The organism is Streptomyces sp. ISL-100, assembly GCF_018614615.1.
Taxonomy (GTDB): domain Bacteria; phylum Actinomycetota; class Actinomycetes; order Streptomycetales; family Streptomycetaceae; genus Streptomyces.
Genome location: NZ_JAGGOK010000031.1, coordinates 56212 through 110841, shown reverse-complemented (window position 1 = coordinate 110841; position 54630 = coordinate 56212). Strand labels below are relative to the sequence as shown.

Annotated in this window: 58 protein-coding genes and 3 pseudogenes (2 of these 61 cut by a window edge); 30 read left to right on the top strand and 31 right to left on the bottom strand. The window is 71.0% G+C overall.

The window, feature by feature from the left end; translation table 11 throughout:
- The 3 genes in view from J7E89_RS14570 to fdhD are tightly spaced (at most 5 nt apart) and all read left to right on the top strand, a layout consistent with a single transcriptional unit that may run on beyond the window.
- Positions 1–107: the 3' end of an NAD(P)H-dependent oxidoreductase subunit E gene (locus J7E89_RS14570; RefSeq protein WP_214973574.1), read on the top strand. The gene continues 2011 nt to the left of window position 1, outside the view; the window shows 107 of its 2118 coding nt (coding positions 2012–2118); its start codon lies beyond the left edge, outside the window; the stop codon is at positions 105–107.
- A complete protein-coding gene (locus J7E89_RS14565; protein WP_214973566.1) occupies positions 104–964 on the top strand; it encodes a 2Fe-2S iron-sulfur cluster-binding protein in 861 nt (286 codons plus the stop codon). Before J7E89_RS14570 ends, J7E89_RS14565 begins: the two co-directional genes overlap by 4 nt.
- A 5-nt stretch (positions 965–969) precedes the next feature.
- A complete protein-coding gene (gene fdhD / locus J7E89_RS14560) occupies positions 970–1809 on the top strand; it encodes a formate dehydrogenase accessory sulfurtransferase FdhD (protein ID WP_214973564.1) in 840 nt (279 codons plus the stop codon).
- Between the two features lie 70 nt (positions 1810–1879).
- Here the strand turns inward: fdhD and J7E89_RS14555 are convergent, their stop codons facing one another.
- A complete protein-coding gene (locus J7E89_RS14555) occupies positions 1880–2293 on the bottom strand; it encodes a (2Fe-2S) ferredoxin domain-containing protein (protein WP_214973562.1) in 414 nt (137 codons plus the stop codon).
- 133 nt (positions 2294–2426) lie between these two features.
- On the bottom strand, positions 2427–3512 hold the full coding sequence (locus J7E89_RS14550) for a bile acid:sodium symporter family protein (RefSeq protein WP_214973560.1): 1086 nt from the start codon (positions 3510–3512) through the stop codon (positions 2427–2429).
- Between the two features lie 128 nt (positions 3513–3640).
- Between J7E89_RS14550 and J7E89_RS14545 the strand changes: the two genes are divergently transcribed.
- The 6 genes from J7E89_RS14545 (at position 3641) to J7E89_RS14520 (ending at position 12590) form a co-directional block, all read left to right on the top strand.
- Positions 3641–4516 (top strand): LysR substrate-binding domain-containing protein, encoded by an 876-nt coding sequence (locus tag J7E89_RS14545; RefSeq protein WP_214973558.1) that lies wholly within the window; start codon positions 3641–3643, stop codon positions 4514–4516.
- A gap of 305 nt (positions 4517–4821) precedes the next feature.
- Complete coding sequence (locus tag J7E89_RS14540; RefSeq protein ID WP_214973555.1) at positions 4822–6621, top strand: long-chain fatty acid--CoA ligase; 1800 nt, start codon at positions 4822–4824, stop codon at positions 6619–6621.
- 115 nt (positions 6622–6736) lie between these two features.
- Positions 6737–8014, top strand: coding sequence for an ABC transporter substrate-binding protein (locus tag J7E89_RS14535; RefSeq protein WP_214973553.1), 1278 nt, complete (start codon positions 6737–6739; stop codon positions 8012–8014).
- Positions 8015–8029: 15 nt separating this feature from the next.
- Positions 8030–10903 carry an ATP-binding cassette domain-containing protein gene (locus J7E89_RS14530; protein WP_214973551.1) on the top strand — a complete coding sequence of 958 codons (2874 nt, stop codon included), beginning with the start codon at positions 8030–8032 and terminating at the stop codon, positions 10901–10903.
- On the top strand, positions 10900–11706 hold the full coding sequence (locus J7E89_RS14525) for an ABC transporter ATP-binding protein (protein WP_214973549.1): 807 nt from the start codon (positions 10900–10902) through the stop codon (positions 11704–11706). Before J7E89_RS14530 ends, J7E89_RS14525 begins: the two co-directional genes overlap by 4 nt.
- 47 nt (positions 11707–11753) lie before the next feature.
- Positions 11754–12590: an aldo/keto reductase gene (locus J7E89_RS14520; protein WP_214973547.1), complete on the top strand. Its 837-nt coding sequence runs from the start codon at positions 11754–11756 to the stop codon at positions 12588–12590.
- A gap of 87 nt (positions 12591–12677) precedes the next feature.
- Here J7E89_RS14520 and J7E89_RS41800 read toward each other — a convergent pair whose 3' ends face one another.
- Positions 12678–12806: a hypothetical protein gene (locus J7E89_RS41800; protein WP_285439237.1), complete on the bottom strand. Its 129-nt coding sequence runs from the start codon at positions 12804–12806 to the stop codon at positions 12678–12680.
- A 65-nt stretch (positions 12807–12871) separates the two neighbouring features.
- Here J7E89_RS41800 and J7E89_RS14515 point away from each other — a divergent pair, with 65 nt between their 5' ends.
- Positions 12872–13360: an RICIN domain-containing protein gene (locus tag J7E89_RS14515; RefSeq protein WP_214973544.1), complete on the top strand. Its 489-nt coding sequence runs from the start codon at positions 12872–12874 to the stop codon at positions 13358–13360.
- Between the two features lie 22 nt (positions 13361–13382).
- Here the strand turns inward: J7E89_RS14515 and J7E89_RS14510 are convergent, their stop codons facing one another.
- Both J7E89_RS14510 and J7E89_RS14505 read right to left on the bottom strand, forming a co-directional pair.
- Entirely contained in the window at positions 13383–14297 is a 915-nt protein-coding gene (locus tag J7E89_RS14510) for a trans-aconitate 2-methyltransferase (protein WP_214973543.1), read from the bottom strand.
- On the bottom strand, positions 14294–15289 hold the full coding sequence (locus tag J7E89_RS14505; RefSeq protein WP_214973537.1) for an AraC family transcriptional regulator: 996 nt from the start codon (positions 15287–15289) through the stop codon (positions 14294–14296). The genes J7E89_RS14510 and J7E89_RS14505 overlap by 4 nt, the downstream gene beginning before the upstream one ends.
- 81 nt (positions 15290–15370) lie before the next feature.
- Here J7E89_RS14505 and J7E89_RS14500 point away from each other — a divergent pair, with 81 nt between their 5' ends.
- Positions 15371–16228, top strand: coding sequence for an NmrA family transcriptional regulator (locus J7E89_RS14500; RefSeq protein WP_214973535.1), 858 nt, complete (start codon positions 15371–15373; stop codon positions 16226–16228).
- 281 nt (positions 16229–16509) lie between these two features.
- Here the strand turns inward: J7E89_RS14500 and J7E89_RS14495 are convergent, their stop codons facing one another.
- Both J7E89_RS14495 and J7E89_RS14490 read right to left on the bottom strand, forming a co-directional pair.
- The gene (locus tag J7E89_RS14495; RefSeq protein ID WP_214973533.1) at positions 16510–17265 is read right to left on the bottom strand and encodes a class I SAM-dependent methyltransferase; all 756 of its coding nucleotides are present in this window, start codon (positions 17263–17265) and stop codon (positions 16510–16512) included.
- Positions 17266–17272: 7 nt separating this feature from the next.
- Complete coding sequence (locus J7E89_RS14490; RefSeq protein WP_214973531.1) at positions 17273–17578, bottom strand: 4a-hydroxytetrahydrobiopterin dehydratase; 306 nt, start codon at positions 17576–17578, stop codon at positions 17273–17275.
- Positions 17579–17691: 113 nt separating this feature from the next.
- On the opposite strand from J7E89_RS14490, the gene J7E89_RS14485 reads away from it, so the two are divergent.
- Entirely contained in the window at positions 17692–18501 is an 810-nt protein-coding gene (locus J7E89_RS14485) for a helix-turn-helix domain-containing protein (RefSeq protein ID WP_214973528.1), read from the top strand.
- Between the two features lie 13 nt (positions 18502–18514).
- Here the strand turns inward: J7E89_RS14485 and J7E89_RS14480 are convergent, their stop codons facing one another.
- Positions 18515–18928 (bottom strand): hypothetical protein, encoded by a 414-nt coding sequence (locus J7E89_RS14480; protein ID WP_214973526.1) that lies wholly within the window; start codon positions 18926–18928, stop codon positions 18515–18517.
- A 277-nt stretch (positions 18929–19205) separates the two neighbouring features.
- On the opposite strand from J7E89_RS14480, the gene J7E89_RS14475 reads away from it, so the two are divergent.
- The 6 genes and pseudogenes from J7E89_RS14475 (at position 19206) to J7E89_RS14450 (ending at position 24133) form a co-directional block, all read left to right on the top strand.
- Complete coding sequence (locus tag J7E89_RS14475) at positions 19206–19496, top strand: hypothetical protein (RefSeq protein WP_214973524.1); 291 nt, start codon at positions 19206–19208, stop codon at positions 19494–19496.
- A 139-nt stretch (positions 19497–19635) separates the two neighbouring features.
- A complete protein-coding gene (locus J7E89_RS14470; protein WP_214973522.1) occupies positions 19636–19992 on the top strand; it encodes a YciI family protein in 357 nt (118 codons plus the stop codon).
- 42 nt (positions 19993–20034) lie between these two features.
- Positions 20035–21288, top strand: a pseudogene (locus tag J7E89_RS14465) (RNA polymerase sigma factor); the annotation flags it as partial.
- A 400-nt stretch (positions 21289–21688) separates the two neighbouring features.
- A complete protein-coding gene (locus tag J7E89_RS14460) occupies positions 21689–22531 on the top strand; it encodes an ABC transporter substrate-binding protein (RefSeq protein WP_374196817.1) in 843 nt (280 codons plus the stop codon).
- Positions 22528–23328 (top strand): amino acid ABC transporter permease, encoded by an 801-nt coding sequence (locus tag J7E89_RS14455; protein WP_308315473.1) that lies wholly within the window; start codon positions 22528–22530, stop codon positions 23326–23328. Before J7E89_RS14460 ends, J7E89_RS14455 begins: the two co-directional genes overlap by 4 nt.
- Positions 23329–23338: 10 nt before the next feature.
- A complete protein-coding gene (locus J7E89_RS14450) occupies positions 23339–24133 on the top strand; it encodes an amino acid ABC transporter ATP-binding protein (protein ID WP_214973518.1) in 795 nt (264 codons plus the stop codon).
- Between the two features lie 25 nt (positions 24134–24158).
- On the opposite strand, the gene J7E89_RS14445 is transcribed toward J7E89_RS14450, so the two are convergent.
- Positions 24159–24635 carry an NUDIX hydrolase gene (locus J7E89_RS14445; protein WP_214973517.1) on the bottom strand — a complete coding sequence of 159 codons (477 nt, stop codon included), beginning with the start codon at positions 24633–24635 and terminating at the stop codon, positions 24159–24161.
- A gap of 83 nt (positions 24636–24718) precedes the next feature.
- Here J7E89_RS14445 and J7E89_RS14440 point away from each other — a divergent pair, with 83 nt between their 5' ends.
- Positions 24719–25162 carry a MarR family winged helix-turn-helix transcriptional regulator gene (locus tag J7E89_RS14440; RefSeq protein WP_214973515.1) on the top strand — a complete coding sequence of 148 codons (444 nt, stop codon included), beginning with the start codon at positions 24719–24721 and terminating at the stop codon, positions 25160–25162.
- 124 nt (positions 25163–25286) lie between these two features.
- Entirely contained in the window at positions 25287–26396 is a 1110-nt protein-coding gene (locus J7E89_RS14435; protein ID WP_214973512.1) for a catalase family protein, read from the top strand.
- Positions 26397–26518: 122 nt separating this feature from the next.
- Here J7E89_RS14435 and J7E89_RS14430 read toward each other — a convergent pair whose 3' ends face one another.
- Both J7E89_RS14430 and J7E89_RS14425 read right to left on the bottom strand, forming a co-directional pair.
- Positions 26519–28591, bottom strand: a complete 2073-nt coding sequence (locus J7E89_RS14430) for an alkaline phosphatase family protein (RefSeq protein WP_251060546.1) — start codon at positions 28589–28591, stop codon at positions 26519–26521.
- A 189-nt stretch (positions 28592–28780) separates the two neighbouring features.
- Positions 28781–29197, bottom strand: coding sequence for a hypothetical protein (locus J7E89_RS14425; RefSeq protein WP_214973509.1), 417 nt, complete (start codon positions 29195–29197; stop codon positions 28781–28783).
- Between the two features lie 131 nt (positions 29198–29328).
- Between J7E89_RS14425 and J7E89_RS14420 the strand changes: the two genes are divergently transcribed.
- Positions 29329–30108, top strand: coding sequence for an MBL fold metallo-hydrolase (locus J7E89_RS14420; protein WP_214973508.1), 780 nt, complete (start codon positions 29329–29331; stop codon positions 30106–30108).
- Between the two features lie 26 nt (positions 30109–30134).
- The gene (locus J7E89_RS14415; protein ID WP_214973660.1) at positions 30135–30755 is read left to right on the top strand and encodes a DedA family protein; all 621 of its coding nucleotides are present in this window, start codon (positions 30135–30137) and stop codon (positions 30753–30755) included.
- On the opposite strand, the pseudogene J7E89_RS14410 reads toward J7E89_RS14415, so the two are convergent.
- The 4 genes and pseudogenes from J7E89_RS14410 to J7E89_RS14395 all read right to left on the bottom strand — a co-directional run bounded on the left by J7E89_RS14410 (position 30756) and on the right by J7E89_RS14395 (position 35260).
- Positions 30756–31570, bottom strand: a pseudogene (locus J7E89_RS14410) (MBL fold metallo-hydrolase).
- Positions 31571–31885: 315 nt separating this feature from the next.
- Positions 31886–33103, bottom strand: a complete 1218-nt coding sequence (locus tag J7E89_RS14405; protein WP_214973506.1) for an aminotransferase class I/II-fold pyridoxal phosphate-dependent enzyme — start codon at positions 33101–33103, stop codon at positions 31886–31888.
- Between the two features lie 175 nt (positions 33104–33278).
- Complete coding sequence (locus J7E89_RS14400; protein WP_214973505.1) at positions 33279–34496, bottom strand: sulfite oxidase; 1218 nt, start codon at positions 34494–34496, stop codon at positions 33279–33281.
- Between the two features lie 56 nt (positions 34497–34552).
- Positions 34553–35260 (bottom strand): ANTAR domain-containing response regulator, encoded by a 708-nt coding sequence (locus tag J7E89_RS14395; protein ID WP_214973504.1) that lies wholly within the window; start codon positions 35258–35260, stop codon positions 34553–34555.
- Between the two features lie 75 nt (positions 35261–35335).
- Between J7E89_RS14395 and J7E89_RS14390 the strand changes: the two genes are divergently transcribed.
- Entirely contained in the window at positions 35336–36547 is a 1212-nt protein-coding gene (locus J7E89_RS14390; RefSeq protein ID WP_214973503.1) for a PAS domain-containing protein, read from the top strand.
- Here the strand turns inward: J7E89_RS14390 and J7E89_RS14385 are convergent.
- The gene (locus J7E89_RS14385; protein WP_214973496.1) at positions 36495–37289 is read right to left on the bottom strand and encodes an RNA polymerase sigma factor SigF; all 795 of its coding nucleotides are present in this window, start codon (positions 37287–37289) and stop codon (positions 36495–36497) included. The two genes, J7E89_RS14390 and J7E89_RS14385, sit on opposite strands and share 53 nt — an antisense overlap.
- A 289-nt stretch (positions 37290–37578) precedes the next feature.
- Here J7E89_RS14385 and J7E89_RS14380 point away from each other — a divergent pair, with 289 nt between their 5' ends.
- A complete protein-coding gene (locus J7E89_RS14380) occupies positions 37579–39384 on the top strand; it encodes a thiamine pyrophosphate-requiring protein (protein ID WP_214973494.1) in 1806 nt (601 codons plus the stop codon).
- 18 nt (positions 39385–39402) lie between these two features.
- Here the strand turns inward: J7E89_RS14380 and J7E89_RS14375 are convergent, their stop codons facing one another.
- Positions 39403–39558 carry a hypothetical protein gene (locus J7E89_RS14375; RefSeq protein ID WP_214973493.1) on the bottom strand — a complete coding sequence of 52 codons (156 nt, stop codon included), beginning with the start codon at positions 39556–39558 and terminating at the stop codon, positions 39403–39405.
- A 312-nt stretch (positions 39559–39870) separates the two neighbouring features.
- On the opposite strand from J7E89_RS14375, the gene J7E89_RS14370 reads away from it, so the two are divergent.
- Together J7E89_RS14370 and J7E89_RS14365 are read left to right on the top strand one after the other, a co-directional pair.
- Entirely contained in the window at positions 39871–40308 is a 438-nt protein-coding gene (locus J7E89_RS14370) for a CBS domain-containing protein (protein ID WP_214973492.1), read from the top strand.
- A gap of 45 nt (positions 40309–40353) precedes the next feature.
- The gene (locus tag J7E89_RS14365) at positions 40354–40899 is read left to right on the top strand and encodes a type 1 glutamine amidotransferase domain-containing protein (protein ID WP_214973491.1); all 546 of its coding nucleotides are present in this window, start codon (positions 40354–40356) and stop codon (positions 40897–40899) included.
- Between the two features lie 14 nt (positions 40900–40913).
- On the opposite strand, the gene J7E89_RS14360 is transcribed toward J7E89_RS14365, so the two are convergent.
- Positions 40914–41498, bottom strand: coding sequence for a TIGR03086 family metal-binding protein (locus tag J7E89_RS14360; RefSeq protein ID WP_251060539.1), 585 nt, complete (start codon positions 41496–41498; stop codon positions 40914–40916).
- Positions 41499–41553: 55 nt separating this feature from the next.
- Here J7E89_RS14360 and J7E89_RS14355 point away from each other — a divergent pair, with 55 nt between their 5' ends.
- Entirely contained in the window at positions 41554–42705 is a 1152-nt protein-coding gene (locus J7E89_RS14355) for a Vms1/Ankzf1 family peptidyl-tRNA hydrolase (RefSeq protein ID WP_214973490.1), read from the top strand.
- An 87-nt stretch (positions 42706–42792) separates the two neighbouring features.
- A complete protein-coding gene (locus J7E89_RS14350; protein WP_214973489.1) occupies positions 42793–44313 on the top strand; it encodes a bifunctional phosphatase PAP2/diacylglycerol kinase family protein in 1521 nt (506 codons plus the stop codon).
- Here the strand turns inward: J7E89_RS14350 and J7E89_RS14345 are convergent.
- Positions 44285–45256 carry a cation diffusion facilitator family transporter gene (locus J7E89_RS14345; protein ID WP_308315471.1) on the bottom strand — a complete coding sequence of 324 codons (972 nt, stop codon included), beginning with the start codon at positions 45254–45256 and terminating at the stop codon, positions 44285–44287. The two genes, J7E89_RS14350 and J7E89_RS14345, sit on opposite strands and share 29 nt — an antisense overlap.
- A 78-nt stretch (positions 45257–45334) precedes the next feature.
- Between J7E89_RS14345 and J7E89_RS14340 the strand changes: the two genes are divergently transcribed.
- A complete protein-coding gene (locus tag J7E89_RS14340; protein WP_214973479.1) occupies positions 45335–45505 on the top strand; it encodes a hydrophobic protein in 171 nt (56 codons plus the stop codon).
- A gap of 64 nt (positions 45506–45569) precedes the next feature.
- Here the strand turns inward: J7E89_RS14340 and J7E89_RS14335 are convergent, their stop codons facing one another.
- The 12 genes and pseudogenes from J7E89_RS14335 to J7E89_RS14280 all read right to left on the bottom strand — a co-directional run bounded on the left by J7E89_RS14335 (position 45570) and on the right by J7E89_RS14280 (position 54034).
- A complete protein-coding gene (locus tag J7E89_RS14335) occupies positions 45570–45887 on the bottom strand; it encodes a gas vesicle protein K (RefSeq protein WP_214973477.1) in 318 nt (105 codons plus the stop codon).
- Positions 45888–45892: 5 nt separating this feature from the next.
- Complete coding sequence (locus J7E89_RS14330) at positions 45893–46102, bottom strand: gas vesicle protein (RefSeq protein ID WP_214973473.1); 210 nt, start codon at positions 46100–46102, stop codon at positions 45893–45895.
- Positions 46099–46935 carry a GvpL/GvpF family gas vesicle protein gene (locus J7E89_RS14325; protein WP_214973472.1) on the bottom strand — a complete coding sequence of 279 codons (837 nt, stop codon included), beginning with the start codon at positions 46933–46935 and terminating at the stop codon, positions 46099–46101. The genes J7E89_RS14330 and J7E89_RS14325 overlap by 4 nt, the downstream gene beginning before the upstream one ends.
- On the bottom strand, positions 46932–47273 hold the full coding sequence (locus J7E89_RS14320; protein WP_214973466.1) for a gas vesicle protein: 342 nt from the start codon (positions 47271–47273) through the stop codon (positions 46932–46934). Before J7E89_RS14320 ends, J7E89_RS14325 begins: the two co-directional genes overlap by 4 nt.
- A gap of 19 nt (positions 47274–47292) precedes the next feature.
- Complete coding sequence (locus J7E89_RS14315) at positions 47293–47529, bottom strand: gas vesicle protein GvpG (RefSeq protein WP_214973464.1); 237 nt, start codon at positions 47527–47529, stop codon at positions 47293–47295.
- A 21-nt stretch (positions 47530–47550) separates the two neighbouring features.
- On the bottom strand, positions 47551–48267 hold the full coding sequence (locus J7E89_RS14310; protein WP_214973462.1) for a GvpL/GvpF family gas vesicle protein: 717 nt from the start codon (positions 48265–48267) through the stop codon (positions 47551–47553).
- Positions 48264–48698: a gas vesicle structural protein GvpA gene (locus tag J7E89_RS14305; protein ID WP_214973460.1), complete on the bottom strand. Its 435-nt coding sequence runs from the start codon at positions 48696–48698 to the stop codon at positions 48264–48266. The genes J7E89_RS14310 and J7E89_RS14305 overlap by 4 nt, the downstream gene beginning before the upstream one ends.
- Before the next feature lie 54 nt (positions 48699–48752).
- Positions 48753–49106, bottom strand: coding sequence for a gas vesicle protein (locus J7E89_RS14300; protein WP_214973458.1), 354 nt, complete (start codon positions 49104–49106; stop codon positions 48753–48755).
- 72 nt (positions 49107–49178) lie between these two features.
- A pseudogene (gene ligD, locus J7E89_RS14295) lies at positions 49179–50092 on the bottom strand (non-homologous end-joining DNA ligase).
- Between the two features lie 168 nt (positions 50093–50260).
- On the bottom strand, positions 50261–52117 hold the full coding sequence (locus J7E89_RS14290; RefSeq protein WP_214973456.1) for a transketolase: 1857 nt from the start codon (positions 52115–52117) through the stop codon (positions 50261–50263).
- A gap of 15 nt (positions 52118–52132) precedes the next feature.
- A complete protein-coding gene (locus J7E89_RS14285) occupies positions 52133–53494 on the bottom strand; it encodes an NAD(P)/FAD-dependent oxidoreductase (protein ID WP_214973454.1) in 1362 nt (453 codons plus the stop codon).
- A 105-nt stretch (positions 53495–53599) separates the two neighbouring features.
- Complete coding sequence (locus tag J7E89_RS14280; RefSeq protein ID WP_214973452.1) at positions 53600–54034, bottom strand: phage holin family protein; 435 nt, start codon at positions 54032–54034, stop codon at positions 53600–53602.
- A 137-nt stretch (positions 54035–54171) separates the two neighbouring features.
- Here J7E89_RS14280 and J7E89_RS14275 point away from each other — a divergent pair, with 137 nt between their 5' ends.
- Positions 54172–54630: the 5' portion of a class I SAM-dependent methyltransferase gene (locus tag J7E89_RS14275; RefSeq protein WP_214973450.1), read on the top strand. It continues 351 nt past the right edge of the window; only the first 459 of its 810 coding nucleotides appear in the window; the start codon lies at positions 54172–54174; the stop codon falls past the right edge of the window.

The window sequence follows — 54630 nt, the reverse complement described above, 5'->3', positions numbered from 1 at the left end:
TCCGCGAGGTCGGCGGGGCCATGCGGGACGCCTCGATCTGCGGTCTCGGACAGACCGCCTGGAACGCCGTCGAGTCCGCCATCGACCGCCTGGGAGCCTTCGAATGACCACGATCTCGCTTCAACCACCGCGCAGGCTGATCGAGTTCACCCTCGACGGCGCCGCGACCCGCGTCCCGGACGGCTCGACCATCCTCGACGCCTGCCGGACCGCCGGCAAAGACATCCCCACCCTCTGCCAGGGCGACACGCTCACCCCCAAAAACGCGTGCCGCGTCTGCGTCGTCGAAGTAGAAGGCGCCCGTACGCTCGCACCGGCCTGCTCGCGCCGCGCCGAGCCGGACATGGTCGTACGTACGGACACCGAGCGCGCCCGCCACAGCCGGAAGATCGTGCTGGAGCTGCTCGCCTCGTCCACCGACCTCTCCACGACACCGCGCGCCGCCGAGTGGATCAAGGAGTACGAGGCGAAGCCCGAACGCTTCGGCCCCGACGCGGCCCGCGTCAACGAACAGCCCAAGATCGACAACGACCTCTACGTCCGCGACTACGACAAGTGCATCCTCTGCTACAAGTGCGTGGACGCGTGCGGCGAGCAGTGGCAGAACACCTTCGCCATCGCCGTCGCGGGCCGCGGCTTCGACGCCCGCATCTCGGTCGAGCAGGACGCCCCGCTGACGGACTCGGCGTGCGTGTACTGCGGGAACTGCATCGAGGTGTGCCCGACCGGCGCGCTCAGCTTCAAGTCGGAGTTCGACATGCGGGCGGCCGGGACCTGGGACGAGCCGTCCCAGACCGAGACGACGACCGTGTGCGCGTACTGCGGCGTCGGCTGCAACCTCACTCTCCACGTGCAGGACAATGAGATCGTCAAGGTCACCTCGCCGCACGACAACCCGGTGACCCACGGCAACCTCTGCATCAAGGGCCGCTTCGGCTACCAGCACGTACAAAGTCGGGACTGATCATCATGGGACGGGTCACCGAGCGCCGCCGCGTCATCCGCGTCAGGGACGGAGTGGTGAGCGCCCGGCCGGACACGCTGGTCGCCGAGGAACCTCTCGAAATCCGGCTGAACGGCAAGCCGCTCGCCATCACGATGCGCACGCCGGGCGACGACTTCGCGCTGGCGGCGGGGTTCCTGGTGAGCGAGGGCGTACTGGCGGCCGCCGATGACGTGCAGTCGATCGTGTACTGCGCCGGGGCGACGGCGGACGGTGCGAACACGTACAACGTGGTGGACGTGAAGCTCGCGCCCGGTGTGCCCGTCCCCGACATCACCCTTGAGCGCAACGTCTACACGACATCGTCATGCGGGCTGTGCGGCAAGGCGAGTCTGGACGCGGTACGCACGACCGCCCGCTTCCCGATCGCCGACACTCCCCCGGTCCGGCTGACGCCCGAGCTGCTCGCCGGCCTGCCCGACCGGCTGCGGGCGGCGCAGCAGGTGTTCGACAGGACCGGCGGTCTGCACGCGGCGGCGCTCTTCTCGGAGGCGGGGGAACTGCTCGACGTACGGGAGGACGTGGGCCGGCACAACGCCGTCGACAAGCTGGTGGGCCGGGCGCTGCGGGACGGGCGTCTGCCGCTGTCCAGGGCGGTACTGCTGGTCTCCGGCCGGGCGTCGTTCGAGCTGGCCCAGAAGGCGGTGATGGCCGGGATCCCGGTCCTCGCTGCCGTCTCGGCGCCTTCGTCGCTGGCCGTGGATCTGGCGGCCGAGACGGGGCTGACGCTGGTCGGTTTCCTGCGCGGGCCGAACATGAACGTGTACGCGGGCGACGAGCGCATCGCCCTGCACTCCAGGGTCTGACGCGCCCCGCGACACGGGATACGGGCCCGGCCGGCGGGGAGCGCCCCCTGCGCCGGCCGGGCCTCTCCGTTCAGCGCCGGCCGCGCCTGGCTCGCTGCCTGGCCTCCGCCGGGGGCGGGATGAACTGCAGCGTCAGCGTGGCCGGGGGCTTCGCGATGCCGGGGCCCCCGGCCGCGACCCAGGCCAGGATGTCGTCCGTACAGTCGTCGTCCAGTGCCCAGCCGATCCAGGCGGCACGGCCGCCTCTCCTTCGGCCCTCGGTGGAGGGCTGGACGACCACGACGTTGGCCTGTCCGCACGGGCCGAGGCAGTCGCTGGTACGCACGGTCAGCCGCCCGCCGGAAGCGGAGGCCGCGTCGTGCAGGCGGCGCAGCTGGCCGTCGTGGTCCGTACCGGGGTTCTTGCGGGCGTCGCCGCAGCAGCAGCCGCGGCAGACGGTGAGGGCGCAGGGGCGGGGCCCGAAGGGACGTATCGCGGAAGTCACTTGACGATCTTGCTAGGTGTGACGACTTCTTGTGGGGTGCGGTGCGGTTTGCGTGCGGCGCTGTTTTGTCCTCAAACGCCGGACGGGCTGGATTGTGCCGCGCGCGGCTGGATGTCGCCGCTTTCGGCAACTCTCAGCCCCGCCGGCGATTGAGGAGCGGGCTCTGGGCCAGCGCCCCCACGCGGCGGAGCCGCGAAGTGTCACTGCGGGAAGGGGCGGGTAGGGGAGAAGCCCCGCCGGGCCTCCCCCGCGAACGCCGTTTCGCGATCACCGCGCACACCATCAGCTGCATCTGGTGAAACAGCATCAGCGGCAGCACCGCCAGGCTCGCCTCCGCCCCGAACAGCACGCTCGCCATCGGCAGCCCCGCCGCCAGCGACTTCTTCGACCCGGCGAACTGGATCGCGATCCGGTCCGCGCGCCCGAAGCCGAGCCGCTTCGCCCCGTACCAGCTCAGCGTCAGCATCGCCGCGAGCAGCACCGCCTCCACCCCCACCAGCGCGCCGAGCCGGCCGGGGCTCACCCGGTGCCAGATGCCCTCGGTCACGCCGTGGCTGAACGCGGTGTAGACGACCAGCAGGATCGAGCCGCGGTCGACATAGCCCAGCGCCTTCTTGTGCCGCACCAGAAAGCCGCCGACCCACCGGCGCAGCAGCTGGCCCGCCACGAACGGAACCAGCAGCTGAAGGACGATCTTCAGCACCGAGTCCGCGGAGAAACCGCCCGCGCTCCCTCCGATCAGCAGCGCAGCGAGCAGCGGAGTCAGGAGGATCCCCAGGAGGCTGGAGAAAGAGCCCGCGCAGATCGCCGCCGGCACGTTGCCGCGGGCGATGGAGGTGAAGGCGATCGAGGACTGGATGGTGGAAGGGACCAGGCACAGGAAGAGGAGCCCGCCGTACAGCTCTGGCGTGAGGACGTACGGGACCAGCCCCTTCGCCGCGAGACCGAGCAGTGGGAAGAGCGCGAACGTACAGGCGAGCACCGTGACGTGCAGCCGCCAGTGCCGCAGTCCGTCGAGCGCCTCACGGGTGGAGAGCCGCGCGCCGTACAGGAAGAACAGCAGCGCGACCGCCCCGGTCGAGACCCCGCCCACAGCTTCGGCTGCCGTGCCGGACGCCGGCAGCAGTGTCGCGAGGACGACCGTCCCGATGAGCATCAGAATGTACGGATCGACCGGCAGCCAGGACGGCAACTGAAACTGCGACGTGCGGGGACTCATCTGCTCCACTTGGTTGCTCTCGGGCGATACGTGCCCGCTCCATGTTCCTCCTCTTCCCACCAATCGGGAATCCCATATACCGAACTCACTGTCATCACGATTTCCGATGAGCGGGTTACGCTCGCCCCATGTACGAGCCGACCCAGCTCCGCACCTTCCTGGCCGTCGCCCAGACCCTCAGCTTCACCCAGGCCGCTCGGCGCCTCGGCCTGCGCCAGTCCACGGTGAGCCAGCACGTACGCCGCCTGGAGGAAGCGACGGGGCGCCGGCTCTTCACCCGTGACACGCACCGCGTGGAACTCACCGAGGACGGCGAGGCGATGCTCGGCTTCGCCCGTACGATCCTGCGCGCCCACGAGCGGGCCTCGGCCTTCTTCACCGGGACCCGCCTGCGCGGGCGGCTGCGCTTCGGCGCCTCGGAGGACTTCGTACTGACGCGGCTGCCCGAGATTCTGGAGGCGTTCCGCCGGGACCATCCCGAGGTCGAGCTGGAGCTGACCGTCGAGCTCTCCGGCACCCTGCACCAGCAGCTGGAAGGGGGCCGCCTCGACCTCGTGCTGGCCAAGCGGCGGCCCGGCGACACCCACGGCGAGCTGGTCTGGCAGTCGACGCTGACGTGGATCGGTGCGCCGTCCCTGCGCCTGGACCCCGACCGCCCCGTCCCGTTGATCGTCTTCCCGCCGCCCGGCATCACCCGGGCCCGCGCCCTCGAAGTCCTGGAGGAGGCCGGCCGGCCGTGGCGCATCGCCTGTACGAGCGGCAGCCTCAGCGGACTGATCGCGGCGGCCCGCGCCGGCCTCGGTGTCATGCCGCACACCCGTGGCCTGATCCCGCCGGGCCTGGCCCCCGTACCGGCGAAAGCGGGCCTGCCGGAACTCGGCGGCGTGGACTTCGTCCTGCTGCACGGCCGCAGACGGGCCACCGCCCAGGACGCGGCGGACGCGCTGGCGGCGGCGATCCTGGCCGGCGGCGACCGCCTGCACCGGCCACCGGTCGGGTCGTAGGCGGCGAGTCGTGGAGGGCGAGTGGTAGACGTCGGGATACGGATGTCGGGGCGTAGGTGTCGCGGCGGAGTTGCGGAGTGGGCGTACAGATTCCGTGGAGATTCCCGCGCGCCTTACTTACTCCACGGTCAGGAGAGCGCCCGCGCCTTCCCCATGCGACCGCGTTCCACCCGTTGAGCTGTGCATATGCACAGTAATTCGGATTCCGCGTTCCCCTCCCCCGTACAGAAACCGTGAGGTACCGTCACGGCGCTGTGCGGAGCGCCACAAGGAGCAGGTCATTGCGCGAGTTCACTGTCCCACCCATGGCGACGGCGCCTCAGGTCGGCGGGCTGGCGGACGTCGTCTTCGATCATGCCGAGGAGGATCCGCACCGCGTCGCGCTCGGACGCAAGGGCGAGGACGGCCGCTGGCACGATGTGTCGTCGGGGCAGTTCCGTGACGAGGTGCTGGCCCTCGCCAAGGGGCTGCTGGCGCACGGTGTGCGGTTCGGCGACCGTGTCGCGATCATGTCGCGTACGCGCTACGAATGGACACTTTTCGACTTCGCGCTGTGGACCGTCGGCGCCCAGCCTGTGCCGATTTATCCCACCGCCTCCTCCGATCAGGTCTTCTGGACCCTGCACGACGCCGGGGTCACCGCCTGCATGGTCGAGCACGAGGACCACGCGATGACCGTCGGCTCGGTGGTCGACCGGCTGCCGATGCTCAAGCGCCTGTGGCAGCTGGACGCGGGCGCGGAGGCCGAACTCGTCCGGGCGGGCGCGCACATCGACGACGACGTGGTGCACCGCCACCGCCGGGCGGTGACGCCGGATTCCGTGGCGACGGTGATTTACACGTCGGGGACCACAGGGCGGTCCAAGGGGTGCGTGATCACGCACGCCAATTTCATGTACGAGTCCGACACCGTCCTTGGCCGCTGGGAGTCGGTGTTCCACTCCAAGCCGGGCGACGAGGCGTCGACGCTGCTGTTCCTGCCGCTCGCGCATGTCTTCGGGCGGATGGTCGAGGTCGCGGCGGTACGGGGGCGGGTCAAGCTCGGGCATCAGCCGGTGCTGGCGGCGCATGCGCTGATGCCGGACCTGGTCAGTTTCCGGCCCACGTTCATCCTGGCCGTGCCGTACATCTTCGAGAAGGTCTACAGCGGGGCTCGGCGCAAGGCGGAGGCGGCAGGGAAGGCCGGGCCCTTCGACAAGGCCGTCGAGGTGGCGGTGCGGTACGCCGAGGCGCAGGAGCACCGCGCGTTCGGCACCGGGCCCGGGCCTTCCGCCGCGCTGCGGCTCCAGCACCAGTTCTTCGAGAAGGCCGTGTACGCGAAGGTGCGCGAGGCCATGGGCGGGCGCGTGCGGCACGCGATGTCCGGCGGTTCCGCGATGTCGCGGCGGCTCGGCCTGTTCTTCGCGGGCGCGGGCGTGACGATCTTCGAGGGGTACGGGCTCACCGAGTCGACGGCGGCCGCGACCGCCAATCCGCCCGAGCGCACCCGCTTCGGCACGGTCGGGCAGCCGCTGCCCGGCACGACCGTACACATCGCGGACGACGGCGAGATCTGGCTGCACGGCGGCCAGATCTTCTCCGGGTACATGAACAATCCGAAGGCGACAGACGCCGTACTCCACGACGGCTGGCTCGCCACGGGTGACATCGGCGCGCTGGACGAGGACGGCTATCTGACGATCACCGGGCGAAAGAAGGAGATCCTGGTGACGTTGAGCGGCAAGAGCGTGTCGCCGACCGGGCTGGAGGAACGGATCCGGTCGCATCCGCTGGTGGCCCAGTGCATCGTCGTCGGCAACGACAGGCCGTACATCGCGGCGCTCGTCACGCTCGACCAGGAGGCCGTGGACCACTGGCTCCAGATGCGCGACAAACCGCCGCTGAACGCGGCCGACCTGGTGCGGGATCCCGACCTGGAGATGGAGGTACGGCGTGCGGTGGTGGCCGCGAACACGCTGGTCTCCCAGGCCGAGTCGATCCGTACGTTCCGGATACTGGCCCACCAGTTCAGCGAGGAGCAGGGGCTGCTGACTCCCTCACTCAAGCTCAAGCGCAGGGCGATCGAGGCGGCGTACGCCGTGGAGGTCGACGCGCTCTACCGGTGACGTCCGGTGCGGATTTCGCAGACTTCTGACGTGTCGTCAATTGTCGATGCGTCAGTTATTGACGGTTCATCAGGTCAACCACAGAATGCGGGCATCCCAAGGGAGGGACCCCACTGTGTCGCGACCGATCCGCACCATCGCCGCAGCCGCCGCAGTGCTGCTGTTCGCCACCGCCACCGCCTGCAACTCCGCATCGACCGGCGCCCCGGACAACGACGGCGCGGGGAAGGGCGGCAGCGGCTCGGTTCGTGGAGTGAGCGCCGGCTCGATCAAGGTCGGCGGCATCGTCTCCATGACCACCGCGAGCGGGTACTCCAAGAAGGACACCGATCTCGGCGCGAAGGCGCGTTACGACCGCGCGAACGCGGAGGGCGGCGTCAACGGCCGGAAGATCGACTACCTGGGCGCGGAGGACGACGGGCAGGACCCCGCGAAGAACCTCGCCGCGGCGCGAAAGCTCGTCCAGCGGGAGAAGGTCTTCGCCGTCGCCCCGATGAGCTCGGTCACCTTCTCCGGTGCCGACTTCCTGGAGCAGCAGAAGGTGCCGACTTTCGGCTGGGGCACGCTGCCTTCCTTCTGCGGGCCCAAGCACATCTACGGCTTCAACGGGTGCCTCGTCCCCATGCCGGGCGGCACACTCAACCAGACCTGGCCGGAGGGGCTGGGCAAGGTGCTGGGAGGGACCAAGGGCAAGTCGGTGGCACTGCTCGCCAATGACAACGACGCCGGCAAGTTCGGCATCCGTACCTTCACGCAGGGCTTCAGGGCGGCCGGGTACAAGGTGTCGTACGCCAAGGCCGTGGTGCCCGCGACTTCGGTGCCGAGCGACTGGTCGGCGTACACCAAGGAGATCATGCGCAGCGACGGCGGCAAGGCGCCGGACGTCGTGATCTCCGTGATGCAGACGCCGTACAACATCGGCCTGTTCACGACGCTCAAGCGCGGCGGCTTCACGGGCGTGCTGTCCGACCCGACGGACTACGACCCGGGGCTGCTCACCAAGGACGCGACGCGGCAGGCGCTGGACGGCGTGCATGTGCTGGTGCAGTTCGAGCCGTTCGAGTCGGACAGTGCGGGGATGAGGAAGTTCAAGGAGGACATCAGGAAGGCGGCGGGCGGCAAGGAGGTGCCGCTGAACATGCACATGGTCACGGGATACATGTCCGCGGACCTGTTCCTGTCGATCGCGCAGAAGGCGGGCAAGGACCTGACCGTCGAGACCTTCCAGCGGGCGGCGGGGTCGTTCTCGGACACGGGGACGCTGGTGGGCGACCGGAGCGAGCCGAAGGGGCAGCGGGAGAGCTTCGGGTGCGGGGCGCTGGTGCGGTTGAAGGACGGGAAGTACGAGGTGTCCTCGCCGTTCAAGTGCTATCCGCCCATCCCCTTCGGGTAGGGGTGGTTTCCCGCCATGGGTGATCTGCTGGGTTTTGTGCTGAGCGGGCTGGTGTCGGGTGCGTTGTACGCCCTGCTGGCCACGGGGCTTGTGCTCTCGTACTCCGCGTCGGGTCTCTTCAACTTCGCGCACGGCGGGACGGCATATGTGTGTGCGCTCGGCTTCTACGAACTGCACTCGGGCTTCGGGTGGCCGGCCCTGCCGACTGCGGCGCTGCTGGTGTTCGTCGTCGCGCCGGGGACCGGGTGGGCGCTGGACCGGCTGATGTTCCGCAAGCTCGCGCGGGTGGGTGAGACGGCGCAGATCGTGGCGACGATCGGGCTGCTGGTCGCACTGCCGGCGGCCGGGCTGTGGGCGGTGGAGCTGCTGGCGGAGGCGGGCGCTCCTGTGGTGCCGGCGGAGAACCAGTTCGGGCTGCCTGGCGTAGGGCCGAGCCCGGCCGTGTCCTGGCAGCTGACGGACGGCGTGGGGATCGACTCCGATCAGCTGATCACGTGGCTTGCGACGGCCGTGGTGGCGGTGGGGCTGTGGGTGCTGATGCGGCACACCCGGCTCGGGCTGCGGCTGCGGGCCACCGTCGACAACCGCACGCTGGTGGAACTGCGCGGCATCAGCGCGGACCGGCTGTCGTCGGTGGCTTGGATGCTGTCGTCAAGCCTGGCGGGGCTCGCGGGCGTGCTGGCCACGCCGCTGCTCGGCCTCTCCGCCCACGACTACACCCTGCTCTTGTTCGTGTCGGCGACGGCGGCCGTGCTCGGGCGGTTCGCCTCGGTTCCGCTGGCGTTCGCGGGCGGGCTGGGGCTGGGCGTATTGCAGAACCTGACAGCCGGGTACGCGTCCTTCGCCGACGACATCACCGGATTCCGTACGGCGGTTCCCTTCCTGGTCCTCTTCGCGGGGCTGCTGGTCATGACGCGCCGGCAGCGGGCGGCGGGCACGGCGGCGGTGGACGCGCCGCCGGTCGACTACCTGGCCGGGCGGTCGTGGGGACGGCGGTGGGGGCCGTGGGCGGCGGGCGCGGTGCTGATGGCGGTCGCCTTCTATACGGTCACGACGCCGTTCTGGAGCGGGATGCTCGCGCAGGGCCTCGCGATCTCGCTCGTCTTCCTCTCCTCCACGGTCGTGACGGGGCTCGGCGCGATGGTCAGTCTGGCGCAGGCGACGTTCGTGACGGGGGCGGCGCTGGTAGCGGGCCTGCTGATGAGCCACGGATGGCCGTTCGTCGGGGCCGCACTGGTGGGCACGTGCGTGGCGGCGGTGCTGGGGGCACTGGTGGCGCTTCCCGCGCTGCGCCTGGGGGGCCGCTCGCTGGCGCTGGCGACGCTTGCCCTTGCCTTCCTGGCGGACCAAGTCCTTTTCCAGCTGCGGTGGTTGCGGAACGGTGACACGGGGTGGGAGATCCCGCGCCCGGTGTTCGGTCCGGTGGACCTGTCCGACGACCGGGCGATGGGGGTGGCGCTGGTCGTCCTGGTTACGGCGGCCGTCGCGTCGCTGAGTGCGCTGCGGAACTCGGCGTCGGGTCGGGCGATGCTGGCGGTACGGTCCGCTCCTGCGGCGGCGCTGGCCTCGGGCGTATCCGTCATCCGTACAAAGCTGATGCTGTTCACGCTGTCGGCGGGGATCGCGGGGTTCGGGGGCGTGATGTACGCGTCGTACAACACCCGCATCACGGCTACGGACTTCACCGCGATGACCGGGCTGATCTGGCTGGCGGTGGTGGTCGCGGCGGGCGTGCGGCGGCCGCAGTTCGCGGCGGTGGCGGGCCTGGTCTTCGCGCTGGTCCCGCACCTTGTCTCGGAGTACGTCACGGAGTCGACGCAACTCCCGGTCATCCTCTTCGGCCTGGCCGGCCTGGCCCTGGCCAACGACCCGGACGGCTACTGCGCGGCGATTTCAGTGCGGAGACACCAGCGACGCGCGCGGGTGGGTGCGGCGCGGGTGGGTGGCGTTCTGCGTGCGGCGCCCGCCCCGACTGCGGACACGGAGGTACGAGAAGCGGCGCTCCCGGCGTCCACGCCCGCGCCCCTGGCGGGCACCGGCGCCGGAGTCGAAATTCCCCCACCCCGCCCCTTCCCGAAACCGGGGGCGGGCCCCCGGACCTCCACCGCACCACCGACTCCCGAGGGCGGCGGGAGCGGTGGCGGCGGGTTCGCCGGGCACGGGACTGTGGCGCGCGGGGCGCGGGAAGCCGGTCTCGCGCTGCGCGGGGTTTGTGCCGGCTACGGTGGGGCCGGCGTGCTCCACGGGGTTGATCTGACCGTACAGGCAGGGGAGATTGTGGCTCTTCTCGGACCCAACGGGGCCGGGAAGTCCACCACTTGCCACGTCGCCGCCGGGCTGCTCGTCCCCACCTCCGGCCGCGTCCGCATCGGCGACCGCGACGCCACCCGGGACGGCGCGGTACGGCGTTCGCGTGCCGGGGTGGTCCTCGCCCCCGAGGGGCGCGGGATCTTCCCCTCGCTCACCATCGAGGAGAACCTGAGCCTGCGCCTCCCCGACCGCTCCGCCCGCGACGCGGTGTACGAACGCTTCCCCGCCCTCGCCGGCCGGCGGCGCACCGTCCCCGCAGGTTCGCTGTCCGGCGGCGAGCAGCAGATGCTGGCGCTCGCGCCGCTGCTCCAGCGCCCGCCGGCCGTACTCATCGCCGACGAGCCGTCGCTCGGCCTCGCGCCGCGCGTCGTGGAAGAGGTGTTCCGCCTGCTCACCGAGTTGCGCGAGGCAGGCACCGCGCTGCTGCTGGTGGAGGAGAAAGCCGCCGACGTGCTCGGCATCGCCGACACCGTGGCGTACCTCGCGCAGGGGCGCGTCTCCTGGTGCGGGCCGTGTGCGGACGTACGGACCGACCGGCTGACCGAGGCATACCTGGGGATCGGGGACCCGAACGCATGAGTGGGACCAGGAGCGACACGTACGTACTGGAGGCAGCCGGAATCGGCGTCCGCTTCGGCGGCGTCACCGCCCTGGACGGCGTGGGCGTCGCCGTCCGCCCCGGCGAAGTGTGCGGTCTCATCGGCCCGAACGGCGCCGGCAAGACGACCCTGTTCGATGTTCTGTCAGGCATCCGCCGCCCCGATACCGGCCGCGTCCTTCTCGACGGTACGGACATCACGCGCCGCACTCCCGTCTGGCGCGCCCGCCACGGCATGCGCCGCACCTTCCAGCGTCAGCAGCTCTTCGGCCGGCTGACCGTTGCCGACAACCTCCTCGTCGCCCAGGAGTGGCGCGGCGGCGGGGGCGGCCTCGCCGCCGATCTGCTTGCGGCGCCCACCCGGCGTGCCCGCGAGGCAGCGCGCCGCGAACGCGCCGCAACGGTCCTGCACTCGTGCGGCCTAGACGCGCTCGCCGAGTCGTACGCCGGGACGCTCCCCGTCGGCCGGGCCCGCATGGTCGAACTGGCCCGCGCCCTGGCGGACCCTCCCCGCGTCCTGCTGCTCGACGAACCGGCCTCCGGCATGTCGGGAGAGGAGAGGGAGCAACTGACCGCCGTAATCCGGAACTTGGCGGCCGAGGAAGGCTGCGCCGTGCTGCTCGTCGAGCACAATGCCGCCTTCGTGATGGAGCTCTGCGCCCGCGTCGTCGTCCTCGACCTCGGCACGGTTCTCGCCGAGGGCAACGCCACCCAGGTGCGACAGGACCCCGCCGTCCGTGACGCATATCTCGGGACCGTCGCGGGAATGCACCGGGACGCTTGATCGTTGACGCTGGGAGTATCAACCGACGACGTAAGGATCGATCGCTCGTGAGCAAGGCCCCCACCCTCACTCTGAACAACGGCGTCGAGATGCCCCAGCTCGGCTTCGGCGTATGGCAGGTGCCTGACGACGAGGCCGAGAAGGCCGTCGGCACCGCGATCCAGGCCGGGTACCGATCCATCGACACAGCCGCGATCTACGAGAACGAGACCGGCACCGGAAAGGCCATCGCCGCCTCCGGTGTCGCCCGCGACGAGCTGTTCATCACGACAAAGCTCTGGAATTCCGAACAGGGTTTCGACTCCACGCTGCGCGCCTTCGACGCCTCGCTGGCGAAGCTCGGCCTCGACTACGTCGACCTGTACCTGATCCACTGGCCGCTGCCGTCCAAGGACGCGTACGTGGACACGTACAAGGCCTTCGAGAAGATCTACGCGGACGGCCGCGCCAAGGCGATCGGCGTCTCCAACTTCCTCCCCGAGCACCTTGAGCGCCTGATCGGTGAGACCTCGGTCGTCCCGGCCGTCAACCAGATCGAGCTCCACCCGCAGCTTCAGCAGGAGGCGTCGCGCGCCTTCCACACCCAGCACGGCATCGCGACCGAGGCCTGGTCGCCGCTCGGCCAGGGCAAGGGACTCCTGGAGGTCCCCACGGTCGTCGCGGTGGCCCGAAAGCACGGGAAGACCCCGGCTCAGGCGGTGCTGCGCTGGCACCTCCAGACCGGCAATGTCGTGATCCCCAAGTCCGTGACGCCGTCCCGGATCGAGGAGAACCTCGACGTCTTCGGCTTCGAGCTGGACGCCGACGACCTGGCGGCCTTCGCCGCGCTCGACGAGGGCAAGCGCCTCGGCCCGGACCCGGCGACCTTCGACTTCGGCGCCTGACAACCTGACACAGCACGGTGAAGACGGCGTCAACCGGTTCGGTCCGGTTAGGCGCCGTTCGCCATGAGCGGGTGCGTCAGAGGTACGTCAGAGCGAGCGCGACGCGCCCCCGTCGATGCGGATGCTCTCGCCGTTGATGTACGCCGCGTCGCCCGGGACGAGGAAGACGGCCAGCCTGCAGTACGACTGTACGACGCTTATCGTACGGTTGCGCACTAGCCGCTTCCCGGGACTGCTGACCGCCGTCCTCAATGCCCCAACCACCTGAAGGAGTACGGAACATGAGCGGGGACGACGCCCAGCAGCCGCAGCCGCAGCCCATCCAGGAAGGCCCGTACCGGCTGCGCAATGTCGGCAGCGGGCTGCTGCTGGAGGTGTACGGCGGCCACAAGGGCAGCGGCGCGAACGTCCAGCAGGGCAAGGACACCGGCGCACCCGCGCAGCAGTGGGAGGTGTCCGCGGTGCACAGCGGCGGCGGCCTCTACCACCTGGTGAACGCCGCCAGCGGCAAGCGGCTCGACGTTGCCGGGGCCTCCACCGAGAACGGCGCCAACATCCAGCAGTGGAAGGCCAACAACTTCGGCGCCCAGGAGTGGATCGTAGAACAGCACCTGGACGCGCCGGGCACGGTCACGCTGATCAGTTACGTCAGCGGGCTGCTGCTCGAAGTCGCGGACGGCAGCATGGACGACGGCGCGAATGTGCAGCAGTGGGAGGACACCGACTCTCCCGGCCAGTGGTGGCAGTTGGAGCCGGTGTTCAACCCGTAGGCCGTACGGTCCGACCGGCCGCTCAGGCGGGGCGGTGCGCGATGTGCAGCGTGCGCGCCTGCAGCATGAACACGTCGGGGCGCTGAGCCAGGCCGACCGGGTCCCGCGCGTCCAGCAGCCGCTCCAGCGTCGCCACGTCGTCGGCAGCGAGGCGGTCGGCGAAGACCTCCCGCTGCCGCGCGAAGGTCTCGACGACCAGCTCGCGCGCCGCGGCCTGCAGCGGGGCCGGCAGGTCGAGCAGGAAGGAACGGCTGCCGCCCGGGGTCAGCCCGGCGGCGGCCAGCAACGCACTCCAGTCCTCCACCTCGGACTTCGCGCCGGGCAGCGCCTCCCGCATTGCGGCGAACCACTCGCTCCGTACGGCCTCCAGCCGCGCCTCCAGGCCCGGCCTGCCGATCCCGATGTCGCGGGGCAGGTGGCGCGGGGCCAGGCCGCCCTCGAACAGGGCCACCGCCCCGCCGGGGCGCAGCAGCCCGGCGAAGCCGGTGAGGGCCGCGCGCTGGTCGCCGACGTGGTGCAGGGAGTTGGCGGCCCAGACCAGGTCGGCCTCGCCCAAGGAGCCGAGCTCGTCGGGCACTTCGGCGACGAGGGTACGTACCCGCTCCCCCAGGCCGGAGCGCTCCGCCCGCGCCCGGGCGCGCTCAAGGAGCGCCGGCGTACCGTCGACGGCCACGACCTCGGCGTCCGGGAAGGCATCGGCGAGCATGCAGGTGATGAGTCCGGGGCCGCTGCCGATGTCCAGGACGCGGCGTACGCCCTGCGGCGCCCGGACGCGCTCGGCGATCCAGGCCGCGGCCTGCTCGTACACGGGACGGTTCACCTCGGCCTCGTGCTCCAGGTGCGTGCCGAGCGCGTCCCAGTCGAAGTCGGTGGCGTGATGGCTGCCGTGATTGTGGGTGTGGTTATGGCTGTGGCTGTGGCTGGGGCTGTCAGTCATGCCTCCACCTTCAGGCCCGACCGCTCCGACGGCAAACCTTGTTGCCGGTTCGGCAAACCGGCCCCGCTCCTCCGGTACTCCTGCGGGCTGACCCCCCGGACCCGCTTGAATGCCGCGCTCAGCGCGAAGGACCCGCTGTAGCCGACCTGGCGCGCCACCGCCCCCACCGTCGCTTCCGTCTCCCTCAGCAGGTCAGCGGCGAGCGCGAGCCGCCACCCTGTGAGGTACGCCATCGGCGGCTCCCCCACCAGCTCGGTGAAGCGCCGGGCGAGGCCCGCCCGTGAAACGCCGGCCTGCGCGGCAAGCTCGGCGACCGTCCACGGGTGGGCGGGATCGTTCTGCATCAGCCGCAGGGCCCGGCCGACTACCGGATCGCCCATCGCCAGGTACCAGGCGGGAGCCGCCGCCTCGGGGCGCGAGAACCACGACCGCAGCGTCGCGATCAGCAGCAGGTCGAGCAGCCGGTCCAGCATCACGCTCTGCCCCGGTTCGTCCCTGCTGATCTCGTCTTCCATGACCGGCATCAGCGGGCAGTTCCACAGCTCGGCGGGCAGGTGGACGAGCGGCGGCAGCGCGTCGAGGAGACGCCCGCTGACCTCCCCCTCCAGCTGGTACGTGCCGATGAGCATCGCCGAGGCGCCGTCCGGGCTGTCGCCCCATGTCCGTACACCGAGATGCATCGTCTCGGACAGCGGCTCCCCCTGAAGCGTGCCGCACACCCCGCCGGGCCCGATGACAGCTCGCGGCGGGCTCGCCGGGTCGTCGGCGCAGGTGTACGGCTCAGGGCCGCGCGCGATGGCGACGTCACCGGGGCGCAGCAGCACCGGGTCGCCGCTGTCGGGCATCACCCAGGCGTTGCCGCGGCTCATGCACATCAGGGAGAGCGGCGCCCGGTCCTCGATCCGCACCGCCCAGGGCGGGTTCAGCACGGCCCGGAGGAGGAAGGCGCCCCGGGCGCGCGGCCCGTCGAGCAGACCCGCGAGTACGTCCATGTGCTCCAGCGTAGACGCAGGCGTATGGAGTTGAGCCTCTGGAGCATGGCCCGTCCAGGCGTACGCCGCGAACCTTGAGGCATGACAGAACAGGCGAAGCGCGAAACGGTGTTGGTGACGAGCGGCACGGGCAAGACCGGCCGGCGGGTGGTCGAGCGGCTCGGCGCCCTCGGCGTGACCGTCAGGTCGGGGTCGCGCAAGGGCGAGGTGCGGTTCGACTGGGAGGACGAGTCGACGTGGGGTCCGGCCCTGCGGGGCGCGGACGCCGCGTACGTGGCGTACTACCCGGACCTGGCCGCGCCCGGCGCGGTGGCGGCGGTGCGGACGTTCGGGCGGATCGCGCACGAGAACGGAGTGCGGCGGCTGGTGCTGCTGTCGGGGCGCGGCGAGCCCGAAGCGGTCGCCGCCGAGGAGGCGCTGCGCGAATCCGGCGATGCCGGACTGACCGTCGTACGCGGCAGTTTCTTCGCGCAGAACTTCAGCGAGGGCGCCATGGCGGAAGGGGTGATCGCCGGCGAGGTGGCCTTCCCGGCGGGCGAGACGCCCGAGCCGTGGGTGCATGCGGACGATTTGGCGGACGTCGTGGTCGCGGTGCTCACCGAGGACGGGCACGCGGGCCGGGTGCACGAGCTGACCGGCCCCCGCCTGCTGACCTTCACCGAGGCGGCGGCCGAGATCTCGAAGGCGACGGGCCGCGAGGTGCGGTACGTCCCGGTGTCCGGTCCGCAGTACGCCGGGCTGCTTCAGCAGTACGGAATGCCGGCGCCGGAGGCCGGCTGGCTCGCCGGGCTGTTCACGACGCTGCTCGACGGCCACAACGCGTCGGTGACGGACGGCGTCGAGCGTGTTCTGGGCCGCGCCCCCAAGGACTTCACCGACTTCGCCCGGGAAGCGGCGGCGGCCGGCGCGTGGAACGGTCAGGTGGCGCACGTCGCGTAGAGCGCGCCGAGCTCGCGCGCCGTCTCCCGCAGGCGCTCGCGCAGCTCGGCCGGTTCCAGGAGTGGTCGGTGGTCCCAATGGGCAGCACAGCCCGTATCCAGTCACCGGCCGGTTCCGGTCTCCCGGTAGCGGCCACGGCTCCGGCGGCTCCGGTGAGCCGGCCGACCCCACGCGGCGGGAGTCCGTACGACCGCTTGGGTCAACAGCGCACCGGCCGCCTGGAACCGCCCGTCGCCGGGCGGTTCGGCGCGGACGGGCGCGGGGTCTTCCGGTCATGGATTTCACCCGTCGGCCGTCATCTGAGTGATCTTGTGCAGGGCGAGCAGCCGGTAGCGCGGGTCGGGGCGCGGCGCGTCGGGGGCCGGCAGCGCGGCGAGCGCGGCCGCGATGGCCTTGGCCGCCGCGCCGTCGGCGGCTATGCGGGAGGCGTACCGGCCCTTGAGCAGGGCGGCAGCGGTGCGCAGGGGCGAGCGGCCCTGGCCGTGACCGGTGAAGTACGCGTCGGCCACGGGGACCAGGCCGTGCTCGGCGGCGTACGCCTCTATCAGGTCCGTACGGTCGAAGGCCTCGGGCGTACGGTGCGGGGCGAGGACGGCGTCGATGTCGGAGCCCACGTCGTGTGCGTCGTCCTTGTCGACGGTGGTGATGAACACTCCGCCCGGCCGCAGCACCCGCGCCGCCTCGGCCACGACCTCCGCCGCGTCCCGCACCAGGTGCAGCAGCCAGACCGCGCTGACCGCGTCGACGGACGCGTCGCACAGCGGCAGTCGGCGTACGTCGGCGAGGACGACCGCCCCGCCCGCGCCCACTCGCTCCGCCGCCTTCCTCGCCATGCCGTACGACGCGTCCGCGCCCAGCACCCGCAGGCCCGGCCGGGCCAGCCGGGCGGTGACGATGCCGGTGCCGCAGCCGATGTCGAGGAGGGTACGGGCGCGCCCGGGTACGAGGCCGAGCACCGCCTGCGCGGCGGCCTCGGCCCGGGGGACGCCGCCGCGCGTGGCGTCGTACACGGTCGCTTCGGTGTCGTAGTCCAGCATGCGTGGCTCAGCCGGCTCCGTGTCCGGGCGCGATGTCCTCGACCCGGCGCGCGAGCTCGAAGTCGAGGTCGGTGACGGCCCCTCCCGCGCTGTGCGTGTTCACGGTCAGCGCCACACTGTTGTAGCCGAGCGTCAGGTCGGAATGGTGGTCCAGCTCGTCCTGGATCCCGGCCACGTGGACGACCAGCGCGGCGGCCGCGAAGTGCGAGCCGAGCCGGTACGTACGGGCGATCCGGTTGTCCTCCAGCGACCAGCCGGGGAGTTCGCGGAGACGGTCCTCGATCTCCTTCTGCGACAACGGCTCAGTGGCCATGGCGAAGCTCCCTCCAAGTTGCGGTGTTGCTGATCAGCCTGCCACCTTCCGGCGGTGAATCGGCGGTGCATCGGCGGTTTGGCGTAACCGGCGGTCGGTTACCGTCTTGACCCATGACAACTGTCGCAGTCGACAAGGGTGTGGGTGCGCTGCTGCGCGGCTGGCGTGAGCAGCGCCGGCTGAGCCAGCTGGAGCTGGCTTTGCGCGCCGATTCGTCCGCCCGGCACATCAGCTTCATCGAGACCGGCAGGTCGCGCCCGAGCCAGGAGATGGTGCTGCGCCTGGCCGAGCACCTCGACGTACCCGTGCGCGAGCGCAACGCCCTTCTGCTGGCGGCGGGTTACGCTCCCCAGTACACCGAGACTCCGCTCGACGACCCCTCGCTCGCCGCCCTGCGCGAGGGCATCGAGCGGCTGCTGGTGGGCTACGAGCCGTACCCCGCCGTCGTCGTCGACGGTTCGTACACCGTGGTCGCCGCGAACCGCGGGATGACGATGCTGCTCGACGGCCTGCCCGAACATCTCCTCACGCCTCCGCTGAACGCGATGCGGATCACCCTCCACCCGGAGGGACTTGCCTCGCGGATCCGCAATCTGCGGGAGTGGCGCGGGCACCTCATGGAGCAGATGGAGCGCCAGATCGCGCTGGCGAGGTCGCCGGCGCTGCGTGCGGTGTACGACGAGGTGGCGGCCTATCCCGTACCGGAGCCGGACGCGGCAGACGCGCAGCGCCCGGCGGATCCGCCGTACCCCTACTTCGCGCTGCCGCTCCAGGTCGAGCACGACGGCCAGGTGCTGTCGTTCATATCGTCGATCTCGACCTTCAACACCCCGATGGATGTGACGGTCGCCGAGCTGGCCATCGAAACGTTCCTCCCGGCCGACCCGACGACGGTCAAGTACCTCCAGTCCCTGGCCCCCTGAGCCCCAGGGCCGCTCAACCCCGGGCGCGCAGCGCGAGGTGCTGCAGCCCGGCGAAGCCGGCGACGGTCGCGGCCTGCATGGGGATCCAGAACGTCCCGGCCGTCGTCGGCGAGAACCACAGCACGAGGGCGGCGAGACTTGCCACGGCCCACGCCAGGTTCACCTCGATGACGGCCTTGACGGGGAACGCGGCGGGCTCCCGTCGCGAGGCCAGGTACCCGACCCCGGCTCCGAACACCACCAGCAGCACCCCGAGTTCGAGCAGCAGCCCGGACCCGACCCCGAGCAGCCGTCCGACGGGGCCGGAGGCGGCGACGTACACGAGCCCGTTGGTGGTGGTGACCACGGCGTCGAGGGCGAGGAAGCGGCGCAGCATCGTCTGCGGGTCAGTGGTCCTGGAAAGGTTGGCGAGCATGGTCGCGGACATGGCGAATCAGCCTCCGTCGGAGTCGCACGTACGGGAAGGGATCCCGGGGGCCGGGCGGAGTGCGCCGCCCCGGCCCCGGTAACCGCAACGATGCCGCGCCCACGGGAGAGCGTCGATTACCCCGGAGGTAATCCGGGGTAATGGAGGGTGCCGCCCTGCCCCGGATGGCACTGGGCGGAATGCCGTCGGGGAGTGGGCGTGGTGTGCTGGTTCGGGCACAGGCCGTCAGTGGGGCGGCGGGGGTGGAACCGGACCTGTTCATACGGAGGAGACCCCGATGGCGATTTTCATGAAGGCCGAACTGGCGGGCGTGACGACCGAGCAGTACGACAAGCTGAATGCCAGGCTTCAGTCGCTTCCCGGCAACCCCTTCGAGGGGTGCCTGGCGCACGTCGCCGTCCCGACGGACTCCGGGCTGCAGATCTTCGATCTGTGGGAGTCCGAGCAGGCCCTGCAGCGGTTCAACGAGGTCATCATGCCGGTCGCGTCGGAGGTCGGCATCCCGCAGGGCGAAATGCCGAAGACCTCGAAGGTTCACAACTACTGGCTGCCGGGGGCGGGAGCGTAAGGCGGCCGCAGCACTCCCGGCGGCCGCTGCGGAAAATTTCTCGGAAGAATTCCGGGCGAGCTGTCGATCCTGGTGTCTCCCGTTCGACGCAAGGGTGAGAGGCAGGGAAAGCCCCCGCCCTCCCGACCGAGGAGTCACCATGCCGCGCTTCCTCACGCTGATCCGCATCGACGAGAAGAACGCCCCCGCCGAGGGCCCCAGCCCCGAGCTCATGGAGCGCATGAGCGCGCTGTTCGAGGAGATCACCAAGGCCGGGGTCATGCTGGACACAGCCGGGCTCGCTCCCACCTCGGAGGGGACCAGGGTGACCTGGTCGGGCGGCAAGCTCAGCTACACCGACGGGCCGTTCACCGAGAGCAAGGAAGTCATCGGCGGTTACTCCATCGTCCAGGCCAAGGACAAGGCCGAGGCGCTGGAGTGGACGAAGCGGTTCCTGCAGACGCACGAGGACTACTGGACCATCACCGCCGAGGTCCGCGAGATCACCGAGGGCTGATCCGGGTGCGCTTGCCGCGCGCCCGTGCGGCTGTTCTGATGGGTGGCCGTGACGGCAGCAGCAAGTGACGTGCCCCAGACGGTCGAAGCGGTATTCAGAATCGAGTCCGCGCGGATCATCGCAGGTGTCGCCCGCGTCGTACGGGACGTGGGCATCGCCGAGGAACTCGCGCAGGACGCTCTGGTCGCCGCGCTGGAGCAGTGGCCGGAGTCAGGTGTCCCGGACAGACCGGGCGCCTGGCTCATGGCCACGGCCAAGCACCGGGCGATCGATCTCGTACGCCGCAAGGAGACGTACGCTCGCAAGCTGGCGGAGGTCGGCCGGACGCTGGAGGATGAGCCGCCGCCGCCCGAGCCCGGGCCCGTCGACGCCGACGCCGACGCCGACGCCGACGACATCGACGACGATCTGCTGCGGCTGATCTTCACCGCCTGCCATCCCGTGCTGTCGACAGAGGCTCGGGTGGCGCTCACGCTGAGGCTGCTGGGCGGGCTGACGACCCAGGAGATCGCCCGCGCGTTCCTGGCCTCCGAACCTGCGGTCGCCCAGCGGATCGTGCGCGCGAAACGCGCGCTCGCGAAGGCCGGTGTCCCCTTCGAGGTTCCGTACGGCGCCGACCGGGCCGCCCGCCTCTCTTCGGTTCTCGAGGTCATTTACCTTGTCTTCAACGAGGGCTACTCGGCGACGGCCGGCGACGACCTGGTACGCCCCGCCCTGTGCGAGGACGCGCTTCGGCTGGCTCGCGTCCTGGCGGGCCTGATGCCCGAGGAGCCCGAAGTTCACGGCCTGGCCGCACTGCTGGAGTTCCAGGCCTCTCGCATCGCGGCCCGCACCGGACCCGGCGGCGAACCGGTGCTGCTTCCCGACCAGAACCGCTCCCGGTGGAATCGGATGCTCATCCGGCGCGGCATGGAGGCTCTGCAGCGCGCGGGCAGCGGCCCGTACTCCGTCCAGGCCGCGATCGCCGGGTGCCACGCGCAGGCGATCCGCTACGAGGACACGGACTGGACGACGATCGCCGCACTGTACGGGCGGCTGATGGCACTGACCCCGTCCCCGGTGGTGGAGCTGAACCGCGCGGTCGCCGTCTCGATGGCGCAGGGGCCGGCGGCCGGGCTGAGACTGGTGGACGCCCTTGCGGACGAACCGGCGCTGAAGGACTACCACTTGCTGCCGAGCGTGCGCGGAGATCTGCTGGAGCGCCTGGGGCGGGGCGAGGAGGCGCGAGCGGAGTTCGAGAGGGCGGCGTCCCTGACCCGCAACACGCGTGAGCGGGAGCTGCTGCTGAAACGAGCCAAGATCACTTCATATACAACCAGCGGCCAGCAGACCGTGGCCACCCGCGGTGGCGCCCTCACCGTCAACATCGAAGAGCTGCGCAGGCAGTCCGCCGAGCTGAAGAGCAAGGCCAAGCAGCTCGACCGGCTGGGCGAGCGCGAGGCGGCGAACCGCGCCCGTGCGCAGGCCGCGGCGATCGACCGGCGGATCAAGCAGCTGATCGACGCCGAGAACAACATGTAGTCGCCGCCACGCGCACCATCGCCCGTCCCGAATCCGTCGGGGCGGGCGATGCGTGTTGTAAAGGCACCATGAAGCTCGCGGAAGATCGCCGCCAAGGCAGGGTCGCTGGCTTACGATCACCGCTGACGGCTCGGTTCCCCCGCCGACGTCCGCCCCCGCCCCATGGAGGTCAACCGTGTCCAGGACGACCAAGGGCCACCGCGCCCGCTCTATCCGTACCCTCGCCACCGCCGGTGCCGCAGCAGCCGGGCTCTTCCTCGCCGTCGGCTGTTCCTCGGACGACGAAGGGCCTGCCGAGGCAGCCGGCGGCGTACCCGTGGTCGAGAAGGGCAAGCTGACCACCTGCACGCACCTGCCGTATCCGCCCTTCCAGTCCGAGCAGGGCGGCAAGGTCGTCGGCTTCGACGTGGCGCTCATCGACCTGGTGGCCAAGAACCTCAAGGTCGAGCAGAAGATCCTCGACACGCCGTTCGAGAACTTCAAGACCGGCGCGTTCCTCAACTCCGGCGAGTGCGATCTCGCCGCCGCCGGCATGACCATCACCGAGGACCGCAAGAAGAACGTCGACTTCTCCGTCCCGTACTTCGACGCCACCCAGGCGCTGCTCGCGACGAAGAAGAGCGGCGTCACCTCGCTGGACGAGGTCAAGTCCGAGAAGAAGAAGCTCGGCGCGCAGGCGGAGACGACCGGCGAGAGTTACGCGACCAGCAAGGGCTTCGACCCGGTGGCGTTCGAGAGCTCCGACGCCGTACTGAACGGGCTGCGCACCGGTCAGGTCGACGCCGTCGTCATCGACTACCCCGTCGTTCAGGGCTGGCTCAAGGACAAGGCCAACGCCGACCAGTTCGTCCTGGGCCAGAACATCGAGACGGGTGAGCAGTACGGGTTCTCGGTGAAGAAGGGCAACACCAAGCTGAAGGCCGCCATCGACAAGGCCATCACCGATGCCAAGGCCGACGGCACGTACAAGAAGCTCTACGAGAAGTGGATCGGACCGCTGCCCAAGGTCCAGTCGTGACCTCTCGCCTCTCCAGGCGGCAGCGGCGCCGTATCTCACAGGGCATCCAGTACGCCCTTTTCGTGGCGGCCCTGGTCCTGGTCGGTGTGCTGGCCGACTGGGACCGGCTGCAGAACCAGTTCGCGCAGAAGGACCTCGTAGCGGAGCTCTTCCCGGAGATCATCACCACCGCCCTGCGCAACACCGTGGTGTACACGCTCTCCGGCTTCGCGTTCGGGCTCGTACTGGGCCTGATCGTCGCGCTGATGCGGCTGTCGTCCGTGGCCCCCTACCGGTGGCTCGCGAGCATCTACATCGAGTTCTTCCGCGGTCTGCCCGCCCTGCTGATCCTCATCTTCGTGGGCGTCGCGGTGCCGCTGGCGTTCCCGGGGACCGAGATTCCCGGCGGTACGTACGGAAAGGTCGCCCTGGGGCTCGGCCTGGTCGCCGCCGCCTACATGGCGGAGACCATCAGGGCGGGCATCCAGGCCGTACCCAAGGGACAGATGGAGGCGGCGCGTTCGCTGGGCTTCTCGCACGCCCGGGCGATGGTGTCGGTGATCATCCCGCAGGCGTTCCGCATCGTCATCCCGCCGCTGACCAACGAGCTCGTCCTGCTGTTCAAGGACTCCTCGCTGGTGCTGTTCCTCGGCATCACCCTCAATGAGCGGGAACTGACCAAGTTCGGCAGGGACCTTGCCAGCCAGACCGCCAACTCCACCCCGATTCTGGTCGCGGGGCTCTGCTACCTGATCGTGACGGTGCCGCTGAGCTTCGTGGTGCGCCGCCTCGAGGCCCGTGCCGACAAGGCCAAGTGAGGACGAGCAGATGCCACAGCCTGAGATCGAGATCCGCTCTCTGCACAAGTCGTTCGGGGACAACCACGTCCTGCGCGGCATCGACCTGGATGTCGCCCGGGGGGACGTGGTGTGCGTCATCGGCCCCTCCGGGTCGGGCAAGTCGACGCTGCTGCGGTGCGTGAATCTGCTGGAGGAGCCCAGCTCGGGCCAGGTCTTCGTCGGCGGCACCGAAGTCACCGACATCGAGGTCGACATCGATGCGGTACGCCGCCGGATCGGCATGGTCTTCCAGCAGTTCAACCTCTTCCCGCACGTGACGGTGACCGAGAACCTGACGCTGCCCCAGCGGCGCGTGCTGGGCCGCGGCAAGGCCGAGGCCGCCAAGGTCGCCCGGGAGAACCTGGAGCGCGTCGGGCTGTCCGACAAGGCCGACGCCTACCCGGCGCAGCTGTCCGGCGGGCAGCAGCAGCGGGTGGCCATCGCCCGGGCGCTGTCCATGGGGCCCGAGGTGATGCTCTTCGACGAGCCCACCTCCGCGCTGGACCCGGAGCTCGTCGGCGACGTACTCGCGGTCATGCGGGTGCTCGCCTCGGAGGGCATGACGATGATGGTCGTCACCCATGAGATGAGCTTCGCCCGGGAGGTCGCCGACCGCGTCGTGTTCATGGACGGCGGGGTGATCGTCGAGGAGGGTCCGGCGGCGCAGGTCGTGGGCAATCCGCGACAGGAGCGGACCCGGAACTTCCTCAACCGCATCCTGGACCCGTCCGCCGCCGAGGCGCCGGGCTCCGAGCCCGGCGCGGGCGGGCCCGCGAAGGACTGACCGTACGGCCCCTGGCTCGCCGGGTTCAGCGGGCCGTCGGGTAACAGTGCGCGGGGGCCTCGGGGATGTCCAGGTCCGGGCGCCAGGCGCGCAGTGCGGACGCCGACGGCGCGAAGAGGTCCTGGGGTACGCCGCCGTCCGTCCCGAACCACTCCCATCGCGCGATCTTGTGCGGTTCGGTGACGCGCGGCGTGCCCGTGGCGCTCTCCAGCACCGCCGCGGCCGTGACGCGGGTGACGCCGCGGGCGCCGTCCACCAGTACGGCGACGATGCGCACCCCGGCGGCGTCGGCGCGCAGGGAGGTCTCCTCCGCCAGCTCGCGCACGGCGGCCTCCTCGAAGCTCTCGCCCGGGTCGACCTTGCCACCGGGCAGCTCCCAGCGGCCGTCGTGCCCGAGCCCGAGCAGGATGCGGTCGCCGGGGCCGACGACGATGACGCCGACGCCGGTCAGACCGTTCGGTGCGGGGAAGGCCCGCTCGGGGCGCTCGGCCGTGGCCGTCATGGTTGGTTTCCTCCTGGTCTCGAACCGGTGCGTGCCGCCAACAGAGTGGACCATGAATTCGGCTGATCACGGAGAATGGGGGCATGGGTGAGATCAGACCTCCGGCCGTGTCCATGGCGCTCGACGACCAGCTGTGCTTCGCACTGCACTCCGCCTCGCGGGCGGTTACGGCGGTGTACCGGCCGGTGCTGGCCGAGCTGGGGCTGACCTATCCGCAGTACTTGGTGATGCTGGCGGTCTGGGAGCGCGGCGACGTTCCGATGAAGGAACTGGGCGCCGTACTCGGGCTGGACTACGGCACGCTCTCACCGCTGCTGAAGCGGCTGGAGACGGCCGGGCTGGTGCGGCGGGAGCGGCAGGCGGACGACGAGCGGCTGATCACCGTATCGGCGACGGAGAAGGGCCAGGCTCTGCGGGCCAGGGCCGAGAAGGTTCCGGGCGCGATGGGGCAGAGCTACGGCATGTCCGCCGAAGAGGCGGAGCGGCTGCGCGGGCAGTTGCGGGATCTCATCGAGCGACTGAGCTGACGAAGCGACACGTCGCGGAGTGGGATCAATCACGAACGATTACATCGTGCGCGATTAAGTTGTGCGCTACCTTTCTTCTCGCAGGCATTGGCATCACACAGCCCGGAAGAAGGAGTTTTCCTCCATGGATTTCGTCAGGTACGAGGCGTACACGCCCGTCGAGCGCCCCACCTACCAGGCCGAGCTCGACGAGGTGGTCCGCAATGTCGCGCGGGCCACTCGTGAATCCGTCGAGCGGCAGGGGGTGGGCCGTGCGGTCCGTACCGCCCACGGCAAGACGTACGGCCTGGTGAAGGCCACTGTCACGGTGGGTGAACCGCCTGAGCCGTACGCCCAGGGAATCTTCGCCGCCCCGGCCGTCTACGACGCCGTGGTGCGCTACTCGAACGGGCTCGGCCATCTGCGCGCGGACTCCCTGCTCGGCGCCGCCTGCGGCATGGGCATCAAGATGTTCGGCGTGCCGGGGACGTCACTCCTGACGGACGAGGCCGAGGCGACCACCTTTGACCTCAACCTCATCAACAACCGGGTGTTCTTCGCCAACACGGCGTACGACTACATGGTGATCGAGCGGCTCTTCGCCGAGCTCCCCGACGCTCTGGTGAACCCGGCCAGGAGGAAGTCGTGGATGGGTGAATTCCTCACCCGCCAGGGCACGTTGGAGACGGCGGACGAGTGGCTGTGGGACGAGCTCTTCGCGATGCTGTCGTTCGCCAAGGTCCCGCGGCAGAACCTCTTCTCGTACACGTACAACAGCATGGGCGCCTTCCGGTACGGCGATCACATCGCCAAGGTGCGGACGGTGCCGACCCAGGACTCGCTGGCGGGCATCGAACACGACGGCGTGGATGTGCTGTCCGACGGCGAGGCGTTCCGCAACACACTGGTCGCGGAGGCGGGTGAGCGCGACCACTCCTTCGAACTGCAGGTGCAGCTCAACACCGACCTGACGCGGATGCCGGTCGACAACACGTCTGTCGAGTGGCCGGAACAGCTCTCGCCGTGGGTCACCGTGGCCCGGATCGCCATCCCCCGCCAGGACATCTCGGGCGCGGACAACCTCGCGGCGGACGGTACGTCGATCACCCCGTGGCGCTCGCGCGAGGACCACCGGCCGATCGGCGAAATCCAGCGGGTGCGCGAAGAGGTGTACCGCCGCTCCTCCATAGAGCGGCACCGCCTCAACGGACAGCCCCGCCAGGAGCCGGCGAGCAGCGCGCAACTGCTGGGCTGAACCAGGCCGCGACCGCGCCCCTGGTCTTGCGGGCCGCGATCCACGCGTACACGAGCACGCCCGCGAACAGGTCGGCTCCACCGCGCCGTTCTCCGACGCCGTACGGGGAACGGTGCACCACATCAGGCGGATTTATCCTGTACGGCGCCATCGCCAACTGGAAAAGACCCTTCCGCTTCCACTTCTGGCGGGGAATCCTCCGCCGCCACCAGCGGCACCTGCGGCCCCTGGCTCTCGCGCAGCCACCGCCGCAGCACCCGGTGCACCTGCTCCGCGCCGGCCAGCTCCTCCCCGTCGGGGACGGGCGCGGAGAGAACGTACGGGGAGAGGAGGAACGGGCGGGCCTGTTCGCCGCCGAGGCCACCGTGCGAGCCGATCTGCTCCTCGAAGGCGTGCACACGGCCGGTCTCGGGATCGTGCCAGGAGTTGACCATGATGTCGGCGACGTGCGGGAAGCCGGAGGTCCTGCGCACGGCGTCGGCGGCGCCCTTCCCGAACGCCGCGAGCAGCCCCGTATCACCCGTACCGTTGCCGTCCAGCCGCAGTTCGGCGCCGTCCGCCCCCAGCACCAGTGCGCCGTGCTCCTCGCTCCGCACGAGCAGGAAGCCGATGCCGGGGTGATTGGCGAGCGTCGCCAGCAGCGCCGGATGGTGGCGGTCGATCTGCTCGCGCGTCGCCCGCCCCGCCGCGTCGGGGAAGGAGATCAGCCCCAGATTGCCCGACGCCAGCACGACCGGGTCGGTGACGGGCTCCGGGTGCTCGGGCTCCTCCTCGTCGTCGGGCACCGGCCGGTGCAGCGCGGTACGTACGGCGTCGCGCGCCTCCGAGGCACTGGTGGTACCCTCCGCGCGGCGCGGGACGGGCAGCCCGCACCCCGCCCTGACGAGGTTGGAGAGGGTGAGCCCGTACGCGGCCTTGAAGGTCTCCCCCGGGCTTTGCCCGTGGTCGGACAGGAGCACGATCCGGTACGCGCGCGGGGCGTGCTCGGCGACCTTGGCGATCAGCTCCAGCGACCGGTCGAGCCGCTCCAGGACCTTCAGCGCGTCCGTGCTGTGCGGACCCGAGTGGTGCGCCACTTCGTCGTACGCGACCAGGTCGGCATAGATGGCGGTGCGTCCGGCGAGCATGTCGCCGAGCACCGACGCGACCACCACGTCCCGCTGCACGACGGTCGCGAAGGCCCGGATGAAGGGGTAGAGCCCGCCCCGCTTCACCCGGGGGCTGTCGCCGCGCAGCCGTGCGCGCGTGGACTGGCCGATCTCCCGGGCGACTTCCGCGACGAAGGAGACGGCGGTACGTACGGCGTTGGCCGGGTCGGAGAAGTACGCGAAGTAACCGGCCCGGGACCGGGTGGACCGGCCGCGCCGGGCGGTGATCGACAGGACGAGGGCGAGCTGGTCGGCGCCGCCGCTGAAGAGATTGCCGCGGCTCGCGCCGTCGAAGGCGAGCAGTCCGCCGTCTCCCGTACGGGCGATCGCGCGGCGCTGCATGAGGGCCGCGCTCGCCGGGCGGCTGGAGACGACGACCTCGCGGGTCTCCTTCTCGTACCAGCGGAAAGCCGGGACGTCGTGGTTGGAGCCGTGGAGTATGCCGAGCTGGCTGGCGCCGGTCTGGCTGGACCAGTCGGTACGCCACGGGGTCAGCCGGTGCGTGGGGTCGTCGCCGTCGAGCCACGCCGCGACGGTCGGCATCAGTCCGTCGGCGACCGCCTGGAGCAGCGCTTCGTGGCCGACGCCGTCGAGTTGCAGGAACAGCGTGCCGGGCAGTCCGTTGCGTCCGTCGTCGCCGCCCCGTCTGTGACGGCGGTGGGCGAGTCGGTAGAGCCTGCGCCGGTACGCGGTGTCATCGCGTACCGCGAGGGCTCCGGAGGTCGCCGAGGCGACGGCGGACATGACGGCGGCGACGACCACCGCGGTCTCGGGCTCGGCCTCGCCGCGCCCGTCGGGGATGAGGCTGAGCGCGATGAGCAGAAGCGAGCCGTTGAGGAAGAAGACGAGCAGGCCGAGTACGAGTACGGGTACGAGCAGCAGCGCCCGTACGGCCAGGGGCCACACCAAGGCGCCCAGCAGCCCGAACGCGCCCGCGCCCCAGACAGCGGTGAGCGCGACGCGGGTGATGCTGTCGCCGTCGTCGGCCTTGAGCTGGAAGTCCGGCAGGATGCCGGCGAGCGCCAGCATCGTGAGCGTCGACACCATCCATACCGTGACCACGCGCAGCAGGGCGCTGCCCGCGCTGCGCCATCGCCGTCGGACCACGCCGTCCCCACCTCACGTCCCGGGCCGAACCTGGGGCCCGCTTCCTTCCAGCGTGGCACAGCGGGGCAAAGTGCCCGAGCCGCGGCAGCGACAGAAAAAGACTGAGCGGTCAGAAACAGTCAGACAAGCTCAGCAGCCGTCATAGCCGGCCGTCGGCATCGACAGTCTCCGGTGCACGCTGGCCTTCATGGCCGCGGTGTACGTGGGCTCGTCGAGGCCCGCCGTCTCCAGGCGTACGCCCCGGCGCTCGCATTCCGCGGAGAATTCCGGCACGGACGTCAGGGCCCGCTCCAGCACGCGCTCGTTGGGCGCGACGAAGACATCCACCGTGCCCGCCTCGACGTCCGCCCACAGTGCGCGGTGGTCCGGGGCCATCGCGTAGAAGATCAGCTGCCGTGTGACGACGTAACCCTTGTCGGCGGCCCAGCGCGCGCACATCGCCTGCTGGCTGCGGGTGTCCACCAGGAACGGATCGCTGTCGAGCTCTTCGAGCGGAGTCAGGCTGGCGATGGCCGCCACTCGTACGTCGTCTCGTACGTCGTCCATGACTCGCCCCCCTGCGATAGCTGTCGCCGCCGACCTTACTCCGATCGCGTCACGGGGAGGAGGCGCAATGAGGCGCGCTCCGGCCTACGCTCGTACAGGGGGCGCCCCCGGCGACGACGAGGAGGCCGTTCGTGACGGTGGAGATCACCTGGTGGGGTCACGCCACCTGCACCGTCGCGGACTCCGGGACCCGGGTGCTGACCGACCCCCTCTTCACGCGGCGCCTCGCCCATCTGCGCCGCAGGCGCGGTGCGCTGCCGCCGCCCGAGGCCGCCGAGGCCGACGCCGTGCTCGTCTCGCACCTGCACAACGACCACCTGCATCTGCCGTCGCTGGGCCGCCTCGCGCCCGGCACCGCACTGATCGTGCCGCGCGGCGCCCCGCGGGCCGTGCCCGGCCTGCGCAGGCTCTCCGGGCAGGGGCTGCGCGTCACCGAGGTGGAGCCGGGCGACGAGGTACGGGTGAAGGATCTGTTCGTACGGGCGGTTCCGGCGCTGCACGACGGGCGGCGGCTGCCGTTCGGGCCGCATCACGCCCCCGCGCTCGGATACGTCGTCACGGGTGAGGCCCGTACGTACTTCGCCGGGGACACCGGGCTCTTCGACGACATGGCCGACGCCGTCGGGCCCGTCGACGTGGCTCTGCTGCCGGTCGGCGGCTGGGGGCCCTTCCTGGGGCACGGGCATCTGGACGCGCGCCGGGCGGCGCAGGCGCTCGCGCGGATCGCGCCGCGCGCGGCCGTGCCGGTGCACTACGGGACGTACTGGCCGATCGGGATGGACGGGGTCAGGCCGCACGAGTTCCACTCGCCGGGCGACGAGTTCGTACGGCAGGCGGCGCGGATCGCACCGGACGTGGCCGTGCACCGGCTCGGGCACGGCGAGAGTGTCCGGCCGGAGGCCTGCCGGTGAGCCATGCCCCGCTGATACAGACGTCGCTGATACAGACGGCGCAGGACGTGGTGGACCAAGTGCCTGCGGAGTCGGCTCAGCAGGCGGTCGGCTATCCGGCGCTGTTCCTGCTGGTGGTGCTGGGATCCCTGGTGCCGGTGGTGCCGACGGGGGCGCTGGTGAGTACGGCGGCTGTGGTGGCCTTCCACCACAGCGACCCGCTCGCGTTGCTGGTCGTCTTCGCGCTGGCGTCGTCCGCCGCGTTCCTCGGCGACACAGGTCTGTACTGGATCGGCCTGCGCGGAGTCCGCTCGAGGAACGGCTCGCGCCGGCTGGAGGCGCTGCGCGGTCGGGCGACGCCCGAGCGTCTTGAGCAGGCGCGGCGCGGACTCCACGAGCACGGGTCGCGGGTTCTGGTGCTCTCCCGGCTCGTGCCGGCCGGCCGGATCCCGGTGATGGTCGCGTGCCTGCTGTCGAAGATGCCGATGCACCGCTTCGCGCGGGGCGACGTACCGGCGTGCCTGGCCTGGGCGGCGGCGTACCAGCTGATCGGCATCCTCGGCGGCTCCCTCTTCCCCGAGCCGTGGCAGGGCGTGGTGGCGGCGGTGGCGCTGACGCTGCTGATCAGCGGGGCGCCGACGGTGTGGCGGAGGCTGCGGGGCGCGTAGCTACACGCTCAGTACGCGCGAGCCGCCGATCGGCAGATCCCACAGCCGCTCGCGCAGTCGCCCCGCCTTCTGCCAGGCCGTTCGTACCCGGGTCAGCGGCTCCAGGACCGGCTCGGCCGAGAGCACGAACGTCCCCCAGTGCATCGGGGCCATCCGCGCCGCGCCGAGATCCTCGCACGCCTGCACGGCCTCCTCCGGATCCGCGTGTACGTCGCTGAGCCACCAGCGGGGCTCGTACGCGCCGATGGGGAGCAGCGCCAGGTCGATACCCGGATAGCGGGCGCCGATCTCCTTGAACCAGTGGCCGTAGCCGGTGTCGCCGGCGAAGTACAGCCGCTGCCCATAGCCCTGTTGGTCGCTGATCACCCAACCGCCCCACAGCGAGCGGCAGGTGTCGGTCAGGGAGCGCTTGCTCCAGTGGTGGGGGGAACGAAGTCGAAGCGGACACAGCCCAGTTCGGCGCCTTCCCACCAGTCGAGCTCGGTGACCCGGGTGAAGCCCCGGCGCCGGCACCAGCGGGCCAGTCCGGCCGGGACGAAGAGCGGCGTGTCGTGCGGGAGGCGCTTGAGAGTGGGGGCGTCAAGGTGGTCGTAGTGGTTGTGGCTGATGACGACGGCGTCGATCTGCGGCAGGTCCTCCCAGCGGACTCCGACGGGCGTGACGCGGGCGGGCGTACCGAGGATCTTCTGTGACCAGACGGGGTCGGTGAGGATGGTGAGCCCGCCTGTGCGTACGACCCAACTGGCGTGGCCCGCCCAGGTGACAGCGAGGGTGGAGACGTCCGCGGCGGGCAGTGGGGCGGGTTCGTAGGGCACGAGTGCGATGTCACGCAGGCCCTCGGGTCCCGGGCGCAGGGCTCCCTCGCGGGCGAGCCTGGCGAAGGCTTTGACGCCGGGCAGCGGGGTGGTGAGGCGGTCGGCGAACGACCGGGGCCAGGTGCGGATTTCGCCGAGGGGGCGGGGCGGAGCGAGCGTTCCGGGGGCGGCGAGGGAGCGTTCCGTCCGCAACTCGGCCTGCCGGCCGGTCTGCGACTCGGTCTGCCGGCCGGTCTGCTCCTCGGTCTGCTGCTGCGTCTCCGTCATCGAGGGGGCTCCGTTCGGTGGCGTATGCCGATGCGATCAGGCGTCGGGTCAGCGAAGTTCGTCGAAGGCCGTTTCGAACGTGCTCAACGCTCGGGCCACGTGCAGCAATTCCAGGGGCTGTGCTGACGTGAGGGACTCCAGACGCTGCTCCGGGGTTGCTCCGAGCAGGGAAGCAGTCGCGATCCGCACGCGCAGCGCGGCCATTTCATCGCCGAAGCGGTGGCCGCCGGGGACGGGTGCGCCGAGCCGTGCGCTCAAGTACCCCTCCAGCTCCAGGGAGTCGGTGACCTCGCGGGCGGCGAGGCCGGCGCGCAGCGGTCCGAGGTCGGCGTACAGGTGCCGGCCGGCCTGCGGCGGGCGGGCCAGCGCGCCGGCGGCGAGGACCGTGCGGTGCGCGGCGGCGGCGACGCGCGCGTGCAGCGCGGCGGCGGTCCGGAGCCTGACGGCGACGGGCTCCGGCTCGCCGAGGGCGTACGTCGCGGCCTCGGCCACGGGCCCCGGCACGACGGCGCCGATGGCGGTCAGCAGGTCGAGGGTCCTGTCGTGCAGTGCGGCGCCCTGTGTGGTGAGGGGGCAGCGGGCGACGGCGACGGGCCAGCTCGCCGGTGTGTACGCCCCGGCCAGGTCGACCAGGACGGTCACCTGGCCGGGGAACATCTCGGCGGGGCTGACGAACACCGTCTCCTGCGGCCGGTGCAGGGTGTCGCCCCAGGTCTCGTCGCTGATGATGTGCAGGCCCTCGGAGACCGCCGCCTCGCAGACCTCGTGCACGAGTTCGGGCGGGGGGACGGTGGCGGTCGGATCGTCGGGGACGCAGAGCAGGAGGAGGCGCGGGTCGCCGCCCTCGTCGCGGACCCGCCGTACGGTCTCGAGCAGCGCGAACGGATCGGGTACGCCGCCGCACTCGGCCGGGGTGGGCACGTGGTAGGCGGCGCGGCCCAGCATCGTGGCCTGCGGCACCCACCAGGCGGGGCAGGGCCGGGGCAGCATGACGTCGCCGCCGACGGCCGCCATCAGGGCGAACAGCAGCGGCTGGGCGCCGGAGGCGGCGGCGACGCACCGCGCCTCGACGTGCAGCCCGCGCCGCCACCAGTACGCGGCGGCGGCCCCGCGCAGGGCGTGCCCGCCGCCGGGGGGCTCGGCGTGGGTGCGGCCGGCCGCGGCGGCCAGGACGGCGGACAGCTCGGGCAGTACGGGCAGGCCGGGGGCGGGGGCGGGCGGCCCGTACCGGACCTGGCCGCGGCCTTCCTCGCCCGTCCGCTGCATGCGGTCACCTCCACGCCGATCGGCTCGCCGCCCTGTATACGGTTATACGGGTGGTTCAGTAACGCCGCTCCCGGGACGCCCTCCACCCGGGGCTCCACCCCGTCCCCCGGTCCTCAAACGCCGGACGGGCTTGATTTTGCCTCGCGCGAGCGGGCGGCACCGTGAAGCGCACCGCTCACCGCACGGTGACCCCGTGTCGGACGACCGCGTCGAACAGGTAGCCCTGGGTGTTGTGCACAGAGGCCAGTGGCTGCGTGTTGCCGGCCGTGTCCGTCGCACGGGCCAGGAGTTCCGCCGGGCCCGCATGGCGCGGGCGCCAGTCGGCCGACCAGCGCACCCAGCTGTCCCGGTGCGGGGTGTCGCGGAGCTTCGCGGGGCGCCAGTGCGCCCCGCCGTCCGTGCTGACCTCCACCCTCCGCACGGCCCCGGCCGCCGACCAGGAGCGGCCGGTCAGGTGGTGGATCCGGCTCGCCTCGAAGACCGCCCCCTCCGCCAACTCGAACGTACTTTTGATCGTCTGCCGGGTGAGCGGGACGCTGCCCTCCGGCGGATACGCCTCGCCGAACAGCCGGTAGAACTGCGTGGTCCACGGCGAGGACAGCGGCGTATCGCTCACCTCGAGGTCGCCCAGCCACTTGATCGACGCGATCCCGACCCAGGAAGGAGCGACCACCCGTACCGGGAAGCCGTGGTCGTACGGGAGAGGTTCGCCGTTCATCTCGTATGCCAGGATCACGTCGTTCATGGCCTTGGCGACCGGGAGCGGTTTGCGTGGCCTGCCGAGGTTGACGCCGCCGGCGACGAAGTCGTCGTCCAGGCCGCGCGGCATCACGTCGACCGCGCGGTCGGTGATGCCGGCGAGCCGTAATACGTCCGCCAACCGCACCCCGCGCCAGCGGGCGACGCCGATCGCGCCGAGGGTCCAGGGGGTCCCGATGACGGGCCGGCCCTGCTGGGTGGCGAAGTAGTTGCGGCCGTTGCCCGCGCATTCGAGGAAGGCGGTGCGGGTGACCGGGGGCAGGGAGCGCAGTTGCCCGTACGTGAAATGGACCGGGCGGCCGCCGCCGAGCCCGCTCCCCCACACGGTCAGCTTCCAGTCCGACTCCCCGAGCCGCGGTGTGGAGGTGTGGTTGCGTACGAAGAAACGGTCGGCGGGGGTGAGCCGGCCGGTCCCGGCGAAAGCGCTGACTTTCGTCTCGGCGTTGGTGCCACGGATCGTGAAGAGTTCCGGCGGCAGCGGTTTCACGATGCCGGGCGACACGGAGGCCGCGGCGGGCCCGGCGGCGGCCCACTGCGCCGCGACCGGGGCCGCGGCGAGCACTTTCAGCAGGTCGCGGCGGCCCACTTGGCCGAGTCTGGAGCGGTCGGGCCCAGGGGTCGTCGCAGTGCTCATCGCGGAACTCCTCACGCGTCCGTCGCCAGAAGACGAGAAGACAGGGACGGGTGATCCTAGAGGCGTCCCGCGAGCCGGGCCAGAGTGCTTTCCAGGCCACGCCCCTTGCCCTCGACGACCGCTTCCGCGACCTCCGCCAGCTTGCGGTTCGACCGCTGCGAGATCTGCCGCAGCACCGCGAACGCCTCATCGCTGCCGCAGCGCAGCACATGCATCACGATGCCGCTGGCCTGGTCGATGGCGGCGCGCGAGCGCAGCGCCGTCTCCAGCTGGTCGACCTCGGTGAGGGCCTCGCGGTAGCGCCGGTCGCGGACCAGGCCGGCGGTCACCTCCTCGCCCAGGACGCCCACCGGGCCGTACGCCGCGCGCTCCAGCGAGCCGGGGCGGAAACTGTAGAGACTGACGGTGACTTCGATGCCGGTGCGGCAGAAGGGGATGGTCACGCTGGCCCGTACGCCGGAATCAAGCGCCAGGGCCCGGTACTGGGGCCACCGTTCCTCGTTCAGCAGGTCTTCCGCGTCCACGGGTTCGCCACGGTCGAGCGCGGTCGGGATCGGTCCGTCGCCCACGGCGAGCTGGACCGAGGCCAATGCGTCCAGGTCGGGATGGGTCGCGGTGGTGCGGCGCTCCGTGCCACCGTCGGTGATCGTCGCCACGGCGCCGCAGCTGGCGGGGGCGCAGCGTGCGGACTGTTCCGCCAGCTCGGACAGCCTGCGCACAGCTGAATCGGGTTCCGGTCCTTGCACTTCCTGCTCGGAGAGCATGGTGGCGTCCTCCCTTCCTTGTGCGGCTTCCCACCTCCCGGTCCGCAAAACCGCTGGACCGGTTAGCTTTCTCGTATGACGCAGACGGACGACTTCGGCGCAGAACTGGCGGATTTCGTCAGACGGGTCGGCGAATTGAGAACAGCCCGCGCCCTGCCGCCGGACGAGCACCTCGCCGTCCTGGATGCGGCGCTCTTCGAACTCCGGCACGTGGCCGACACTTTGTGGCCCCGGTACGAGCAACTGAAGGCAGCGGCCCCGAACGCCTCCTCCCCCGACCGGCAGGAGCGACAGGAGCGGCAGCTGCTCAAGGCCCTGTTCCAGCGGCTGCCAATGCCGGTGGCGCTGGTGGACAGGGACACCGTCGTACAGCGGATGAACTTCGCCGCGACGGGTCTCACCGGCGTACGCGCCGGATATGCGACGGGGCGCCCGCTGGCGGCCCTGCTGAGCCCCGGGGACCGAGCCGCGTTCCGTTCGCAGGCCGCGGCCGTGGCGCGCGGCGAGGGCGACCGGAGCCTGACCGTCCACCTCCAGCAGCGACCGGAGGAACGGCTGCTGGCCACCCTGACCCCGCTGCGCCCGCCGGACGAACCGCATCCGGCGGTGCTCGTCGTCTTCCAGTCCGGGGCCTCCACCGGCGCGTATCCGCCTCCGGGGGCCGTCGCGGCGGGCCGGCGGGCGGTGCCGGATCTGTCCGAGACGACCCGGCACACGGAGCTTCTCGACCTCGTCGACGCGATGACGACGGAGCTGCTGTCCGTCGCGCCCGGGGACCAGGAGGCGGCTCTGGGGGCCGCGGCGCGGATCCTGCACGGGCGGTTCGCCGACTGGGTGGTCGCCGACGCCGTCGCCGGGAAGCCGCTCAAGCGCACGCTGGTGCTCGGGTCCGACGCCTCCCCGGGAGACGAGGCGCTCGCGCAGGTACTGGCCGGGCAGGACCCGGCCGACTGCCCCCTGGTGATGGAGGCCGCGCGCGGCGGCTCCGCGTCCCTCCAGGTGCGGCCGGAGGACACGGACGGCTTCGGCCGCGACCCGGCGGGCGATCCGGTGCTCGTACGGGCGGACGTCACCTCACTGCTGTGCGTGCCGCTGACGGCGCCGGGCGTCGACGCCGCCGGGACCACCGGGCCCGTACAGGGGGTGCTCACCCTTTTCCGTACGGGGGCCCGGCGGGCGTTCTCCATGGCGGAGGGCCAGGTCATGGACCTGATGTCACGCCACGCGGCGCTCGCTATGCGGCGTCCCGCAGGGCCTCGTCGCGCAGGCGGGTACAGCAGCGGCTGATCAGCCGGGAAACGTGCATCTGGGAGAGTCCGAGGTCCTCGGCGATGCTGCTCTGCGTCATGTCGCGGAAGAAGCGCATGTAGAGGATCTTCTTCTCGCGGTCGGGAAGCCGGTTGAGGGCCGGCTTGACGGCCTCGCGGTCCACCACGACGTCGAGCGCGCCGTCGGGTCCGCCGAGGGCGTCGCTGAGTGAGTAGCCGTCGCCCGAACCCGGTAGCTGGGCGTCCAGGGACAGCGCGGTGAAGGAGTCGAACGCCTCCAGCCCGCTGAGGGCTTCCTCCTCGGTCATGCCGGCCTTCTCGGCGATCTCCGCGACGGTGGGGGCACGGCCCGACACGGTCGCGGACAGCTCCTGACTGGCGGCGCGGACGCGGTTGCGGAGGTCCTGGACGCGGCGCGGCACGTGGAGTGTCCACATGTGGTCGCGGAAGTGCCGCTTGATCTCACCGGTGATGGTCGGCACGGCGTAGCTCTCGAAGGCCGAGCCGTGGTCCGGGTCGTACCGGTCGACGGCCTTGACCAGGCCGAGCGCGGCCACCTGGCGCAGGTCTTCGATGGCCTCGCCGCGGTTGCGGAACCGGCCCGCGAGCCGGTCGGCCATCGGCAGCCACGCGTTCACGATCTCCTGGCGTACGGCGTCCCGTTCCTCACCCTCGGGCATGGCGCACAGGCGGCGGAAGGACTCGGTGGTGTCGGGGGCGTCGTTGTGCGGGTGCGTCCTGCGAACGGTGGTGGTACGCATGTTCGTTGCAACTCCCTGAACGGTGCAGACGGCGGACGGATGTCACCGTGGGGAGGGCTTGCCGGGGCACCGGGACATGACACGCCCGGAGCGCAAACCACCGCTCCCACGGACGTGCCTCCGGTCCGAAGCACATGGGACTCGTGCCCCGCCTCCCGCACGCCAAACGGGTCAGGTTCACGGGTGGCCGGTTTCCATCACCGCGTGCCTGGTACTCGGCACAGTGCTGCCTTTAACCGGCGTCACCGCACACACCGCACACACCGCACGCACCTCTGGAGGCCTTCATATGAGCACCGACGTTGCCGACCGGATCCTGTCGCGCCTGCGCGAGTGGGGAGTCGAGTGCGTGTTCGGCTATCCGGGTGACGGCATCAACGGCTTGCTGGCGGCGTGGGGGCGCGCCGACGACCAGCCGCGTTTCATCCAGTCCCGGCACGAGGAGATGTCCGCGTTCCAAGCGGTCGGATACGCGAAGTTCGGGAACCGGCTCGGGGTGTGCGCCGCGACGTCCGGGCCCGGTGCGATCCACCTCCTCAATGGCCTGTACGACGCCAAACTCGACCATGTGCCGGTGCTGGCCATCGTCGGCCAGACCGCGCGCAGCGCGATGGGCGGCTCGTACCAGCAGGAGGTCGATCTGCACGCACTGTTCAAGGACGTCGCCTCCGACTTCGTGGAGACGGTGACCGTGCCGGAGCAGCTGCCGAACGTACTGGACCGGGCGATCCGTACGGCGTACGCCCGGCGCTGTCCCACAGCGGTCATCGTGCCGGCGGATGTGCAGGAGCTGGAGTACACACCGCCGCCGCACGCCTTCAAGATGGTCCCTTCGAGCCTGGACCGCAGCAGCTGGACGGCGATGCCCTCGCCGGACGCGCTGCGGCGGGCGGCGGACGTGCTCAACGCCGGCGACAAGGTGGCGATCCTGGCCGGTCAGGGCGCCGCGGGGGCGCGCGCCGAGGTCGCGGAGGTGGCGGAACTGCTGGGCGCGGGCGTCGCGAAGGCGCTGCTCGGCAAGGACGTGCTGTCCGACGAGCTGCCGTACGTCACGGGCTCGATCGGGCTACTGGGCACTCGTCCGTCGTACGAGATGATGCGGGACTGCGACACGCTGCTGACGATCGGCTCCAGCTTCCCGTACTCGCAGTTCCTGCCGGAGTTCGGCAAGGCGCGGGCCGTGCAGATCGACATCGATCCGCACATGATCGGGATGCGCTACCCGTACGAGGTGAACCTGGTCGGCGACGCACGGGCGACGCTGCGCGAACTCATCCCGCTGCTCCGGCGCCAGGAGTCGCGGGACTGGTTCGACGAGATCTGCGCGAGCGTCGAGCGGTGGACGGAGGTCATGGAGCGGCGGGCCTCGCTGTCCGCCGATCCGGTCAATCCGGAGAAGGTGGCGGCGGAGCTGTCCCGGCTGCTGCCGGACCACGCGATGGTGACGGCCGACTCGGGCTCGGCCACCAACTGGTTCGCGCGCCACGTGCGGCTGCGCGGCGACATGCGGGCGTCGCTGTCGGGGACGCTGGCGACGATGGGGTGCGGTGTGCCGTACGCGATCGGGGCGAAGTTCGCGCATCCGAACCGTCCCGCGATCGCGCTCGTCGGCGACGGGGCGATGCAGATGAACGGCATGGCGGAGCTGATCTCGGTCGCGAAGTACCGGCACCTGTGGGAGGACCCGCGGCTGATCGTGGCCGTCTGGAACAACCGGGACCTGAACCAGGTGACCTGGGAACTGCGGGCGATGGGCGGCGCGCCGTCCTTCCTGCCGTCGCAGTCGATCCCCGATGTGCCGTACGCGGCGTTCGCCGAGTCCATCGGCCTCGCCGGGATCCGGGTGGAGAAGCCGGAGCAGGTGGAGAGCGCGTGGCGGACCGCACTGGAGGCGGACCGGCCGGTCGTACTGGACTTCGTCACCGACCCGTCGGTGCCGCCGATCCCGCCGCACGCGACGTGGGACCAGATCGAGGCGACGGCCTCGGCGCTGCTGAAGGGCGACGCGGAGGGGGCTGCGGTGATGAAGCAGGGCCTGAAGTCGAAGCTCCAGGAGTTCCTGCCGGGCAGCCCCCGTCCCGGCGCGGACGACTGAGGACTCAGTCTGTCCGACTCAGCCTGTCCGGCGGTGGCGATGATGGCGATTGCCCTTCGCCTCCGTCGGCAATTCCGTCGGCAATATGAACTCTTCGTAGCGGCCGAGCGCGATGATCACGCCCAGCATGAGAACGGGAATGAGTACCGGGATCAGGACGGTTAAGCCCACCATTGGCTCTGTCCTTCCTTGGGACGGCCTGCGTGCCGGGTGACCAGCACAGCGGTGGGCAAACCCCGGAAGCCGTCGGAAGCCGCCGGGAGCCGTAACGAACACTCCGGGCGCGGCCCGCACCGCCGCCGTTCGAAGCGGTGCGGGAACGCGCCCGGAGATCCATCCCTTTTTCCCAAGTGGCCGCTCAGCCGCGCACCGAGTCCCCCGTCCCCCGCGCCTCAAACACCCCACGCAGACGGATGTTTGCCACCCGCGCGACGGGTACCCGCGCCGGTAGCCAGCAGTGCGAGTGAAGAGATGAGGCGGACAGCCATGGCCCAGTTCGTGAGGGAAGTGATGACGGCAGGCGTCGCAGCCGTACGGCCCGACGCCTCGCTCGTGGAAGCGGCGCAGCTGATGCGCGCGCAGGACATCGGTGATGTGCTCGTAGCGCAGGACAACCATCTGATAGGTGTGCTCACCGACCGGGACATCGCGCTGCGCGCGGTCGCGGACGGCGTCGATCCCCTCACCGTCAGCGCCCAGTCCGTATGCACACCGGCGCCGGTGTGCATCGGCCCGGACGACGAGGTGTCGACGGCGGTCACCCTGATGCGGCAGCACGCGGTCAGGCGGCTCCCTGTCGTCGAGGACGGCCGGCCGCTCGGTGTGGTGAGTATTGGCGACCTCGCGGAGTTCCAGGACCCGCAGTCGGCGCTCGCCGACATCAGCCGGGCCGCACCCAGCGCGGGGCCGGGGACCGGCGCCTGAGGCACCGACAGCACACGCGGCACACAGTTCCAGGAAGGGAGCACGATGCGGATCGCGTTTCTCGTGGCGCCCAAGGGCGTCGAGCAGGTCGAACTCACCGAGCCCTGGCAGGCGGTGACCGACACGGGTGACACACCCCGGCTGGTCTGCACGAAACCGGGCAAGGTCCAGGCCTTCAACCACCTCGACAAGGCGGACACCTTCCCCGTCGACCAGGTGGTCGGCGACGCGTCGGTCGAGGAGTACGGCGGCCTGGTACTCCCCGGAGGCGTCGCCAACCCGGACTTCCTGCGCATGGACGAGAAGGCCGTGGCGTTCGTACGCGCCTTCTTCGACGCGGGCAAGCCGGTCGCGTCCATCTGCCACGGCCCCTGGACGCTCGTCGAGGCGGATGTCGTGCGCGGCAGGACGCTGACCTCATGGCCCAGTCTGCGTACAGACATCCGCAACGCGGGCGGCACCTGGGTCGACGAGCAGGTGAAGGTCTGCGAAGCGGCTCCCGCCACGCTGATCACCAGCCGCAAGCCCGACGACCTCAAGGCGTTCTGCACGACCTTCACGGAGGAGTTCGCGCGCACGTCCAAGCCCTAGCCAAGCCCTGGCTGTCAGACACGGCGTCCCAGCAGAGCGAGCAGCTTGGTCTGTACGTCGGCTCCAGGGGGCGGTTCCACCGGAGCGGCGAACAGACCGCTCTTCTCCAGGTCGGCGGAGTAAGGTCCCACTTCGCGCACCGTGAAGTTCACGAGGTCCTCGGGCAGCCGCTCGTCAGCGCCGATCGCCCGCGCCAGGTCCCAGGCGTGCACCACGAGGTCGGAGACCATCTGCGCGCAGTACGCCGCGCAGGCGGTCTTCCCGTACGACAGCTCCACCGTCCGCTCCAGCGCCCCCGGCGCGGCGAGAGCTTCGCGCGCGTCGTCGGCCGCGCGGTCCCAGGCGGCCATCGGGTCGTCGCCCAGCACGTCGCCTTCGATGTCGACCTCGTCGATCGTGCGCTGCTCGGTCACCAGCGGGGGTACCCACAGCTGTTCCAAGGTCAGATGGTTGACGAGATCGCGCACCGACCAGTCGGTGCAGGGGGTCTGCGCCTGCCACTGGTTCTCGCGTACGGCGTGCACGTGGCCGCCGAAGAGGGCGAGCGCTTCGCTGTGGCGCTTGAGGAGCGGGTTCAGGTTCGAGTCCATGGTGTTCATGGTTCACCTTCGGGTACCCGCCGTGCACGTCCTACCAGACATCCCGGAGGGAGCAATGGACCTCTCATTCCTCACCCCACTGTACGAACGTGCCGGCCCGTGGGCCTCGGTCTACGCCGATACCTCCACCGTCGACGAGTCCACTCCCGAACGGCGCGAGCTCCACGCCCGCCAGGCCTGCCGCGACCTGCTGGAACAGGGAGCCGACGAGGCGACGGGGTACGCCGTCTACGACGCCCTGGCCTCGTACACCCACAGTGCGGCGCCCGCGGGCCGCGCCGTCTTCGCGCACGGCGGCGAAGTGGTACTGGACCCGCCCCTGGCGATACGCCCGCCGGTCCCCGTGACCAGCTGGTCCGTGCTGCCGCGGGTCGGCCCGCTGCTCGGTCTCGCGGGCGAGGAACCGGTCTGCCTGGTCGCGTACGTCGACCGCAAAGGCGCCGACTTCGAGCTGCGCACCACCCTGGGCAGCCGTCCCGCCGGACAGATCCACGGTGAGGAGTGGCCGCTGCACCGCACCGCGAGTGACGACTGGTCCGAACGCCATTTCCAGCTGAAGGTCGAGAACACCTGGGAGCAGAACGCCCGCGACACCGCCGAGGCGCTGAGTGCCTGTCAGGAGGAGACACGCGCGGGACTGGTGGTCCTGGCGGGCGACGAGCGCGAGCGGCGCGCCGTGCACGACGCGCTTCCGCAGCGGCTCCAGCCCCTGACCATCGAAACGGGCCACGGCGGCCGGTCGGCCGGGGCGGACACCAGGCTGCTGGACGAGGACGTGGAACGGGCCAGGCAGGAGCACGCGCGCAGGCATGCCGCCGCCGAGCTGGAGCGCTTCCGCGCCGCGCGCGACCCGTCGGTGGACGGCGGCATCGTCGTCGCGGCCGAAGGGGTGCCCGCGCTCGTGGACGCGGCGCGTGAGCACCGGATCTCCGAGCTGCTGGTGGACCCCGACGGGCCCGACGCCGCCCGCGAGGTGTGGGTGGGCGACGAGCCCGACCAGCTGGCCGTACGCCGTACAGACGCGCGCTACCTGAGTGAGCGCGAGCCGCACACCGCTCGCGCCGACGATGCGCTGCTGCGCTCGGCCGCCATGACCGGCGCCGAGGCGGTCATGGTCCCGCCGGCGGGCGACGACGCCCCGGACATCGCCGGCCCCGCGGGCGGGCTGGGGGCGCTGCTGCGGTGGTCGCGGCCGGACGGGACATAGCCGGTCCTCAAACACCGGACGGGCCGGATTCGACCGCTGGATTCGGCCGCCGGATTCGGGAGGCGTTCCGGCGGGTACTCGCGTGCCATGCCTTCCGCACACGCAGCACACAAGCATGTCCCGCCCCGGGCGCCGGGGCGGATCGCCGCCTGGCTGAGCGCCCGTGACCGGGCGCTCTTCCACGGCGTGGCGACCCACCACTGGCCGGGCGCGGACCGCGTCCTGCCGCGCCTGAGCCACGGGGCGAACCACGGTGTGCTGTGGTTCGCCACGGCTGCCGGGATCGCGGCCCTCGGCGGCAGCACCCGCGCCCGCCGGGCCGCCGTGCGCGGTGTCGCCTCGCTCGCGCTGGCGTCGGTCACCGTGAACACCATCGGGAAGCGTTCGGTACGCCGGATAAGGCCCGTCCTGGACGCGGTGCCGCTGATGCGGCAGCTCAAGCGCCAGCCGATCACCACCTCCTTCCCCTCCGGGCACTCCGCCTCCGCCGCGGCCTTCGCGACGGGTGTCGCGCTGGAGTCCAGGGGGTGGGGTGCGGTCGTGGCCCCGGTCGCGGCGTCGGTGGCCTTCTCCCGCATCTATACGGGCGCGCACTATCCGAGCGATGTGCTGGTCGGGGCGGCGCTGGGTGTGGGAGCGGCGTTCGCGGTGCGCGGTGTCGTACCGACGCGGGCGCAGATCCCCACCCCCGGGAGGCCGTACACCGAAGCCCCCGCGCTGCCCGGCGGCAGGGACCTGATCGTCGTGGTCAACAAACAGTCGGGTTCGGCTGTGGCCACGGCGGCGCTCGTACGGGACGCGCTGCCGCTCGCCCACGTCGTCGAGTGCGAGCCCGGTGAGCTGTCGGCCGAACTGGAAAAGGCGGCGCAGCAGGGGCGGGCGCTCGGCATCTGCGGCGGGGACGGCACGGTCAACCAGGCCGCGGTCGCCGCGGTCCGTCACGGGGTGCCGCTCGCCGTGTTCCCCGGCGGCACGCTGAATCATTTCGCGTACGACCTGGGAATCGAGGAAGTCCACGACACCTGCCGGGCCCTGGCGTCCGGCGACGCGGTCAAGGTGGACCTGGGCCGCTTCACGCCCGGACCGGGGCCGTGCGGCAAGCCGGGTCATTTCCTCAACACCTTCAGCCTGGGCGTCTATCCCGAGCTGGTACGGATCCGGGAACGCTGGGCCCCGCGCATCGGCGGCTGGCCCGCCGGCGTACTGGCGGCGGCCGAGGTGCTGCGCGGCGAGCGGCCGCTGGTAGCCAACATCGGGGAGCACAAGGGGCGTCGGCGCGCGCTGTGGATGCTGTTCGCGGGCAACGGCCTGTACCAGCGCTTCGGCGCGACCCCCGCCCGGCGCCTCGACCTGGCCGACGGGCTGCTCGACGTACGCGTGGTGCACGGCGGGCGGCTGCCGGGCCTGCGGCTGCTGGCGGCGGCGCTGGCGGGGCCGCTGAGCCGCTCGCCCGTGCACGCTGCCCAGCGGCTGCGCAAGGTGTGGATCTCGGATCTCGCGCCGGGCACGCTGCTCGCGTACGACGGTGAAGTTGCCCCGGCGCCGCGGGAGTTGGTCATCGACAAGGTCGGCGAGGCGCTCACGGTATACCGTCCGCTTCCTCTGTAGAGACCTCTGAGACCTCCGCGACCTCTGTGGGGACCTCGGAAGGGGCCTCGGTGACGTCGAGAAAGACGTGGTCGGCTCGCGGCCAGGTCATTTTCACGGAGCGTTTGATGCGTACGCAGACAAGCTCCACCTCCTCGCTGTCCAGGCCGGGCATCAAGTCGACGCGGGCGGCCACCAGGAGGGAGTCGAGTCCGAGCTGCATCGTCAGCAGCTCGGCGACGTTGTCGATCTCCGGCTGAGCCTCGATGAGCGCACGGATGCGCGCGCGCAGTTCGGGGTCGGCGGCCTCACCGATGAGCTGGGTCCTGGCGTCGCGGCCGAGCCGGTAGGCGACGTACACGAGCAGCAGGCCGATGGAGAAGGACGCGACCGCTTCGTAAACGACGTCCCCGGTCACCATGTGGAGCACCATGCCGGCCGCGGCGAGCAGCACGCCGACGACGGCGGTGCCGTCCTCCGCGACGACCGTGCGCAGGGCCGGGTCGCGGCCCAGTCCGGTGCCCGGCTGGCGCCGCGCCTGGTAGAGGGCGCGGGCCAGGGAGGCCCCCTCGGCGAGGAGGGCGACACCGAGGACGGCGAGCCCGGCGACGTAACCGGTGTGCGACTCCTCGCCGGTGGCGCCGCGGGCTGCTTCGAAGCCCTGGAAGAAGGAGAAGCAGCCGCCCATGATGAAGATGCCCACGGCGGCGAGCAGGGCCCAGAAGTAGCGTTCCTTGCCGTACCCGAAGGGGTGCTTGCGGTCCGCCGGGCGGCGGCTGCGGTGCAGGGACGCGAGCAGGAAGACCTCGTTGAGGCTGTCCGCTACGGAGTGCGCGGCCTCGGAGAGCAGGGCGGGCGATCCCGATGCCAGTCCGCCGACTGTTTTGGCGGCGGCGATGACGAGATTGGCGGCGAGTGCCACCAGGACGGTAATCCGGGTCTTGCGGTCGGGCTTTCCGGTCACATCAACTCTCAGGGTATTCAGCGTATTCGGTGTATGAGTACGAAATCCGGGAACTCGCGCATTCAGGAGGTGCACACTATGGTTCCCATCCTGCTGGTTCTACTTCTCGCACTGATTCTCTTCGGTGCCGGATTCGCGGTGAAGATTCTCTGGTGGATCGCCATCGCGGTCCTGGTCATCTGGCTTCTGGGATTCCTGATGCGAAGCACATCGGCCACGGGTGGCAGGTCCCGTTGGTATCGATGGTAGGAGAGGCAACAGAAGCGGGGCGGCGGCCTTCGGGCCGCCGCCCCGCTTCTGTTGCCTCTTTTTCCTATTCACCTCTGGGCAGCAGTGGCCCCAACGGCCCGAGGTCGATATTGAGATCCTCGGGTTCGAGGCCGAAGCGGGTGCGCAGCACGTCCATCCGGTCCTCCAGCAGCATCAGCGTCATGCCGATCCGCTCCTCCTGCTCCTCGCTGAGGTCTCCGGTCTCCACGCGGCGCAGCGCCTGGCGTTCCATCAGCTGGCGCAGCAGCTCCACGACCGTCAGGACGAGCTTGACCAGATCGCGCTCGACGGTGTCGGCGTCGAGCTCCACCCGGCGGCGGCCTTCGGTGGTTTGTGTGGTCCCAGTGGCTTCGGGGGTCATGCGGACTACTCCTCCTCGAACGGGGACGGCACGTCGACGTTGACGGAGCTGATGAGGGCGTTGAGGTCGACCCGTACGAGATCGACGTCGGCGATGCGCAGGGTCAGGTCACCGGTGATCACGACTCCGCCGGCCAGCAGCCGGTCCAGCAGGTCCACGAGGGCGAGTTGGCGCTGGGCGAGGGGCGCGGTGTCGGGTGGCTGCGGCGTCGTCATGGTCCGGGTGTCGCTTCCTGACCCACTTGCCCCGCATGCCCCGCATGCCCCGCATGCCCCGCGAAGGAGTACGGGGCCCAGGGGCCGGTGAGTTCCACCCGTACGCCCGGGTCCTTCGGCGTGAGCCGGCCGACCTCCGTCGCGAACTCCTCGCCGCGCTCGCGCGGCACCAGGTACGCCGCGTTGAGGATGTTCTGCCCCGGCGTCCCGGAGAGCCGGGAGTCCTGCGGGCGGTGCAGGACAGCGGCCTGTGCGCGAAGGGCGAGTTCCGCGTGCAGCGTGCGTGACAGGGTCTCGGCGCGTTCCCATACGCTCTCGCGTGCCTGGCGGCGGCTGAGGCGCCGGCGCAGGTAGTCACGGCCGGTCGCGGGAGCCGGCGCCTGCGGTTCCTCGGCCGGCTCCGGCTCCGGCTCCGGCTCCGGCTCCGGCTCCGGCTCCGGATCGGCGTACACCTTGACGCCCCACTCGACCCGTCCTTCCAGCCGCTGAAGCGTCTCTACGAAGCGGTCGTGCCCCGCGTCGAGCAGTCCGCGTACGCCGCTGTCGTCGACGCACACAGTGGCCAGGCGCAGCGGCACGGGCGAGGTGACAGCCGTCAGGGCGCCGACGACGGCCTCGTGCGTGCGGGCGGTGGCGGAGAGCCAGTCGAGGCTCTCCAGGTGCCGCTTGAGCGGCGCCTCGGCGAAGTCGTCGGCCGGCACCCGGCTGACCACGGCGACGAGGTCGCCGTGGCGCAGCAGCCGGGGTGGCTCACCGTCGAGGCCGCGCACGCCTTCCGGGGGAACTCCGTCGAAGGGCCGGGTGACCGCGTATACATAGCGCAGTTCGTTCATGCCTGGTCCTCGCGCTCTTCGAGAGCGGGCGACGACGCGGCCTCCAGATCGGCGACGCGCCGCTGCAACCGCTCATTCTCCTCGGCCAGTTCACGGCGACGGGCGCCGGAGGAAAGAGACGGGTCGTCCTCCCACCAGTCGATGCCCATCTCCTTCGCCTTGTCGACGGAAGCGACGATGAGGCGCAGTTTGATGGTGAGGAGTTCGATGTCGAGGAGATTTATCTTGATGTCTCCGGCGATGACGATTCCCTTGTCCAGTACGCGCTCAAGAATGTCCGCGAGATTCGCGCTTCCATTGGAAGCGTACGGGTCGGGAAGTCTGTTCGGCGTCGTCATCGGCGGCTCGGGCTTCTGTTCATGTCGTCGGGTTCCTCTTCTCCAGCCGGTCGAGGAGTTCGTCCTCCCGGCGGTCAAATTCGGCCTCGTCGATCTCTCCCGCTTCGAGCCGCCGCTCCAGGAGGGACAGTTCGCGCTGGATGGCCGACGGGTCGTAGTACTGCCGCTCCGCCTCCGCGACCACCTGCCGCAGCACCCAGCCGGTGCCGCGGACAGGGGCCACGGGCAGGAGCAGCAGCTCACCGAGGAGGCCCATAGCTGCTCGCTCCTTTCCTCGTCACTCCACGAAGCTGTACGGCGGCAGTGGGCCGTTCACCTGGAGCACGAGATGGGGGTGCTCCTTGCGCAGCGCGTCGGCCGCCTCCACGAACTCCGCGGTGCGGTCGCGGTCGACGAGGAAGGAGACATTCGCCAGCCAGCCGCTGCTCTCCGGCCCGGGGCTGACGGATCCCGCCGCTGCCTCCAGGGCCTGGCGCACCAGTTCGCCGTCGCGCCGTTCGCGGTCCTGCACGGCGGCCACCACGCGTTCGCCGAGCCGCAGCTTCTGTTCGTACGTTCCGCCGCCGGCCGCCCTGTTGGCCTCGTTGAGCGCGCGCAGTTCGGCGTCGTCCGCCAGCACCTGGTGCAGGACGGCCTCCTCGTCGTGCGTGGCCTTCACGTTGTACTCGACCTTGTTGTCGAGTGCGTCGAGCCGCTCCAGGTAGTGCTTCTCGCGTTCGGCGAGCACCGTGCGTACGGACTCGTCGTCGGCCGACAGGCTTCCGAAGCGCATCGGCAGCACGGCGCCCTCGGCGCCGGCGTCCGCGAGCACGGTCTGGTGGGCCAGCAGATCGCGGCGCTTGGGCCTGAGGTCCTCGGGGGCGTCACTCACGAGGGCGGTCAGTTCGCCGGTCCTGAGGGTGCGTACGGGCATCGGCGGGTCGCCGACTCCGCCCGTCGGGTCGGGGAGTTCGGGGTGGTTTGCGCGTGCGATGCCGTAGACGTACGTACTCACTCCTGCTCCTCCTTCCGGCGGGACGCGGTGGTGCTGCGCCGGGAACTCGACTTCGGTTCCGGCTGTTCGTCACCGCTACCGCGGGCCTGCTTGAACGCGCCCGAGATGGTTTCCGCGGCTCCGGACAGTGCGCCCTTGGACTTGCCGCGGGCGCCTGACTCGGTGATGTCACCGACGATCTCGGGGAGTCCGGGGCTCTTGTTGGCGCCGGTTTCGAGGTCGAGGCGGTTACAGGCCTCGGCGAAGCGCAGGTACGTGTCGACGCTCGCCACCACGACGCGGATGTCGATTTTGAGGATTTCGATGCCGACCAGGGAGACACGTACGAACGCGTCGATGACGAGCCCTCGGTCGAGGACCAGTTCCAGGACGTCGTAGAGGCCGCTGGTACCGCCGCCACCTCCGCCTTGCTGTGCCGGGACTACGGTCATGCCGACCGGCCCTCCTTAGTGTTGGGTTGGTCTGGGATTGGTCTGAACTTGCGGTTACGAACGGTCCGCCCTGCCGCGCTCGTAGCGGCGGGCGCGCCGGTAGCCGGTGAGCGCTCCGTAGGCGTCGAGGGTGACTTCGTACGACGCGAGCAGGCTCATCGTGTCGGGGACCCGGGCCAGTTCGAGGACCTCGATCCGCAACATCCAGCCGCCGTCGTCCTCCATGCGTTCGAAGGAGGACACCGACTCGGCCTCCATGCCGGTGAGCTCCGCGAGTTGCGCCCGCGCGCCGCGCAGGACATCCATCGGGCCCGGCAGGCTTTCCGCCTTCGTCTGCGAACTCCGCGAATTCTGTGAACTCTGTTTGTTCTTGGGTGCGTTGTCGGACGTATCGGATGTATTTGCCATGGCAGCCTCCGACATCGGGTAACCCATGACGCCGGTTCCAAACGCCGCGCCGCTCCGATGCGTGGCGTCCGGTCAGCGCAGAGCGCGCAGGCGCCTGCGCGCGGGGCCCAGCGCGCGGCCCCTGGAGGACACACCCGCCCAGGGGTTCGTGCGGGCCTGCTCCAGTACGCCGTCGATGTCGGTCAACGACCAGGTGCGCGCCGTGAGTTGCTTGTCGTCAAGCTGCTCCCAGGAGACCTGCGCGGCAACCGGTGCGCCCTCCTTGGGGCGGGGCGACCAGGGGGCGACGGCCGTCTGGGCGTAGGCGTTGCGCCCGACGTCCAGGTAGAGCCGGTCGCCGCGGGCCTGTTTGCGTGCGGCCGTGGTCAGCTCGTCCGGGTGGCGCGCGGCAAGGATCTCCGCGACTTCCCTGGCGAAGGCGCGGGAGTCGTCGAACGTGGTGTTCCCGTCGAGGGCACGATCACATGAAGGCCCTTGGAACCCGTGGTCATGAGCGTGGACGGCAGCCGCAGCTGATCGAGGAGCTCGCCGAGCCGGTGCGCCGCTTCCCGTACGGCGGGGAAGTCGTCCCCGGGCGGGTCCAGGTCGAAGATCAGCCGGTCGGGCCGCTCGATACGGCCGGCGCGCGCGAGCCAGCGGTGCAGCGTGAGGCACGCCTGGTCGGCCAGGAAGACGAGGGTGGCACTGTTGTCGCAGACGGTGTGCGTGACCGTGCCGCCCTCCTTGGGGACCTGGACCCGGCGTACCCACTCGGGGTAGTGCGCGGGGGTGTCCTTCTGCATGAAGCGCGGGCCTTCGGTGCCGTCGGGCCATCGCTCCAGCATCAGCGGCCGGCCGCGCAGCTGGGGCACCGTGAACGCCGCCACCCGCCGGTAGTAGTCGGCGACATCGGCCTTGGTGAGGCCGCAGTCGGGGAAGAGCACCTTCCCGGGCCGGTGGACGGTCACCGTGCGGTTGCCGGCCTTCCCGGTCATGGTATCGCTCATCGTCACTCTCTCCTGGGCTCGCTCCGGCCTCGTACGCACGCGACCGCCCGCCGGCGCACAGGCGCGAGCGCGGGGCCGCCCGTCACTGGCCGGCCCCGCGTGCCCGCACGGCGCGGGGAGGGTGGCGGGGTGTTCAGGGCACCCCGCCACCCACGCCCCGCCGCGCTCTCACCGTACGATCACCTTCTCCGCCAGGAGCTTCACGGCGGCCGCGATCGAGTCGGCGTCGATTCCCGAGGCATGCAGCTGCTCCTGCTCGGTGGCCGAGCCGGGCATGTTCCCCACGGCCAGGCGGACCAGGCGCGGCACCGGCCGTCCGTCGGCGAACACCTCGGCGACCGCGTCGCCCAGGCCGCCCTGCGGATGGTGGTCCTCGACGGTCACCAGACAGCCGGTGCGTTCCGCCGCCGTCTGGACGGCGCGCTCGTCGACGGGCTTGACCGAGTACAGGTCGACGACCCGGACCGGCAGGCCGTCCTGCGCCAGCAGGTCCGCGGCGCGCAGCGCCTCGTGGACCGTCACACCCGCGGCGAGCAGGGTCAGTTTGTCGTCGTCGCCGGAGCGAAGCAGCTTGCTGCCGCCGACCGGGAACTCCTCGTCGGGCCCGTAGATGACGGGTGTGGCGCCCCGGCTGGTGCGCAGGTAGCGCACGCCCCGGCTCTGCGCGTCGCCCTGCGCCATCGCGGCGACGAGCTTGGCCGTCTGGTTGGCGTCGCAGGGGTACAGGACGGTGCTGCCGTGTACGGCGCGGAAGAGGGCGAGGTCTTCGAGTCCCATCTGGGAGGGGCCGTCCTCGCCGATGGCGACCCCGGCGTGCGAGCCCACCAGGTTGATGCCGGCCCGGCTGACCGCGGCCATCCGTACGAAGTCGTGCGCGCGGGTCAGGAACGCCGCGAAGGTCGAGGCGTACGGGACGTAGCCCCGTGTCTGCATGCCGACCGCCGCCGCGACCAGCTGCTGTTCCGCGATGTAGCACTCGAAGAACCGGTCCGGATGCTCCTTCGCGAAGAACTGCGACCGGGTCGAGTCGCTCACCTCGCCGTCGAGGGCCACGACGTCGCCGCGCGCGGATCCGAGCGCGGCGAGCGCCTCGCCGTACGCGTTCCGGGTGGCGACCTCGTCGCCCTTCTCGTAACCCGGCAGCTTCAGCTGCCCGCCCCGGGTGCCGTTCACGCTCCGCGCACTGTGCGGCTTCTGTACCTCCACATGGACGAACCGGGGCCCGCCGAGCTCCTCGATCGCGCTCTCGGCGTCCTTCAGCGGCTTGCCGTGCATGCCTTCCTTGTCCTCCACGGCTGCGACACCGCGCCCCTTGCGCGTGCGCGCGACGACGGCGGTGGGCCGCCCCGTGGTCGAACGCGCCTCGTTGAACGCGGCATCGACGGCATCGACGTCGTGGCCGTCCACCTCGATGGTGTGCCAGCCGAAGGCGTGCAGCCTGCGGGTGTACGCCCCGAGGTCCCAGCCGTGGCGGGTGGGGCCGCGCTGCCCGAGCCGGTTGACGTCGATAACGAGGGTGAGGTTGTCGAGGTGCTGGTCGGCCGCGTGCTCGACGGCCTCCCACACCGATCCCTCCGCCATTTCGCTGTCGCCGCTGAGTACCCATACGCGGTACGGGACCTGGTCCAGCCGCTTGCCCGCCAGCGCCACTCCGACACCGACCGGCAGGCCCTGCCCGAGCGAGCCCGTCGCCACGTCGACCCAGGGGAGCCTGGGCGTCGGGTGCCCTTCGAGACGGCTGCCGCGCCGGCGGTAGGTCAGCAGTTCCTCGTCGTCGATGGCGCCGGCCGCCCGGTACAGGGCGTACAGCAGCGGTGACGCGTGCCCCTTCGACAGGATCAGGCGGTCGTTGCCGGGGTGGTCGGGCCGGCCGAAGTCGTAGCGCAAATGCCGGGCGAGGAGTACGGCCGCGAGGTCCGCCGCCGACATCGAGGAGGTCGGATGGCCGGACTGGGCGGCGTCGGCGGCCCGTACCGCGTCCACCCTCAGCTGCTGGCCGAGCTGGATGAGCTGTTCGCTGTCCATGTCACTCCTTGGGGGTCACTCCTTGCCGGGTCGGTCGGCCCCATTGGGTCGGTCGGGCCGGCCGCCGCCAACCCTGGCCAGCTCCGGCGCGGACGTGTCGAGCGGGACCGACCAGGACCGTACGAGGCCCAGCTGCACAGCCTGGCGCGGCAGTACGGCGTCGAGCATCCAGTCGGCGGCGACCCGCACCCGGTTCCCCGGCATGGCGGCAAGATGGTAGCCACGGGTGACCGCACCCGCGACCGGGCCGGACAGGGGAACGCCGAGCGGGTTGGCGGCGGCCTTGACCCCGCCGAGGTCCACGACGAACCCCAGGTCGTTGTGCCGGTACCGCTGCTGCTCGCCGTGGCCGAGCGACGCGGCGACATTGCGGCCCGCGACCTTTCCCTGCCGGGCGGCGTGCTGCGCGGTCATGGGCGTGTACTGCCCCGGCCGGGTGAGGTCGGGCACGGCGGCGGCGTCGCCGCACGCGAAGACCTCCGGATGCCCGGGCACGTTGAGTGTGGGCTCGACGAGCAGACGTCCGCGCTCGACGGGCAGACCGACCTCGGAGACCAGCGGATCGGGGCGTACGCCGACACACCACACCAGCGTCCTCGTATCGACGAACTCCCCGTCGTCCAGCCGCACCCCTTCGTGGGTGGCCTCCTTGACGGACGTCTGCGTCCGTACGTCGACTCCGCGTCCGCGCAGCACCTTGTCCGCGGTCTGCGACAGCCGCCGGTCCAGCTCGGGCAGGACGCGCGGCGCGATGTCGAGCAGCAGCCAGCGCGGCTTGTGCCCGGCGTGCCGCCAGGAGCGCTGTTTGCGGACGAGGGCGTCGGTGAACATCTTGCCCTGGGCGGCGACCTCGGTCCCTGTGTAGCCGGCGCCGACGACGACGAAGGTGCAGCGCGCGGCGCACTCGTCCGGGTCGCCGGTGGCGGCCGCCAGTTCGATCTGGCGGGTCACGTGGTCCCGCAGGTAGAGGGCCTCGGGCAGACCGCGGAAGCCGTGGGCGTGCTCGGCGACGCCGGGCACCGGCAACAGTTTGTTGACACTGCCGACGGCCAGCACCAGCCGGTCGTACTCCAGCTCGCCCGTGTCGTCCTCGGGCCCGGTGTAGTGCACGCGCCGCGCCGCCAGGTCGATGTGGTCCGCCTCGCCGAGGACCAGCCGTACGCGCGGGAGCGTCCCCGGGAGCGAGACCGTCACGCGGCGGGGTTCGAGGATGCCGGCGGCGACCTGTGGCAGAAGGGGAAGGTAGAGGAAGTAGTCGGTGGGGTTGAGAAGAACGATCTCGGCGTTGTCCCGGAGCTGCCGGGAGAGGGTCTTCGCGGCCTGATGGCCGGCGAAACCGGCTCCGACGATGACTATGCGGGGACGGTTACGGGTCACTGCGTTCACCTCGTAGGCGGGGCGGTGGCGGTGGACCTTCCCGGTGCCCCTGAGGCCGGGGGCCAAACACCGGGCGCGGGTTTCCCGGCGACGCCCTGGGGAGCGTCAGCCTCGCCGGTCCGGCGCCTCGGATTCACCGGGGGCGGATTCCCCGGGGGCCGGGGCGGCGGGAGGTGCCGGCGGCACCGGCGGGGTGCCGAAGGGGATGCCGCCCGGCGGGGTGACCGGCGGCACGGCGGGGGCGCCGGGCTCGGCGGCGCGCGTACCACTGCTGCCGGGGCGGGCGGCCTGCTGCTTGAGCACCACGGCCAGCCCGAAGAGCAGGATTCCGGCGACCATCGCGGCCGCCCACGCGGGCAGGGCCAGGTCCAGTACGAGCACGAGGAACGCGGTGGCCGCCGCACCTCCGTAGAGCGCGGCCGCTCCGGCTCCGGTGTACAGGCGCGCCGTGCGGCGCTGCTTCCTGGTCTGTTCGCGCAGCTCGTCCTTGAGGGTGTCGCGGACGACCTGGGCGACTTGTTGCGACAGGTTCGTATCCATGGGCGGCGAGTACCCGCCCCGCCCGCCGGTACTCTCCACCTCTCGTCTCACATCCCAAGATTTACGTCTCACATTCCGGCATGGCGGCGTAACGTACGGCGTACCGCTTCACGCTTCGAGGGAGAAGGAGTCCGGCCATGCAGCAGGAGAACGCCGTCTACACCCATGGGCACCACGAGTCGGTGCTGCGCTCGCACAGTTGGCGTACCGCCGCCAACTCCGCGGCGTACCTGCTGGACGAACTGCGGCCGGGGCTCGACGTTCTGGACGTGGGCTGCGGCCCCGGCACCATCACGGCGGACCTGGCCGCGCTGGTCGCCCCGGGCAGGGTGACTGCGGTGGACGCGGCGGAAGACGTCGTGGTGCGGGCGCGCGAGGTGGCGGCGGAACGAGGCCTGGTGAACGTCGAGTTCGCGGTGGGCGACGTCCACGCGCTCGACTTCCCCGACGACTCCTTCGACGTGGTCCACGCGCATCAAGTACTCCAGCACGTCGGTGATCCGGTGCGGGCGCTGCGCGAGATGCGGCGCGTGTGCCGCCCCGGTGGCATCGTCGCCGCACGCGACAGCGACTACGCCGCCATGACGTGGTTCCCC

Coding starts and splice junctions, on each gene's coding strand:
- J7E89_RS14565 (WP_214973566.1), top strand. CDS start 104: ATGACCACGATCTCGCTTCAACCACCGCGCAGGCTGATCGAGTTCACC.
- fdhD (WP_214973564.1), top strand. CDS start 970: ATGGGACGGGTCACCGAGCGCCGCCGCGTCATCCGCGTCAGGGACGGA.
- J7E89_RS14550 (WP_214973560.1), bottom strand. CDS start 3,512: ATGAGTCCCCGCACGTCGCAGTTTCAGTTGCCGTCCTGGCTGCCGGTC.
- J7E89_RS14545 (WP_214973558.1), top strand. CDS start 3,641: ATGTACGAGCCGACCCAGCTCCGCACCTTCCTGGCCGTCGCCCAGACC.
- J7E89_RS14540 (WP_214973555.1), top strand. CDS start 4,822: ATGGCGACGGCGCCTCAGGTCGGCGGGCTGGCGGACGTCGTCTTCGAT.
- J7E89_RS14530 (WP_214973551.1), top strand. CDS start 8,030: ATGGGTGATCTGCTGGGTTTTGTGCTGAGCGGGCTGGTGTCGGGTGCG.
- J7E89_RS14525 (WP_214973549.1), top strand. CDS start 10,900: ATGAGTGGGACCAGGAGCGACACGTACGTACTGGAGGCAGCCGGAATC.
- J7E89_RS14515 (WP_214973544.1), top strand. CDS start 12,872: ATGAGCGGGGACGACGCCCAGCAGCCGCAGCCGCAGCCCATCCAGGAA.
- J7E89_RS14510 (WP_214973543.1), bottom strand. CDS start 14,297: ATGACTGACAGCCCCAGCCACAGCCACAGCCATAACCACACCCACAAT.
- J7E89_RS14505 (WP_214973537.1), bottom strand. CDS start 15,289: ATGGACGTACTCGCGGGTCTGCTCGACGGGCCGCGCGCCCGGGGCGCC.
- J7E89_RS14500 (WP_214973535.1), top strand. CDS start 15,371: ATGACAGAACAGGCGAAGCGCGAAACGGTGTTGGTGACGAGCGGCACG.
- J7E89_RS14495 (WP_214973533.1), bottom strand. CDS start 17,265: ATGCTGGACTACGACACCGAAGCGACCGTGTACGACGCCACGCGCGGC.
- J7E89_RS14490 (WP_214973531.1), bottom strand. CDS start 17,578: ATGGCCACTGAGCCGTTGTCGCAGAAGGAGATCGAGGACCGTCTCCGC.
- J7E89_RS14485 (WP_214973528.1), top strand. CDS start 17,692: ATGACAACTGTCGCAGTCGACAAGGGTGTGGGTGCGCTGCTGCGCGGC.
- J7E89_RS14480 (WP_214973526.1), bottom strand. CDS start 18,928: ATGTCCGCGACCATGCTCGCCAACCTTTCCAGGACCACTGACCCGCAG.
- J7E89_RS14475 (WP_214973524.1), top strand. CDS start 19,206: ATGGCGATTTTCATGAAGGCCGAACTGGCGGGCGTGACGACCGAGCAG.
- J7E89_RS14470 (WP_214973522.1), top strand. CDS start 19,636: ATGCCGCGCTTCCTCACGCTGATCCGCATCGACGAGAAGAACGCCCCC.
- J7E89_RS14450 (WP_214973518.1), top strand. CDS start 23,339: ATGCCACAGCCTGAGATCGAGATCCGCTCTCTGCACAAGTCGTTCGGG.
- J7E89_RS14445 (WP_214973517.1), bottom strand. CDS start 24,635: ATGACGGCCACGGCCGAGCGCCCCGAGCGGGCCTTCCCCGCACCGAAC.
- J7E89_RS14440 (WP_214973515.1), top strand. CDS start 24,719: ATGGGTGAGATCAGACCTCCGGCCGTGTCCATGGCGCTCGACGACCAG.
- J7E89_RS14435 (WP_214973512.1), top strand. CDS start 25,287: ATGGATTTCGTCAGGTACGAGGCGTACACGCCCGTCGAGCGCCCCACC.
- J7E89_RS14430 (WP_251060546.1), bottom strand. CDS start 28,591: ATGGTGTCGACGCTCACGATGCTGGCGCTCGCCGGCATCCTGCCGGAC.
- J7E89_RS14425 (WP_214973509.1), bottom strand. CDS start 29,197: ATGGACGACGTACGAGACGACGTACGAGTGGCGGCCATCGCCAGCCTG.
- J7E89_RS14405 (WP_214973506.1), bottom strand. CDS start 33,103: ATGCAGCGGACGGGCGAGGAAGGCCGCGGCCAGGTCCGGTACGGGCCG.
- J7E89_RS14400 (WP_214973505.1), bottom strand. CDS start 34,496: ATGAGCACTGCGACGACCCCTGGGCCCGACCGCTCCAGACTCGGCCAA.
- J7E89_RS14395 (WP_214973504.1), bottom strand. CDS start 35,260: ATGCTCTCCGAGCAGGAAGTGCAAGGACCGGAACCCGATTCAGCTGTG.
- J7E89_RS14390 (WP_214973503.1), top strand. CDS start 35,336: ATGACGCAGACGGACGACTTCGGCGCAGAACTGGCGGATTTCGTCAGA.
- J7E89_RS14385 (WP_214973496.1), bottom strand. CDS start 37,289: ATGCGTACCACCACCGTTCGCAGGACGCACCCGCACAACGACGCCCCC.
- J7E89_RS14380 (WP_214973494.1), top strand. CDS start 37,579: ATGAGCACCGACGTTGCCGACCGGATCCTGTCGCGCCTGCGCGAGTGG.
- J7E89_RS14375 (WP_214973493.1), bottom strand. CDS start 39,558: ATGGTGGGCTTAACCGTCCTGATCCCGGTACTCATTCCCGTTCTCATG.
- J7E89_RS14370 (WP_214973492.1), top strand. CDS start 39,871: ATGGCCCAGTTCGTGAGGGAAGTGATGACGGCAGGCGTCGCAGCCGTA.
- J7E89_RS14365 (WP_214973491.1), top strand. CDS start 40,354: ATGCGGATCGCGTTTCTCGTGGCGCCCAAGGGCGTCGAGCAGGTCGAA.
- J7E89_RS14360 (WP_251060539.1), bottom strand. CDS start 41,498: ATGAACACCATGGACTCGAACCTGAACCCGCTCCTCAAGCGCCACAGC.
- J7E89_RS14355 (WP_214973490.1), top strand. CDS start 41,554: ATGGACCTCTCATTCCTCACCCCACTGTACGAACGTGCCGGCCCGTGG.
- J7E89_RS14350 (WP_214973489.1), top strand. CDS start 42,793: ATGCCTTCCGCACACGCAGCACACAAGCATGTCCCGCCCCGGGCGCCG.
- J7E89_RS14340 (WP_214973479.1), top strand. CDS start 45,335: ATGGTTCCCATCCTGCTGGTTCTACTTCTCGCACTGATTCTCTTCGGT.
- J7E89_RS14335 (WP_214973477.1), bottom strand. CDS start 45,887: ATGACCCCCGAAGCCACTGGGACCACACAAACCACCGAAGGCCGCCGC.
- J7E89_RS14330 (WP_214973473.1), bottom strand. CDS start 46,102: ATGACGACGCCGCAGCCACCCGACACCGCGCCCCTCGCCCAGCGCCAA.
- J7E89_RS14325 (WP_214973472.1), bottom strand. CDS start 46,935: ATGAACGAACTGCGCTATGTATACGCGGTCACCCGGCCCTTCGACGGA.
- J7E89_RS14320 (WP_214973466.1), bottom strand. CDS start 47,273: ATGACGACGCCGAACAGACTTCCCGACCCGTACGCTTCCAATGGAAGC.
- J7E89_RS14315 (WP_214973464.1), bottom strand. CDS start 47,529: ATGGGCCTCCTCGGTGAGCTGCTGCTCCTGCCCGTGGCCCCTGTCCGC.
- J7E89_RS14305 (WP_214973460.1), bottom strand. CDS start 48,698: ATGACCGTAGTCCCGGCACAGCAAGGCGGAGGTGGCGGCGGTACCAGC.
- J7E89_RS14300 (WP_214973458.1), bottom strand. CDS start 49,106: ATGGCAAATACATCCGATACGTCCGACAACGCACCCAAGAACAAACAG.
- J7E89_RS14290 (WP_214973456.1), bottom strand. CDS start 52,117: ATGGACAGCGAACAGCTCATCCAGCTCGGCCAGCAGCTGAGGGTGGAC.
- J7E89_RS14280 (WP_214973452.1), bottom strand. CDS start 54,034: ATGGATACGAACCTGTCGCAACAAGTCGCCCAGGTCGTCCGCGACACC.